The organism is Pseudomonas sp. SID14000, assembly GCF_002165135.1.
Taxonomy (GTDB): domain Bacteria; phylum Pseudomonadota; class Gammaproteobacteria; order Pseudomonadales; family Pseudomonadaceae; genus Aquipseudomonas.
Genome location: NZ_NFZQ01000007.1, coordinates 57404 through 112375 on the forward strand (window position 1 = coordinate 57404; position 54972 = coordinate 112375).

Below are 54972 nucleotides of genomic sequence, written 5' to 3' on the forward strand. Positions count from 1 at the left end.
TTCGGCGGCTGGCACAAGCGTTACCGGCATCACTCCAAGGTGCTGGGCTGCGACATGATATTCGCCGTCTACCTGCCGCCGCAGGCCGAGCAGGGCGAGAAGCTGCCGGTGCTCTACTGGCTTAGCGGCCTCACCTGCACCGATGAGAACTTCATGCAGAAGGCCGGCGCCCAGCGCCTGGCCGCGGAGCTTGGGTTGATCATCGTCGCCCCCGACACCAGCCCGCGTGGCGAGCAGGTACCGGGCGATCCGGACGGCGCCTGGGACTTCGGCCTGGGTGCCGGCTTCTACCTCAATGCCACTCAGCAGCCCTGGGCCCAGCACTACCGCATGCACGACTATGTAGTGGAGGAGTTGCCTGCGTTGATCGAGGCGCACTTCCCGGCCTCGGGCGAGCGCAGCATCAGTGGCCACTCCATGGGTGGGCATGGCGCGCTGGTGTGCGCCTTGCGCAATCCGGGGCGCTACCGGTCGGTGTCGGCGTTCTCGCCGATCAGCAATCCGATGGATTGCCCGTGGGGCGAGAAAGCCTTCAGCCGCTACCTGGGTGAAGACCGTGCGCGCTGGCGCGAATGGGATGCCAGCGTGCTGCTGGCCGAGACCCCGGCCGGCGAGTGTCCGCCATTGCTGGTGGACCAGGGTGACCGCGACGACTTCCTCGAGAAGCAGCTCAAGCCTGAAGCCCTGGAGCAGGCGGCACGCAAAGGGGGGCATGAACTGATCTTGCGCCTGCAGCCTGGCTATGACCACAGCTACTACTTCATTGCCAGCTTCATCGAGGAGCATCTGCGTCATCATGCGGTGGCCTTGGGGCGGGTGTAAGGCGTAGCATTTGGGGTGCCTGCAAGATCGAGCGCCGCCCGCGCGGCGCTTCGCGGGGCAAGCCCGCTCCCACATTTGTTGCAACGTGCCGAACCTGTCAGGCCATGGTCGCCAGCCTGGTTGCCCTGGCCCGATTACTCGACTGGCGCTGCTGCCGTCCCATCTGTCTCAAGTCATGCACCAAGGCGGACAACGCCTCTCCCACAGGCATGGCCACGTTGCAACAAATGTGGGAGCGGGCTTGTCCCGCGAAGCGCCGCGCGGGCGGCGCTCGATCCCACAGGTGCAGACAATGCAGTGCCAATCACCCCAGCCCCAATGCCTCAAAAGCAGGTAGAATCACGCCCTGACTCATTCAGGGCGTTTTTCTATGCGTATTGGCCACGGCTACGATGTGCACCGTTTCTGCGACGGTGATTTCATTACCCTGGGCGGGGTGCGTATCCCCCACAAATACGGCCTCCTGGCCCACTCCGACGGCGACGTGTTGCTGCATGCTCTGAGCGATGCCTTGCTTGGAGCGGCAGCGCTGGGTGATATCGGCAAGCACTTCCCCGACACCGACCCGCAGTTCAAGGGTGCCGACAGCCGCGTGCTGCTGCGCCATGTGGTCGGCATCGTCCGGGCCAAGGGCTGGAAGGTTGGCAACATCGACGCCACCATCGTCGCCCAGGCGCCGAAGATGGCCCCGCACATCGAGACCATGCGCCAGCGGATCGCCGAAGACCTGCAGGTCGAACTCGACCAGGTCAACGTCAAGGCTACCACTACCGAGAAGCTGGGCTTCACTGGCCGCGAGGAGGGCATCGCCGTGCATTCGGTAGCCCTGTTGCTGCCAGCATGACCGAACTGGAACTGTTGGGGCCGCGCGCATCGGGCGAACCACTGGGTACCGCCGTCCTCAAGGCGGTGGCCGAAGATTTCCAGGTCGACGAAGTGCTGGACATCCCGCTGTCGGGCCAGGGCGAGCACCTGTGGCTATGGGTCGAGAAGCGTGACCTGAACACCGAAGAGGCCGCCCGCCGCCTGGCCCGTGCTGCTGGCGTGCCGGTGCGCACGATCAGTTACGCCGGTCTCAAGGACCGCCAGGCGCTGACCCGCCAGTGGTTCAGCCTGCACCTGCCGGGCAAGGCCGACCCGGACCTGTCGCGTGCCGAAGATGCCAGCCTGCGCGTGCTCAAGCAGGTGCGTCACCAGCGCAAGCTGCAGCGCGGTGCGCATTCGGCCAACGGCTTCACGCTGCGCCTGACTGCCCTGACTGCTGATCACCAGGCGGTAGATGCGCGCCTGGAACAGCTCAAGCAGCAAGGTGTGCCCAACTATTTTGGCACCCAGCGCTTCGGCCACGGTGGCGGCAACGTTCACGACGCGCTCGACTGGGCCACACGCAAGGCCTTGCCCGAGCAGCGCAATGTGCGCTCGAGGCTGCTGTCGGCCGGGCGCAGCTACCTGTTCAACCAGCTGTTGGCGGCACGTGTCGCCGATGGCAGCTGGGCGCGGGCCCAGGTGGGCGACCTGTTGGCGTTCACCGACAGTCGCAGCTTCTTCCTGGCGGGTGAGGCGGAATGTGCCGACCCGCGTCTGGCGATTCTCGACCTGCACCCGACCGGCCCGATGTGGGGCGAGGGCGATTCGCCGGCCGCCGGTGCCACCGCACAGCTGGAAAACGCCGTCGGCGCGCGTCAGCCGGCACTTTGCCAGTGGTTGGCCCAGGCGGGCATGGATCACGAACGACGTATTCTGCGGCTCCCTATTGGCGGCCTTACGTGGCATTATCCCGAGCCTGATATCCTGCAACTGGAATTCGTCCTTCCGGCCGGATGCTTCGCCACCGTGGTGGTGCGTGAAGTCGTGGATCTGGTGTCGGCGGGGCAGACGGACAGCTCATGCGTATTCTGATTTCGAACGACGACGGTGTTACCGCACCCGGCATCGCCGCGCTGCACGCTGCGCTGGCGGATTACGCCGAGTGCGTGGTGATTGCCCCGGATCAAGACAAGAGCGGCGCCAGCAGTTCGCTGACGCTGGACCGGCCACTGCATCCGCAGACCTTGGCCAATGGCTTCATCAGCCTCAACGGCACGCCGACCGACTGCGTGCACCTGGGGCTCAATGGGCTGTTGCCGCAGGCGCCGGACATGGTCGTGTCGGGGATCAACCTCGGTGCCAACCTGGGCGACGACGTGCTTTATTCGGGCACGGTCGCGGCCGCGTTGGAAGGCCGTTTCCTCGGCGGTACCTCGCTGGCGTTTTCGCTGTTGTCGCGCCAGCCGGACAACCTGCCGACTGCAGCCCATATCGCCCGCCGCCTGGTCGAGGCGCAGTCGCGTCTGGCCTTGCCGCCACGCACCGTACTCAACGTCAACATCCCCAACCTGCCGCTGGAGCACATTCGTGGCATCCAGCTCACCCGCCTCGGTCACCGGGCGCGGGCGGCGGCGCCGACCAAGGTGGTCAATCCGCGCGGCAAGGAAGGCTACTGGATCGCCGTGGCCGGGGATGCCGAGGACGGCGGCCCGGGCACCGACTTCCACGCGGTGATGCAAGGTTATGTATCGATCACTCCGCTGCAGCTCGACCGCACTTTCAGTGATGCCTTCGAGCAGCTCGACGGTTGGCTGGAGGGCCTGCTCTGATGCGCGAGGACGATATGCTGCGGCGTGGCATCGGCATGACCTCCCAGCGTACCCGGGAGCGGCTGATCCAGCGCCTGTGCGAAGAGGGCGTTTCGAACACCAAGGTGCTCGACGTGATCCGACGCACACCGCGCCACCTGTTCGTCGACGAGGCGCTGGCGCATCGCGCCTACGAAGACACCGCGCTGCCGATTGGCCACAACCAGACCATCTCGCAACCGTTCATGGTTGCCCACATGAGCGAGCTGCTGCTCGAGGCCGGGCCACTGGACAAGGTGCTGGAGATCGGCACCGGCTCGGGCTACCAGACGGCGATCCTGGCCCAGTTGGTTGAGCGGGTGTTCTCGGTGGAGCGCATCAAGGTGCTGCAGGACCGGGCCAAGGAGCGCCTGGTGGAACTGAACCTGCGCAACGTGGTGTTCCGCTGGGGCGACGGTTGCGAGGGCTGGCCGGCGCTGGCGCCTTACAACGGCATCATCGTCACCGCCGTGGCACCGGAAGTGCCGCAGGCACTGCTCGACCAGCTGGCACCCGGTGGCCGTATGGTGATTCCGGTGGGGCCTGCCGGCGAAACCCAGCAATTGATGCTGATCGTGCGCGAGGAGCATGGATTCTCCCGCCGCGTGCTGGGGGCCGTGCGCTTCGTACCGCTGCTCAATGGTCCGCTGGCCTGAACGCTGCTGGTTCGAGCTACGCGATATTTTTGCGCCAGCACCGAATTCTTGCGGCAACACCCTGTCTATCTGGCGGGGTGAAGCGCTAGCGCACAGCTTGTACCAAGGCTTTGCAGCAGTCTTTTACCAACCCTGCCAATGCGGGCGGGCTTGGTTATAATTGCAACAATATTGCATTTCTTGTCTTCATATCGTTTTTCGGCACCATGAGGGGAGCGCGGGTGGGTCACACAGTCATTCGGCAGCGCAAGGACGGGTCGGGTTTCACGCTTCTGGTGATTGCACTGGCCATGGGCACGCTACTGGTGGGTTGCTCGAGTACAAGCAGCAATAGCGCGCGGGTGGTCGACCGCAATAACACCGTGCCCAAGCGCCCGGCAGTAACCACCGGGCAGTACATCGTCAAACCTGGCGATACGCTGTTCTCCATCGCTTTCCGCTATGGCTGGGACTATAAGGAGCTGGCTGCGCGCAATGGCATCGCTGCGCCTTACACCATCCGCCCGGGGCAAGCGATTCGTTTCAGCAGCGGCTCTACCGGCAGTACCACGGTTGTGTCCAGCCCGTCGTCGTCGAGCAAGACCACGGTCATTCGGCGGCCTGTGGGAAGCACCGTCACCCCCCCTGCCAGCACCAGCAAACCGGCTACGCCGGCAACCTCCAGCAGCGCCCCGGTGGTCGCCACCGTGCCCGCCGCGGAGCGCGCGGTAGGCGGCTGGACCTGGCCTGCCAACGGCGTGTTGATTGGAAAATTCGCTTCAAACGGTAGTTTGAATAAAGGCATTGATATCGCCGGTGATTTGGGACAGCCTGTTTTTGCTGCGTCTGATGGTGCAGTTGTTTACGCCGGGAGTGGCTTGAGGGGCTACGGCGAACTGATCATCATCAAGCACAGCGATACCTACGTCAGTGCCTACGGCCATAACCGCAGGCTGTTGGTTCGGGAGGGGCAGCAGGTCAAGGCAGGGCAGTCGATTGCTGAAATGGGGTCCACGGGCACTGATCGGGTGAAGCTGCATTTCGAGATTCGCCGCCAGGGTAAACCCGTCGATCCACTCCAGTTCCTGCCACGTCGTTGACCGTTGTACCCGGCCTGTTCCTGTGATGTAGAGGGGACAGGCTCCAGCGCTGCCAAGGAGATAGGTGCCGCTCGAGTCTGAGTTCGAACTCAGCAAAGGACTATAACAATGGCTCTCAGTAAAGAAGTGCCGGAGTTTGACATCGACGATGACGTCCTCCTGATGGAGACGGGTATCGTTTTGGAAACGGATGTGGTGTCAGACGAACCTGCTGTATCTTCGGTTCGGACGAGGGCCAAGTCGGGCTCTTCGCTCAAGCAACACAAGTATATCGATTACAGCCGGGCGCTCGATGCCACCCAGCTGTATCTCAACGAGATTGGATTCTCGCCTCTGCTTTCGCCGGAAGAGGAAGTGCACTTTGCGCGCCTGTCGCAAAAGGGCGATCCTGCCGGCCGCAAGCGCATGATTGAAAGCAACCTGCGCCTGGTTGTAAAAATTGCCCGTCGTTACGTGAACCGCGGCCTGTCGCTGCTCGACCTGATCGAGGAGGGCAACCTGGGGCTGATTCGTGCGGTCGAGAAGTTCGACCCGGAGCGTGGTTTCCGTTTTTCGACCTATGCGACCTGGTGGATTCGCCAGACCATCGAGCGGGCGATCATGAACCAGACCCGCACCATTCGCCTGCCGATCCACGTGGTCAAGGAACTGAACGTCTACCTGCGCGCGGCGCGCGAGTTGACCCAGAAGCTGGATCACGAACCCTCGCCAGAAGAAATCGCCATGCTGCTGGAGAAACCGGTCGCCGAGGTCAAGCGCATGCTTGGTCTGAACGAGCGGGTGTCTTCGGTGGATGTGTCGCTCGGCCCAGACTCGGACAAGACCCTGCTCGATACCCTGACCGACGACCGCCCCACCGACCCGTGCGAACTGCTGCAGGACGACGACCTGTCACAGAGTATCGACCAGTGGCTGGGCGAGTTGACCGACAAGCAGCGTGAAGTGGTGGTGCGCCGCTTTGGCCTGCGCGGTCATGAAAGTAGCACACTGGAAGATGTCGGCCTGGAGATCGGCCTGACCCGTGAGCGGGTGCGGCAGATCCAGGTTGAGGGGCTCAAGCGTTTGCGCGAGATCCTCGAGAAGAACGGCCTGTCCAGTGAGTCGTTGTTCCAGTAGCGAAGGCCTGTAACACAAAGCGCCCCGATGATCTCGGGGCGTTTTTGTTTGTTTTATCTGTGCCGGCGGTGGGGCTGCAAAGCAGCCCCGGGATCTATCAGGCAGCACACAATTGGGCGCAAAAACATTATGTACCGCGCTACCCCAGTAACATCGCGTGTAAGCCTTTGCTTACTTGTTCTGTAAGCTATCCATGCGCGCTTCAGTAAATCATTGCCGTCTCCAGTGCCGGCGTTTTTCCAACCCATTGAAAAACTTGCCTTATTCAGCTGTGAGGAAATGTGTCCCCTGTAACACTCTGTGAGGTTTCGCGGTTGCCCGCCCGGCCCAAGCCGCTAGTATTCGAACTGTGCACAGGGACATGCACAGGCCTTCAGGAGGAAGGCCAGGGACATCGCAAGAGGCGATTTCATCAGGATGATGTTTAGGACAAGCAGGGACTACGGAAAAAATGTGGGCGGGTCAAACCGCCCCTTTTTTTTGCCCGCAGAAAACAAAAAAGGCCCTGAGGGGCCTTTTTCGTGTCCGGGCGTTATCAGCGCTCCAGCTGCTCGATCTTGCCAGTCTTGCCATCCCACTCTTCCGCGTCCGGCAGGGCGTCCTTACGCTCGGTGATGTTCGGCCAGATTTCCGCCAATTCGGCGTTCAGCTCGATGAAGTTCTCCATGCCCGCAGGCACTTCGTCTTCCGAGAAGATGGCTTGCGCTGGGCATTCCGGCTCGCACAGGGCGCAGTCGATGCACTCGTCCGGGTGGATGACCAGGAAGTTCGGGCCTTCGTAGAAGCAGTCCACCGGACAGACTTCCACGCAGTCGGTGTATTTGCATTTGATGCAGTTGTCGGTGACGACGAAGGTCATTTCTAGTTCTCTCCTCAGGCGACGGCGGCGGCCCTTCCTCTCAGGGCCGCGCGGTTTGCGGTGTGGCTGCAGGCCAGGCTAATAACCTGCAGCACCAGCAAACCGCGGCGGATTCTACCAGCTTGTAGTGGGCGCCGTTATAACAGGTTCTTTAGTTGATATAGCATTTCGATAGCTTGACGCGGTGTCATGTCGTCCAGCTGCAGCTTGCCCAGCTTCTCGATGGCCGGGTGTGGCAGGCTGGCGAACAGGTCGCTCTGGTGTGGGACCTGTGGCATGTCCTTGGCCTTTTGGGCCGGGGGCTGTTCATGCGGCAGGCTGGTGGTTTCCAGCCGGTGCAGGTGTTCGCGGGCACGCTGGATGACGGCCGTCGGCACACCGGCCAACTGTGCCACGGCCAGGCCGTAGCTCTGGCTGGCGGGGCCAGGCAGCACGTGGTGCAGGAATACGATGCGTTCGTTGTGCTCGGTGGCGTTCAGGTGCACGTTGGCTACCAGCGGCTCGCTCTCCGGCAGCACGGTGAGCTCGAAGTAGTGCGTGGCGAACAGCGTGTAGGCACGCAGCTGGGCCAGACGCTCAGCGGCGGCCCAGGCCAGCGACAGGCCGTCGAAGGTGCTGGTGCCGCGGCCCACTTCGTCCATCAACACCAGGCTGCGGTCGGTGGCATTGTGCAGGATGTTGGCGGTTTCGCTCATTTCGACCATGAAGGTCGAGCGGCCGCCGGCCAGGTCGTCGCTGGAGCCGATACGGGTGAAAATACGGTCGACCAGCGACAGTTCGCAACTGGCTGCCGGCACGAAGCTGCCGATGTGCGCCAGCAGCACGATCAGGGCGGTCTGGCGCATGTAGGTGGACTTACCGCCCATGTTCGGGCCGGTGATGACAAGCATGCGCGTGCTGTTGTCCAGGCTCAGGTCATTGGCTACGAACGGCGTGGTCAATACCTGTTCCACCACCGGGTGGCGGCCTTGCTCGATGCGCAGGCATGGCTCGTCGACGAAGCGCGGGCAGTTCAGGTCGAGGTTCAACGCACGTTCGGCCAGGTTGCTGAGCACATCCAGTTCGGCCAGGGCGGCGGCGCTGTCCTGCAGCGGTGCCAGGTGGCTGATCAGGGTTTCCAGCAGGGCGTCGTAGAGCATCTTCTCGCGGGCCAGGGCGCGGCTCTTGGCCGACAGCGCCTTGTCCTCGAACGCCTTCAGTTCCGGGGTGATGAAGCGCTCGGCACCTTTCAGAGTCTGACGGCGAATGTAGTCGCCCGGGGCCTGCTCGGCCTGCTTGGTCGGCAGCTCGATGAAGTAGCCATGCACACGGTTGTAACCGACCTTGAGGTTGGCCAGGCCGGTGCGGGCCTTTTCCCGGGCTTCCAGGTCGATCAGGAACTGGCCGGCGTTCTCGCTGATTGCCAGCAACTCGTCCAGTTCGTTGTCATAGCCGGCCTTGAGCACACCGCCATCGCGGATCACCGCCGGCGGGTTGTCGATGATCGCTCGCTCCAGCAGGCTGGCCAGTTCGGGGTAGGTGCCGGTAATGGCGGCCAGGCGCGCCAGGTGTGGCGCCTCCAGCTCGGCCATGGCGTTCTGCAGCTCGGGCAGCGCGCCCAGGGCATCGCGCAGGCGTGCCAGGTCACGTGGGCGGGCGTTGCGCAGACCGATACGGGCGAGAATCCGCTCGATATCGCCAATTTCCTTGAGCTGCGGCTGCAGCTTCTCGAAGCGGTAGCCGTCGAGCAGGCAGCGGATCGAGTCCTGACGTGCCTGCAACACCTTGAGGTCGCGCAACGGGCGGTTCAGCCAGCGGCTCAGCAAGCGGCTGGCCATGGCGGTCTGGCAGCGGTCGATCACTGACTGCAGGGTGTTATCACGGCCACCGGCCAGGTTGATGTCCAGCTCCAGGTTGCGGCGGCTGGCGCCGTCGAGGATGACCGTGTCGTCCAGGCGTTCGTGGCGCAGGCTGCGCAGGTGCGGCAGGGCCGTGCGCTGGGTTTCCTTGGCGTAGATCAGCAGGCAGCCGGCGGCGCCGATGGCCAAGGTCAGCTTGTCGCAGCCAAAGCCCTTGAGGTCCTTGGTCGCGAACTGCTGGCACAGGGCCTTGCGCGCCGAGTCGCGGTCGAAGTCCCATGGCGCCCGGCGACGTGCGCCCGGGCGTTTCTCGGCCGGCAGGTCGCGCGGCCAGTCGTCGGGAATCAACAGCTCGACCGGGTTCAGGCGCTCGAGTTCGGCCAGCAGGTTTTCCCAGCCCTTGATCTCCTGCACGCTGAAGTTGCCGCTGGTGATGTCCAGTACGGCCAGGCCGAACAGGCGCTCGTCACCGAGCAGCGCGGCAATCAGGTTGTCGCGACGCTCGTCAAGCAGTGCCTCGTCGCTGACCGTACCCGGAGTGATGATGCGCACTACCTGGCGTTCCACCGGGCCCTTGCTGGTAGCGGGGTCGCCAATCTGCTCGCAGATCACCACCGATTCGCCGAGCTTGACCAGCTTGGCCAGGTAGCCTTCCAGCGAATGGAACGGAATCCCGCACATGGGGATGGACTGGCCGGCCGACTGACCGCGCGCGGTCAGGGTGATGTCCAGCAGTTTTGCGGCTTTTTTCGCATCTTCGTAGAAGATCTCGTAGAAGTCGCCCATGCGGTAGAACATCAGCTGGTCCGGATGCTGGTTCTTCAGCTTCCAGTACTGCTGCATCATCGGGGTGTGTGCGGAGAAATCGGAGATTGCTTTATTCATCAAGGGCTTAGAAAGTAGGTCTCAATGTTGTGGGGCAAATTTGGGGCGTTCTGTGTTGCATGCGCGACGCCGAGACCCACCGGATTCTTCAAGCCGCATAGGTTAACACGGCTACCCGGAAGGCAGTACCTGCACATCCTGCGAGTGCGCAGCGATGCGTTGAGGGCATGTTGACATCATGGTCTGCCCATGGAGAATTGCGTGCTTTTGCCCATCAGGGATGCCCTGCCTGACGCATTCGCGGTGGCCTGCGGCCCAGTAAAAAGTTATTGCAACAGGTTGATTAGTGCAGTGAGCGCAATTCGTTTTGATGTAGATGCGGTTTTTTGTATTTCCCTCGACACCCGCGCTGACCGGCGCACGCTGTTCAGCGAAACCATCGGGCGGCAACTCGACAACGAAGTGCACTTTCATGTCGTCGAGAAAAACAGCGACCCCAAGCGCGGTTGCTACGAGTCGCATCAGCAACTGGCCCGTCATGCGCTGGACAACGGCCTCGATCGAATCCTGATCTTCGAAGACGATGCCAAGGCCTATGAGTTCAAGCCTTCGCGGGTGCGCTGGGTAAATCGCTTCATGCAGAAACGACCCTTCGAGGCCTTGCACCTGGGCTATTCCATGGGGCGAATCTGGCTGACCTGGTTCCCGTTCATCGCCCGCGGGCGGGTGGTGGCGCTGCATGCCTATGTGCTGTCGCGCGAGGGCTGCCGGATCCTGGCTGAGACGCCCTACGATGGCACGCCGGTGGATGTGGTGGTCAAGCACAGGATTCGCCAGCATTGCGTGTTCCCCATGATGTACCGTCAGCACGCCGCGGCCGTGGCCGGTAGCGACCTGGAGCAGGTGGTGCGCAATGAGGACGAGTGGTGGGAGCGCAACTGGGCCAAGCATCTTCGTTCAGCGATGAAGAATATCTGGCGTACCGTGCTTCGGCTGAATTTCTGATTGGTGTGGGCTTGAGGTGCATGCGTTGAGAGGTTTGGCGCCTGCGAGATCGAGCGCCGCCCGCGCGGCGCTTCGCAGCACAAGGCTGCTCCTACATCTGTTTCGGGCCAGTAACGCCTGTGCCAGTGCACGCGACCGCCTTGTTTGCCCGGCACGAAATCGAGGTGGACCCCAATGGGCGCGCGCCTTCGCCTCAGGAATAACTGGCCCGAAACAGATGTAGGAGCAGCCTTGTGCTGCGAAGCGCCGCGCGGGCGGCGCTCGATCTTACAGGCGCCAAAAATCCAGAGGCGAACATCCTCATGCCCAGCACGCCGCCAGACGCCCATCCTCCACCCCCATCCCCAAAATGCTAGGGTAGAGGCCAGCCTTCAAGGAGCCCGCCATGGACCCGATCACCACGCTTGCCACTCGCCTGGGTGAACACCTGCGCCGCTTCAACGCGCAGGTGACCACTGCCGAATCCTGCACCGGCGGCGGTATCGCCGAAGCCATCACCCGTGTGCCCGGCAGCTCGGCCTGGTTCGAGGCCGGTTACGTGACTTATTCCAACATCCAGAAAACCCGTCAGCTGGGAGTGCCAGAGGCGTTGTTCGGCCAGGTTGGCGCGGTCAGCCAGGAAGTGGTCGAAGCCATGGTCCGCGGTGCCCAGGCCGCCAGCGGTGCACGCTTTGCCGTGGCGGTGAGCGGCGTGGCCGGGCCGGACGGTGGTTCGCCGGCCAAACCGGTGGGCACCGTGTGGCTGGCCTGGGGCGACGGTAGCCACGTATTCAGCGAGCGGCGCCAGTTCGACGGCGACCGCGAGGCGGTGCGTCGACAGACGGTGATCGCCGCGTTAGACGGCTTGTTACAGCTTGGTGCCGAGTAAATCGACGACAGGGGTTTGCGCGAGCGCTTGCCTGTGGAATAATACTGGCTACTTATACAGGTATTCCGGCCGTCAGGGCCAAGTCGAACACGTGAGGATTTCAATGGACGACAACAAGAAGCGCGCCTTGGCTGCGGCCCTGGGTCAGATCGAACGCCAATTCGGCAAGGGTGCCGTCATGCGCATGGGCGACCACGAGCGCCAGGCTATCCCTGCCATCTCCACCGGCTCGCTGGGCCTGGACATCGCCTTGGGCATCGGCGGTCTGCCAAAAGGCCGTATCGTCGAGATCTACGGCCCGGAATCGTCGGGTAAGACCACGCTGACCCTGTCGGTCATCGCCGAAGCCCAGAAAAACGGCGCCACCTGCGCCTTCGTCGACGCCGAACACGCCCTCGACCCCGAGTACGCCGGCAAGCTGGGCGTCAACGTCGACGACCTGCTGGTTTCGCAGCCGGACACCGGTGAACAAGCCCTGGAAATCACCGACATGCTGGTGCGTTCCAACGCTGTTGACGTGATCATCGTCGACTCCGTGGCTGCTCTGGTACCGAAGGCCGAGATCGAAGGCGAGATGGGTGACATGCACGTGGGCCTGCAGGCGCGCCTGATGTCCCAGGCGCTGCGCAAGATCACCGGTAACATCAAGAACGCCAACTGCCTGGTCATTTTCATCAACCAGATCCGTATGAAGATCGGCGTGATGTTCGGCAGCCCGGAAACCACCACCGGTGGTAACGCCCTGAAGTTCTACGCCTCGGTGCGTCTGGACATCCGCCGTACCGGCGCGGTTAAGGAAGGCGACGAGGTGGTCGGTAGCGAAACCCGCGTCAAGATCGTCAAGAACAAGGTTTCGCCGCCATTCCGTCAGGCCGAGTTCCAGATCCTCTACGGCAAGGGTATCTACCGTAACGGCGAGATCATTGACCTGGGTGTTTCCCAAGGCCTGATCGAGAAGTCTGGTGCCTGGTACGCCTACCAGGGCAACAAGATCGGTCAAGGCAAGGCAAACGCTGCCAAGTACCTGGCTGAGAACCCGGCTATTGGTGCCGAGATCGAGAAGCAGATTCGCGAGAAGCTGCTGACCTCTGGTGCTGTTGCGGCTGCTGGTAAAGCTGCTGCTGCCGAAGCCGATGCCGATGACATGGCCGACGCTGACGCCGGTTATTGATTGCGCGGTAGATAGCTGAACATGTCCGCCGTACTCGACACCCCCGTCGCCATTCGGCGGACAGCCATGGACCTGCTCGCGCGACGTGAGCACGGTCGCGTCGAGCTGACGCGCAAGTTGCGTCAGCGCGGCGCTTCGGACGAGCTGATCGAGCCTGAGCTCGACCGGCTCGCCGAAGAAGGGCTGCTTAGCGAAGCCCGCTACCTCGAAAGCTTCATCAGGTACCGTTCCAGCTCCGGCTATGGCCCTGCGCGTATTCGCGAAGAGCTGGGCCAGCGTGGTTTGGCGCGTGGTGATATCGAGCAGGCGCTACGCGAGAGCGAGGTGGATTGGGGCGAGCGCATGCGTGACGTATGGCAGCGCAAGTTTGCCGGGCAGCGCCCGCAAGATCCGCGCAGCCGTGCCCAGCAGACCCGGTTTCTGGCTTACCGGGGTTTCCCCATGGACATGATCGGCCGCCTGCTCAATGGGCGTGATCTTGACGATTACTGAAAGCTGAGGCTGCTTCGCAGCCCTGTCGCGACACAAGGCCGTTCTCACAAAACTGCATAACTCATTGGTCTGGCACGGACCCTGTGGGAGCGGGTTTACCCGCGAACACCGGCGTAGCCGGTGCCATGCACCGCGTTGGATTCTTCGCGGCGGTTCGACGCCTCGATGAACCCGCTCCCACAGGGTGAATTGCGCCCCTGACGTTGGACACGGAATCAACTGACCTTCAACGCCTCCCTGGCCCGCTGCGTGGTATGCATGGGCTGCGGCTTTGCCCAGTTCTCTGGCAGGTTGATGAAATCCACCAACTCGCGCAGCCTGCCCTGGTCCCGGCCGTTGAAGGCAAATGACAAACGGGTCAGGTGGCTGAAATTGCCCACTTCGTGCTCGGCACTGCTGTCAGGTTGCTGGTGATATTTGCCACTCAGGCGCAAGTCGGCAAAGCCTTCCTGGATGTCGTACAGCGCCGCCTCACTGAGTGGGTGGTGCATGCGGATCACGAACTGGCTCTTCAGCCAGCGGCTGGAGTGGTAGTTGCTGTAGAACTGGTTGATTTCTTCCACTGCCTCGTCAGCGCTGTGCACCAGGCGCAGCAGTTTCAGGTCGCTGGGCAGGATGTAGCGGTTTTCCTCCAGTTGGTGGCTGATGAAGTCCAGGCAGTCGCGCCAGAAGCTGCCGCCCGGCGAATCTAGCAGCACTACAGGCACCAGCGGGCTCTTGCCGGTCTGGATCAGAGTCAGCACTTCCAGCGCTTCATCCAGGGTACCGAAGCCGCCGGGGCACAGCACCAGAGCATCGGCTTCCTTGACGAAGAACAGCTTACGGATAAAGAAGAAGTGGAACGGCAGCAGCTTGTCGGTGCCATCCACTGTGGGATTGGCGTGTTGCTCGAAGGGCAGGGTAATGTTGAAACCCAGGCTATGGTCGCTGCCGGCGCCTTCGTGGGCTGCAGCCATGATGCCGCCGCCTGCACCGGTGATGACCATCAGGTCGGAGCGCGCCAGGGTTGCGCCCAGCTCGCGGGCCAGAGCGTACATCGGGTGTTCCAGCGGGGTGCGCGCCGAGCCGAATACGGTCACTTTGCGTCGGCCCTTGTAGCGTTCCAGGGTGCGGAACGAATGGTCCAGTTCGCGCAGGGCCTGCAGGGTTATCTTGGCGCTCCAGCGGTCGGTATCGTCATGGGCCATGCGCAGAATGGTCAGCATCATGTCGCGGTACAGCGGCAGGTTGGGGCTGTCCGGTGCCACCAGTTGTAGTTGTGCGTCGATGTTGCTCAGGTCGATGTTGTTGTCGCGAAAGTGGCTGAACAGCAGTTCACTCGATTGGTAAGGCATGCAACGTCTCCTTCTGCACCAATACCTCTGACCTCAATCTAGACCCTCGCGCCCGATCGTGCCGGGGGTGTTCGGTACAACCGCCCGTCGGCATGCAGCCACGGGTGATGCGGGTTTGGTTAACTGGCTAAAGCGAAACGTGTCGATGCAGGAGGTGGCGGTATGCATCGCTTGATCATCGAAGTGGACCGGCAGCTTTACCAGCAGCTGGAGAATGCGGCCCAGGTGCATCACCTGAGCCTGGAGGCCGAGTGCCGGCGCAGGCTGTCCGGGCTGGAGTGCCGGTCGCGTTACTTGCAGGCGCTGCTGGCCGAGATGCGTGCCGATGCCGCTGAAGGGCGCTGGCGCGCCCGTGAAGACGAGAAGGTGTAGCGATTGAGCGTTGTAGCTACTTCTTCTTGTTACCGGCCACGCAACTGGCATTGTCGAATGCCTGGTCCATGATCGGCTGGTTGGTCTTGTAGACCGTGAAGCGGTAGACCATCACTGCGCCTTTGGACATCAGGTTGCGGAAACCGCTGTTGCGGCAGACGCTGTCACCCAGCTGGCTGCGTACCTGCTCGGGGTTGGCCTGCATGCGATTGGCGTGATCCTGGCGCACGCTCAGGTGGTTGACCAGTGCCTTGCCTTCCACAGTGTAGCCCTGGTCGAGGATATCCTCGTTGATGGCTCGCGGGGTGCCGACACTGCTTTCCTTGGCGACCTTCTGCAGCATCTGGTTCAGGTCGTACTCCTGCTTGGAGGCCGCCTGGGCTGCCAGGGGCAGGGCGAGCAACAGGCTCAGGGCGGGGACTATACGGCGCAGCATGAATCTCTCCTGGTTCGATGACTGGCGCTTTGACATGCGCGGGTCGAAGGCGTTCCCTGGACATCGCGCAGGCGCGAGGCTGGGGTACGATAAAGGCAACGATTATAAGGACCGCGCCGCCACCTGCACAGCAATTGCCCCCTGTTCTGGTAGACTGGTGCCCTTGTTTTCTCCGAGTCGTCCTTGTGTCCATTCCCAACCTGTCCAGAGGCCTGCCGGCATGAGCCATGCGGTAGCGCGCCTGCGCGCCGAACGGCTGGCCCGCAGCAACAAGCCTTTCATCGCCCGTGGTTCGCGTGCCGAACGCTGCCCCGATTGCCGGGTTATCGTCACTCATTGCCTGTGCGCCTGGAAGCCTCGGGTACAGGCCGAGTCCGGCGTGTGCCTGCTGATGCATGACACCGAGCCGCTGAAGCCTACCAACACCGGCTGGCTTATCGCCGACCTGATCGAGGACACCTCGGCCTTCGGCTGGTTGCGCACTTCGGTAGACGATCGCTTGTTGGCCTTGCTGGACGACCCGCGCTGGCAACCCTATATCGTCTTCCCCGGCGAATTCGTTGCCCAGGAGCGGGTGGTCAGCGAGGTGGTGCGCGAGCCGGGCAAGCGCCCGCTGTTCATCCTGCTGGACGCCACCTGGACCGAAGCCCGCAAGATGTTCCGCAAAAGCCCGTACCTTGACCGCTTCCCGGTGTTGAGCCTGCAGGCCGAGCAGATGTCCCGCTACCGCCTGCGACGCTCCAGGCGCGACGATCACTTCTGCACTGCGGAAGTTGCGGCCATGTGCCTGGACCTGGCCGGCGATACCCAGGCCTCGCAGGCGCTGGACGCCTACCTGGATGTGTTCAGCCTGCATTACCTGAGCGGCAAGCGGCGCCTGCCCCTGGACGAGCTGGACGACACCCACCAGCGTTTGCATACCTTCCTATAGTCCAAGGGGCACAACCCCTGCTTTGGTTCATAATGACCCTTACCCGAGTGCCCGACACAGAACAGGATCCCCAGATCGATGGCCACTTACGAAATCCTGATTGCCGATGACCACCCGCTGTTCCGTGGTGCCCTGCGCCAGGCCGTTACCCTCGGCCTGGGCCCGGATGTACGCCTGGTTGAAGTCGCCAGCATTGCCGAACTGGAAACCCGCCTGAGCGAAAAGGCCGACTGGGACCTGGTGCTGCTGGACTTGAACATGCCGGGTGCCTACGGTTTTTCCGGGTTGGTGCTGCTGCGTGGGCAATACCCGCAGATTCCGGTGGTGATGGTATCGGCGCAGGAAGAGGCCGCAGTAGTGGTCAAGTCTCGCGAGTTCGGCGCCAGTGGCTTCATTCCCAAGTCCAGCACCCTGGAAGTGATCCAGGATGCGGTGCGCAAGGTGCTCGACGGCGAGGTCTGGTGGCCACCGCAGGCGTTCGAAAAGGTCGATGTCTCGGCCGAGGCCAAGGCCGCCAGCGAAGGCCTGGCCAGCCTCACGCCGCAGCAGTTCCGCGTGCTGACCATGGTCTGCGAAGGTTTGCTGAACAAGCAGATTGCCTATGAGCTGAACGTATCTGAAGCGACCATCAAGGCCCACGTGACCGCGATTTTCCGCAAGCTGGGTGTGCGTACCCGCACCCAGGCCGCGCTGCTGCTACAACAACTTGAATCGGTAGCCAGCAGCTGAGTGCGCGTGGCTTCACGCTTTTTTGACCCGTGCCGGTCTAGTCTGCTGGCTTTTCTGTTGTGAAGTGACTCACATGACATCGCCATTCAAGGGCCAGACTGGCCTCAAACGTATCCTCAACGCCGCTGGCTATTCTCTGGACGGCCTGCGTGCTGCCTTCAAGGGCGAGGCCGCGTTCCGCCAGCTGGTGCTGCTCAACGTGCTGCTGATCCCAATCGCCTTCTGGCTGCCGGTCAGCCGTGCGGAGCGGGCGATCATGATCGCCGTGTGCCTGTTGGGCTTGATTGTCGAGCTGTTCAACTCGGCCGTGGAGGCTGCCATCGACCGCATTTCGCTGGAGCGCCATCCGCTGTCGAAAAACGCCAAGGACATGGGCAGCGCCGCGCAACTGGTGGCACTTACCATGGTGGCGTTGGTGTGGGGTGTGATCCTGCTTTAAGCGATCGGTGGCAACACGATCTCGTCACTGCGGGTGAAGCCCGCCGTGAAGTTGCGGCACAGTTCGAGAAATTCGCGCATGGCCGAGGTCTGGTACTTCTGTTTGTGCCAGATGAAGTAGAACTGGCGCATCAGGTCCAGCGCCGGGGTTTCCACCGGCACCAGGCTGCCACGGCGGAAGGCGTCGCGCAGGGCCAGACGCGAGATACAGCCGATGCCCAGGCCCGACTCCACCGCGCGCTTGATTGCTTCGGTGTGTTCCAGTTCCAGGCGGATGTTGAGGTTGGTGCGGTGGTGGCGCATGGCCTGGTCGAAGGTCAGGCGCGTGCCTGAGCCCTGTTCGCGCAGGATCCACGCCTCCTGGGACAAGGTCTGTACATCGGCACGGCCCAGCTTGGCGAGCGGGTGCTGCGGCGCGCAGAACACCACCAGCTCGTCCTCGACCCAGGGCTGCACTTCAAGGTCCGGGTGGTTGCAGTCACCTTCGATCAGACCCAGATCAATTTCGTGATGCGCAACCTGTTGCACGATATGCGCGGTATTCTGCACATGCAGCTTCACCTGGCTTTCCGGGTGCACCTGCATGAAGCTGCCTATCAGCAGGGTGGCCAGGTAGTTGCCGATGGTCAGTGTGGCGCCGACCGCCAGCGAGCCGAAACCGGACTTGCCATTGAGCAGGTCTTCGATTTCCTTGGCCTGGTCGAGCAGGGCCACGGCCTGCGGCAACAGTTGCTGGCCCAGGGCATTGAGGCTCAGGCGCTTGCCGGCACGGTCGAACAGTTGGCAGCTGGACTGGCGCTCAAGCTCGGTGATCGAGGTGCTGGCGGCCGACTGCGACAAAGCCAGCACACTGGCGGCGCGTGAAACGCTCTGGTGCTGGGCCACGGCAACGAAGACCTGCAGTTGACGAAGTGTAAATCGCATATCGATATAACCGATAACACATATCTTGATAATCCAGTTAACAGATATTGTCGCTGCCCCTAAACTATCGCGCAACTGTGCGTCTTGCGCGCGCCGCGTCTTTCTTCAGGAGCCCCATTAGATGAGCAACATGAACCACGAACGTGTCCTCAGTGTGCACCACTGGAACGACACCCTGTTCAGCTTCAAGTGCACCCGTGACCCGGGCCTGCGCTTCGAGAACGGTCAGTTCGTGATGATCGGCCTGCAACAGGACAACGGCCGTCCGCTCATGCGCGCCTATTCCATCGCTTCGCCGAACTGGGAAGAGCACCTGGAATTCTTCAGCATCAAGGTGCCGGACGGTCCGCTGACCTCGCAACTGCAGCACCTGAAGGAAGGCGACGAGATCATCATCAGCAAGAAGCCTACCGGTACCCTGGTACTCGATGACCTGAACCCGGGCAAGCACCTGTACCTGCTGAGCACCGGTACTGGCCTGGCGCCGTTCATGAGTGTTATCCAGGACCCGGAAACCTACGAGCGTTTCGAGAAAGTGATCCTGGTGCACGGCGTGCGCTACGTGAACGAAGTGGCCTACCGCGAGTTCATCACCGAGCACCTGCCGCAGAACGAATTCTTCGGTGAGTCGGTTCGCGACAAGCTGATCTACTACCCGACCGTGACCCGCGAACCGTTCGAGAACCAGGGCCGCCTGACCGACCTGATGCGTAGCGGCAAACTGTTCAGCGACATCGGCCTGCCACCGATCAACCCGCAGGATGACCGCGCGATGATCTGCGGTAGCCCGAGCATGCTCGACGAGACCAGCGAAGTGCTGGACAGCTTCGGCCTGAAGATTTCCCCGCGTATGCGTGAGCCGGGTGACTACCTGATCGAGCGTGCCTTCGTCGAGAAGTAAGGCGCAGGCTGATGCAAAGAAGGCGACCCTTGGGTCGCCTTTCTTGTGCCTGTGAATCATGTATTACCAGCACCGGCCTCTTCGCGGGTAAACCCGCTCCCACAGGGGTACCACTGACCTCAGGCCTTGTGATATCCCTGTGGGAGCGGGTTTACCCGCGAAGAGGCCGGCGCAGGCAAGACACAATCTATTCGACGCGTGTCTCGCCGCTGTATACCAATATCTCCCGACACCGCTTGCACAGGTAGCGCCGCCCCTGGCGCACCAGCTTGTGCCGCTGTGCGGTAAACGGGAAGTCGCTCTGCGGGCACGGGCAGCGGTAGATGTAGCGGGTAGCCATGCGTCGTTGCACCTGATAGTTGTGGCAACGGTTGGGCGGCAGTTCATACACCCCGCGCATGATTAGCTGCCACTCCTCGCCATGGGCCTGGATACGGTCGCCGAACAACTGGTGAGCCACCAGGTGGGCCACTTCATGGGCCACGGTCTGGCGCAGGAAGTCTTCCTGGTTTTCGCGGTAAAGCTGCAGGTTGAAGCGCAGCAGGTTCTCGTGCAGGTGGGCGACACCCGCTTTTTGCCCGCGCAGCTTGAAGCTGACTTCCGGGCGCGGGAAGGGGCGTTTGAAGAAAGTTTCGGCTTGCTGGTAACAGGTTTCGACGCGTTGTCTGAGCAGCTCGGGCATGGCGGGGTGGTTCTCCTGACCGGGCATTATGCCGCAACCCCGGGCAGCCTGCCGAGCCACCGGTCAGCGTACAGCCAGAGGCCGCCTTGCGGCGGCCCCAGGTTGATGCCCCAGTGTTGGTCGAGTCTGTTCTAGTTGGTGTAGACGGGCCCCACGCCCAGTCCCCAGATGATCACCGTGGCGGCCATGATCGCCACCAGTACCACAAGGCCTACCGCCAGCACCGAGCTGGAGAACAGGAAGCCTTCGTCGGACGGTATGTTCATGAACGTCGGCAAGCCGACGTACAGCAGGTACACCGTGTAGCAGATGGCGGCGGTGCCAACCAGCATGCCCAGCCACAGGTGCGGGTACAGCGCCGCCAGGCCGCCGATGAACAATGGAGTGGCGGTGTAGGTGGCAAAGGCGATGCACTGTGCCATGGACGGGTTGGCATCATAGGTGCGGGCCATCCAGTGGATGAACGCACCCATCACCGCCACCCCTGCAAGCATCGCAAGGTACGACATGATGCTCATCCAGATGGCGCTTTCCATGGTCAGCATCACCGCTGGCCGGTCGCCGATCACCCAGCCAACCTGGGTGGTACCGATGAACGCCGAAACGGCGGGGATCGCAGCCAGGATCAGGGTGTGCGTCAGGTACATGTGGCTGATGGTTTCTTCTTCGCCACGAATTTCCCGCCATTCCTGGTCGGGATGGGTAAACAGCCCCACAACGTGATGAATCATGCCGGTCACTCCTCTCAATGTTGCCAGACGCCCCCCAGATGGAGCGCAAGCGGCCCGAGGCCCGAACACCGAAGCAAGCGGTAATGTGGCCTTATGTCGCAGTATAGGAAGCCGTTACCCGCACAAACCATGCTTTTTAGAGCAAATTGCGCTGTCAGGCCCACTGTTGATTACATTGAAGTCTTTATCGGAATGCCTACAGCGCCGCCGAGTTTGTGCGTAAAATAGCCGGCTTTTGTCACACCTCGCGGATCCAAGCGCTATGGGCACCCTCTCGGTCAACCAGAACAAACTGCAAAAACGCCTGCGTCGTCTCGCCGGCGAAGCCATCACCGACTACAACATGATCGAGGATGGCGACAAGGTCATGGTCTGCCTGTCCGGCGGCAAGGACAGCTACACCATGCTCGACGTTCTGTTGCACCTGCAGAAGGTGGCACCGATCAAGTTCGAGATCGTCGCGGTGAACATGGACCAGAAGCAGCCGGGTTTCCCCGAGCATGTGCTGCCGGCCTACCTCAAGGAGCTGGGCGTCGAGTACCACATCGTCGAGAAGGACACCTACTCGGTGGTCAAGGAGCTGGTCCCCGAGGGCAAGACCACCTGTTCGCTGTGTTCGCGTCTGCGCCGTGGCACCCTGTACACCTTCGCCGACGAAATCGGTGCGACCAAGATGGCATTGGGGCACCACCGCGACGACATCGTCGAAACCTTCTTCCTCAACATGTTCTTCAACGGCGCGCTCAAGGGCATGCCGCCGAAGCTGCGCGCCGACGATGGCCGCAACGTGGTGATCCGCCCGCTGGCCTACTGCAGCGAAAAGGATATCCAGGCCTACTCGGACATGAAGGAATTCCCGATCATCCCGTGCAACCTGTGCGGTTCGCAGGAAAACCTGCAGCGCCAGGTGGTCAAGGACATGCTGGTGGAGTGGGAGCGCAAGCACCCGGGCCGTACCGAGAGCATCTTCCGCGCCCTGCAGAATGTGGCACCGTCGCAGCTGGCCGACCGCAACCTGTTCGACTTCACCAGCCTGAAGATCGACGAAAACGCCACCCCGCGTTTTCTTGACGTGCTGAACATCTGAGCCCATGCGCGATTATCAGTGGTTGCATGAGTACTGCCTGAACCGCTTCGGCTCGGCCCAGGCACTGGAGGCCTTCCTGCCGCAACCGCGCACGCCGGCGCAACTGCGTGATATCAGCGACGATCGCTACCTGTCGACCTTGGCCCTGCGCGTGTTCCGCGCCGGGCTAAAACACAGCCTGGTGGATGCCAGGTGGCCGGCGTTCGAGCAGGTGTTCTTCGGCTTCGAGCCGGAGAAGGTGGTACTGATGGGCGCCGAGCACCTGGAGCGGCTGATGCACGACGAGCGCATCATCCGCCACCTGGGCAAGCTCAAGAGCGTGCCGCGCAATGCGCAGATGGTCCTTGACGTGGCGAAGGAGAAGGGCAGTTTCGGTGCCTTCATCGCCGACTGGCCGGTGACCGACATCGTCGGTTTGTGGAAGTACCTGGCCAAGCATGGCAACCAGTTGGGCGGGTTGTCGGCGCCGCGCTTCCTGCGCATGGTCGGCAAAGACACGTTCATCCCTACCGATGACATGGCCGCGGCATTGATTGCGCAGAAGGTGATCGACAAGCCGCCGACCAGCCAGCGGGACCTGGCCTTGGTGCAGCAGGCGTTCAACCAGTGGCATGTCGAGAGTGGGCGGCCGCTGTGCCAGCTGTCGGTGATGCTGGCGCATACCGTCAACCATTGAGATTTGTGTCGGCCTCTTCGCGGGCAAGCCCGCGAAGAATCTAACTGCCTTCGCCCGCCATGCGCCGCTCATGCTGGAACTTCCAGCGCACATACAGCAGCCCGGCAATGAACAGCCCCAGGCTCACCAGCACTTCAACCCAGCCAAATACTGCCCGCGCCGGGTCGAACGCCGCCAGCACGCCTTTGATGAAATAGATATTCACCACGAAGCAGGTCCAGGCATGTGCCCGGGCGCTGCCCGTCAGCATGCCCGGCAACAACAGCAGCAACGGTACCAGCTCGATTGCCAGGATCACCTCGACCCGCGCCCCGTGCAGGTTGGCGAACCACAAGTTGTTCACCACCAGCAGGGCGATCAGGCCGAAGAAGAACGCCAGGCTCAACGCCCGCGTCAGGCGCAGGCGCGGTGCCAGCCATTCCAGCGCCGGCAATACCTTGGGTTTCTTAGCCACGTGCGGCCTCCAGGGCCTTGGCGGTGGTCGCCAGGCGTTGGCCAAGGGCGCGGCACAGGGTGATCTCGTGTTGGTCGAGTTCGCGCTTGCCATCGGCGCCAGCATGATGGCTGGCGCCATATGGTGTGCCACCGCCGCGGGTCTCCAGCAATGCCGACTCGCTGTACGGCAGGCCCATTACCAGCATGCCGTGGTGCATCAGCGGCAGCATCATCGACAGCAGGGTGGTTTCCTGGCCGCCGTGCAGGCTGGCGGTGGAGGTGAACACGCCCGCCGGCTTGCCGACCAGCTCGCCGCCCAGCCACAGGCTGCTGGTGCCATCCAGGAAGTACTTGAGCGGCGCCGCCATGTTGCCGAAGCGGGTCGGGCTGCCCAGTACCAGGCCGGCGCAGTGGCGCAGGTCGTCGAGGGTAGCGTACAGCGCGCCACTGGCCGGGATATCCGGGGCCACCGCTTCGCACTCGGTGGATATCGCCGGCACCGTGCGCAGGCGGGCTTCCATACCGGCCAGCTCGATGCCGCGGGCAATGTGCCGTGCCATCTCGCTGGTCGAACCATGGCGACTGTAATACAGCACCAGGATATAGGGCTGGTTCACGGCAGGATCTCCAGCACTTTCTCGGGCGGGCGACCAACCACGGCCTTGTCACCGGCGACCAGGATCGGCCGCTCGATCAGCTTGGGATGCCGGGCCATGGCCTCGATCAGTTGCGCGTCGGTCAGCGCCGGGTCGGCCAGGTTCAGCTCCTTGTACTCGTCTTCGCCGGTACGCAGCAGCTGGCGCGGGGCGATGCCCAGCTTGCCGAGCAGCACCTTGAGAGCGGCGGCGTCGGGCGGGGTCTCGAGGTAGCGCACGATGGTCGGCGCCAGGCCACGAGCTTCGAGCAGTTCCAGGGCGCCGCGGGATTTCGAGCAGCGCGGGTTATGATAGAGCGTAAGGTCGGTCATGTCGGGTCGCATCCAGCAGGGTGTGGCGGCTATTCTAACCGCAGCGACTGACCAATTTGCTTTAAAACTCGAGAAGGATTGACCCATGGCAAGGCGTCTGGCAGCAGTACTGGCCATCACCGCGAGCTTGTTGCTCGGTGGTTGCGGTGCCGATTATGGCGTGGACCAACACGGTAATACGGTTAAGGCCGAACAGATCGATGGGCACTGGCTGGTGCTCAACTATTGGGCGGAATGGTGCGGGCCGTGCCGTACCGAGATTCCTGAGCTGAACGCGGCAGCCAGGCAGTGGGCGGCCGACGGTATCAAGGTGGTGGGGGTAAACTTCGATGGCTTGCAGGGGCAGGAACTGAAACAGGCTGCCGAAACCCTGGGTATCGATTTCACCGTATTGGCGCAGGACCCGGCCGAGCGCTATGACCTCCCGCGCAGCGAGGCGTTGCCGGTGACTTACATCATCGATGACAAGGGCAAGGTGCGGGAACAGCTGATGGGCGAGCAGACCCGGGAAGGGCTGCAGGCCAGGATCAAGGCCCTGAAGGGCGCCTGAAGCATTTTGGGGCCGCAAAGCGGCCCCGGCAATATTCAGCCTTCCTCAGGCCAGAAGCGCAGTGGCTTGCCTTCGGCCGGCCAGAAGCGCATTTGCTCGATAGGCGATACATCCCAGCGCTGCACCGTTTCCAGCGCCTGCAGGAAGCGCTTCTCCTGCTCCATCAACGCCGGTGCGCACAGCTTGCGGGTCTTGCCGACCTTGCCGAAGCTCAGGTGCTCGCCATCCAGTGTGTACGGTGCGAACCAGTGATTACAGCCGCCGTTGCCATAGGCACGACCATCGCTGGCCAGGGTCAGGGTCAGGTGGCTGTAGTCGATCAGCGGCCGTTCGCCTATCCACTCCAGCACATAGCTGCGCTCCTGCTGCAGCTTGGAAGGTTCCGCGGCGCAGCCGAGCAGGCCGGTGGCAACCAGCACGCCGGTCAGCAGATTCTTCACTCGGCGTTCTCCTGGCAACGCGGGCACAGGTGCTTCTCGCCACGGCTGGCCCAGCCCAGCTCGGCAATGCGCGCGCTGGCGGCAGGCTGGCGGGCTTTCTTGCCCAGCTTGGCGTCCACCGCAAACTCGAAATCCAGTACGGCGTCGCAGCTGTTGCATGCGACCTGCCAGGTGAGGATTTCCAGCTCGTTGAATACCGGGCCGCTGGCCACGGCAACCCACTGGCCGCGCGGATTGATCAGGTGACGCACGCTCTCCACTGTCAGGCGCATGGACAAGTCCTTGCTGCCCTTGAGGGTGACCAGCAGGGTGTCGCCTTTGTGCATCGAGCCGCCGTTGCCGGTGACTTGGTAACGGCCCGGCACCAGTGCGCGGCACTCGATCAGGGTGTGTTGCGGGTTGAAAAGGGTGTAGCGAAAATCGTGCTCGACCATGGGTCCTCCAGAAATGCCGCGTATCCTAGCACTAACCCATTACCAGATTCTGTGGATTACCTGCCGCCCAGCGCTTGATGTTTTCCAGCGTGGTTGCGGCGATGGCATCCAGTGCCTCGCGAGTAAGGAAAGCCTGGTGGGCGGTGATGATCACGTTTGGGAAGGTAAGCAGGCGGGCGAGCACGTCGTCCTGCAGCGGCAGGTCGGAGCGGTCCTCGAAGAACAGCTGGGCTTCTTCTTCGTAGACGTCCAGGCCCAGGTAGCCGAGCTGGCCGCTCTTCAGCGCGTCGATCAGTGCCGGGGTGTCGACCAGCGCGCCGCGCCCGGTGTTGATCAGCATGGCGCCGGATTTTAGCTGGGCCAGGCTTTGCGCATTGATCAGGTGCCGGGTTTGCTCGGTCAGCGGGCAGTGCAAGCTGATGATGCGGGCTTCGCGCAACAACTCGGGCAATGGCAGGTAGCGCGCGCCCAGGGCCAGCAGCTCGGGGTTGGGGTGGGGGTCATAGGCTAGCAACTGGCAGCCGAAACCGGCCATGATGCGTGCGAAGGTGGCGCCGATCTGGCCGGTACCGACCACGCCGACGGTTTTGCCGTGCAGGTCGAAGCCGGTCAGCCCGTGCAGGGTGAAATCACCCTCGCGGGTGCGGTTGTAAGCCCGGTGCAGGCGCCGGTTGAGGGCCAGGATCAGTGCCACGGCGTGCTCGGCCACGGCGTGTGGCGAGTAGGCCGGCACCCGTACCACGGTCAGCCCCAGGTGCTGTGCGGCGGCCAGGTCGACATGGTTGTAGCCGGCCGAGCGCAGGGCAACCAGGCGCGTGCCGCCTGCGGCCAGGCGTTGCAGCACCTGGGCGTCGAGTTCGTCATTTATGAAAGCGCAGACCACCTCGTAGCCATCGGCCAGGGCAGCTGTGTCGAGGGTCAGGCGGGCGGGCTGGAAGTGCAGGTCCAGGGTGGTGCCGCTGGCGGCTCGGGTGAAGCTTTCCTGGTCGTAGTGCTGGCTGCTGAACAACAGGGCGCGCATGGTGGGGCTTCCTTTGCAGTGGTCTGGGGATTGTACTCCGCGATGTTTGCCCAGTATTGATTCATGCCGGCCCGGACTTCAGGCGCTCAATCTGGCTTGAGCAGCCAAGCGGTTGATTGCCGCATCCAGTTCGTCCAGTGCCTGCTGTGCCAGCGGGTTTTCCTGCTTGAGCAAGGTCTCGCTGCGCTGGCACGCGGCCCGCAACTGCGGCACGCCGCAATAACGCGAGGCGCCATTCAGACGGTGCACCTGTTCGATCAGGCCGTTGCGGTCGTCGGCCTCGCGGGCGACGCGTATGGCTTCGCGGTCGGCTTCCAGCGAGGTAAGCAGCATGCTCAGCATATCGGCCGCCAGGTCCGCTTTGCCGGCGGCCAGGCGCAGGCCTTCCTCGGGGTCGAGCACCTTCAGTTCATCACTGCTGGTCAGTTGCTCGGCCAGGCGTTCCTGCTGTGGCGCACCCAGACTCAGGCCGGTCCATTTCATCACCACCTGGGCCAGCTGCCGTTCGCTGATCGGCTTGGTCAGGTAGTCGTCCATGCCACCGTGCAGCAACGCGCGTTTCTCATTGGCCATGGCGTGGGCGGTGAGGGCGACGATCGGCAGCGGGTTGCCGCTTTGGGTATTTTCCCACAGGCGGATCTGCTCGGTGCAGGCGCGGCCGTCCATGCCGGGCATCTGCACGTCCATCAGCACCAGGTCGAAGGGTTCATTCTGCACTGCCTGCACCGCCGCATAGCCATTGTCGACGGCCAGTACCTCGGCGCCCAGGTCTTCGAGCAGGGTCTGCACCAGCAGCAGGTTGGCGGCGTTGTCGTCGACACAGAGGATCTTTGGCTGGCGCTGGCCGTTGACACTGTTCACCTCGCCCTGCGGACGGCGCGGTTGCACCAGTTCCAGCAACAGGCGGCGCAGTTTGCGCGTGCAGGTCGGCTTGGACAACAACTGGCCATGGCCGTTAGGCAGGTACGGGTGGTACAGCGCCTGCTCAGTGGTCGGGCACAGCACCACGCACTGGCAATGGTAGCGTTCGAGCTGCTGGTGGTAGTGGCCCAGTTGCTCGGGCGACAGGTTGCCCAGGTTGGCCCCGAGTACGGCAAAATCGAACGGCAGGCCAGCCTGGCTGGCAGCCTGCACGCCCTGCAGCAACTGGTCGTAGGAGGCGAACAGGCTGACGCTGAGGCCGCAGTCTTGCAGTTGGTGTTCCAGCGCCTGACGTGCCAGTTCGTGGCCATCGACGATGGCCGCGCGGCGGCCCAGCAGCGGTTGCAGCGGCAGCTCCTCGACACCGTCGTGGGCCTTGGGCAGGTTGAGGCTGATCCAGAACTGCGAGCCCTCGCCCGGGGTGCTGTCGACGCCGATTTCGCCGCCCATCTGCTCGATCAGGCGCTTGGAAATCACCAGTCCCAGGCCGGTGCCGCCGGGTTGGCGGGCCAGCGAGTTGTCGGCCTGGCTGAAAGCCTGGAACAGCGTACGCACATCCTGCGGCGACAGGCCGATGCCGGTATCCTGCACGCTGATGCGCAACTGTGCGCTGTCCTCGTGCTCGTCTTCGAGCATGGCGCGCACGACGATGGTGCCTTCGCGGGTGAACTTGATGGCGTTGCTGACCAGGTTGGTAAGGATCTGCTTGAGCCGCAATGGGTCGCCAATCAGCGACGACGGGGTGTCGCGGTAGATCAGGCTGAGCAGCTCCAGCTGCTTGGCATGGGCGGCCGGGGCGAGGATGGTCAGGGTGTCCTGGATCAGGTCGCGCAGGTTGAACGGGATACTGTCGAGCACCAGCTTGCCGGCCTCGATCTTGGAGAAGTCGAGGATCTCGTTGATGATCCCCAGCAGGTTGTCGGCGGACTTCTCGATGGTGCTCAGGTAGTCCAGTTGGCGCGGTGTCAGCTCGCTTTTCTGCAGCAAGTGGGTGAAACCGAGGATGCCGTTGAGCGGGGTGCGGATTTCATGGCTCATGTTGGCCAGGAATTCCGACTTGATGCGGCTGGCCTCCAGGGCCTCCTTGCGCGCCATGTCCAGCTCGATGTTCTGGATCTCGATGGTTTCCAGGTTCTGGCGTACGTCCTCGGTGGCCTGATCGATGCTGTGCTGCAGCTCTTCATGGGCGTTGTGCAGGGTTTCGGCCATACGGTTGATGCCGCGCGCCAGCTCGTCCAGCTCATGGCTGCCCATGGCCGGCAAGCGTTCTTCGAGGTGGCCGTCCTTGAGCTGGTTGACTGCATGCTTGATGCGCTTGATAGGGTCGTTGATGGTGCGGCTCATGCGCAGGGCCAGCAGGCCGCTGAGCACCAGGCACGTGAGGATCAGCAACAGGCTGGTGAACAGGTTGCGATAGCCACGCAGCAGGGTGCCATCGTGGGACAGTTCGATCTCGACCCAGCCCAGCAGGCGTTCGGCTTCGGCAGGTACGGCATCGGTGGCCAGGTCGCGGTGGTGGCCGAAAACCGGCATCAGGTAGCGGGTGGCATCATTGCCACTGCGTTGCAGAATCTGTGTGCCGGCGCCGCCGCTGGGCGGCTGGTTGAGCATGCTCGGGCCAGCGTGGGCCAGGCGCGTACGGTCCGGGGCCAGGAAGGCGACTGCGCGCACATCGGCCTGCTCCAGGGTTTGCGCGGCAATGCGCTCCAGTTGCGCTGGCGCCAGCTTGGCCATGGCAGGGGCGGCCAGCGGCGCCAGTTGCTCGGCGATCATCTTGCCGCGTTGCAGCAGCTGGATGCGCAGGTCGTTCTGCTGCAGCCAGGTGAAGTAACTGCCTAGCACCAGGGCCATGAGGCCGGCCGGCAGCAGGGCCAGCAGCAGGACCCGGCTGCGAATTCCCAAGCGATCGAGCACACTCGCCTCCTGTCATGTGCCTGGACGCCGTCAAGCGATGACGGCCAAGCCGGGAAGTTACTCCGCCTGCCGCGCTATTGCACCTCTTTAGTATGTGTTTTGCGTCCTGGCAGGGGCATTGATCGCAGGGCGGTTGCCTGGCAGGCACAGGATGCTCAATAATTGCGCAATTGAGAATGCATGGCAGTTGCAAATGTATCCTGTAGCTATTCACAACTCCAATATCCTCGCCATCGAGGATGACCCGGTCCTTGGTGCCTATCTGTACGAAGAGCTGCAGCGTGGTGGCTTCCAGGTGACCTGGTGCCGCAATGGCCTGGAGGGTCTGGAAACGGCGGGGCGCCAGGCTTTCGATGTGGTCCTCCTGGACATCCTGCTGCCCGGGCTCAACGGCCTGGATGCCCTGGCGCAGTTGCGCAAGCACAGCGCCACGCCGGTGATCCTGATGTCGGCGCTGGGCGCCGAGGCCGACCGCATCAGCGGTTTTCAGCGGGGTGCCGACGACTACCTGCCCAAGCCGTTCAGCATGGCCGAGCTGCAGGTGCGCATCGAGGCCATCCTGCGCCGCGTGGCCTTGGAACGGCGCCATCAAGCCCCGCAGGGGCGTGCTGGCATTGGCGAGTTGCAATACGACGAGGTGCTGTGCGACGTGCGTCTGGATGGCCACCTGGCCGGCCTGACTCCTAGCGAATACCGCCTGCTCGACATCCTCAATCGCAACCTCGACGAAGTGCTGAGCAAGCCGTTCCTTTACCAGCAAGTGCTGCAACGAGGTTATTCGCGGCATGACCGCAGCCTGGACATGCACGTAAGCCAGATCCGCCGTAAGCTCAAGGGCATCGGCTACCACGAAAGGCAGATCCGCACCGTGTGGGGCAAGGGCTACGTGCTCAGCGCCAGCGAGGCGGAGTGACCCATGCTCGACCGCCACTCGCTGTTCTGGAAGCTGGCGATCCTGCTGGTGGGCTTCTGCCTGCTGATGATCGGCCTCAGTTACACCTGGGGCCGGCACATGGAAACCCAGAACGCCTTCCTCTCGGAACCGGCGCGGCAGGTGTTGCGTGGCTATGCTGCCGAGGCCGAGCAAGCTTGGCGCAGTGGTGGGCGGGTCGGGCTGGACCGCTGGATGGTGGCGATGCGCCAGCGAGAACGCGGCTGGGTTGGCGTACTTGACCTCAATCTGCGGCCGCTCGACAGCGCCATCCTGAACCCGCAGATCACGCAGCGGCTGACCCGCCTGCGCGGTGTCGACTGGCCGATGAGCCGGCGCAGCGTTGAGCAGCCGTGGCTGCGCATACCGTTCCCCGGGGCACCGGAGCAGGGCATGCTGGTGATCGAACTGCCACAGCGTTTCAACCCCGGCCAGTACCGGATGCTATGGCGCATTGTCACCAATGGCATCATCCCCGGCCTGTTCACCCTGCTGCTGTGCGTGGGCCTGTACCGCATGCTGATCGTGCCATTGAACCAGTTGCGCGAGCAGGCCAATGCCTGGCGTGCCGACCAGCTGTCGGCGCGCCTCGATCCACGCACCATCGCCCGGCATGACGAACTGGGCGAACTGGCCCGTGCCTTCGACCAGATGGCCGAGCGGCTGCAGGGTACGGTAGCCATGCAGCAGCAGTTGCTGCGTGATCTGTCCCACGAAATGCGTACGCCACTGAGCCGGCTACGGGTGGCCTGCGATGGCGAAACCGACCTGCAACGCCTGCGTGAACGCCTGACGCGCGAGGTGGACTGCATGCAGCAGCTGGTCGAGGACACCCTGCAACTGGCCTGGCAGGATGCCGAGCGTGCGCCGATGAACCTGGAGCCGATCGAGGTACAGGCGCTGTGGGAACTGCTGGCCGAGAATGCCAGCTATGAAAGCGGCTGGTCGCTGGCGCGGCTGCGCTGCGAAGTGCCGGCCGACTGCTGGGTGCAGGGCAACCTCAACCACCTTGCCCAGGCGCTGGAAAACCTGTTGCGCAATGCCATTCGTCATTCACCGGCCGATGGTGTGGTGCGCCTCGGTGGGCAGCGTGAAGGCGGGTATTGGCGGTTGTGGCTGGAAGACGAAGGCGGTGGCGTGGCTGAAGAAGACCTGGAGCGGATCTTTGCACCGTTCTCGCGGCTGGACGGTTCGCGGCCCGGGGATGGCGGTTTCGGCCTGGGGCTGAGCATTGCCCGCAGTGCCATCCAGCGCCAGGGTGGCACCTTGTGGGCGCAGAATGGCAAACGCGGGCTGCAGTTGTGGATGCGCTTGCCGTTACATGTGCCGACCCCTTCGCGGGTGAACCCGCTCCCACAGGTTCATCACTACTCTTGATGCCAGTGAATCCCTGTGGGAGCGGGTTCACCCGCGAAAGGGCCGGTACAGGCTATCGATATAGCTTGTAGCTATATCCACCACAGATTGCGTGATATGGCGGCGAAGGGTTTGCCGGTATGATAGGCACCCCTGCCGTCCGGATTGTGAAATACGCCATGACCTTGCAGTACCCAACCATCGCCGATTGCGTCGGCAATACGCCTCTGGTTCGCCTGCAGCGCATCGCTGGCGAAACCAGCAACACCCTCCTGCTCAAGCTCGAAGGTAACAATCCCGCCGGCTCGGTGAAGGACCGCCCGGCATTGTCGATGATCACCCGCGCCGAACTGCGCGGCCAGATCAAGCCCGGTGACACCCTGATCGAAGCCACCTCCGGCAACACCGGCATCGCCCTGGCGATGGCGGCGGCGATCAAGGGCTACAAGATGATCCTGATCATGCCCGACAACTCCACCGCCGAGCGCAAGGCAGCCATGACCGCCTATGGCGCCGAGCTGATCCTGGTAACCAAGGAAGAGGGCATGGAAGGCGCCCGTGACCTGGCTGAGAAACTCCAGGCCGAAGGCCGCGGCCTGGTGCTGGACCAGTTCGCCAACGGCGACAACCCGATTGCCCACTACAACAGCACCGGCCCCGAGATCTGGCAGCAGACCCAGGGCACCATCACCCATTTCATCAGCTCCATGGGTACCACCGGTACCATCATGGGTTGCTCGCAGTACCTCAAGGAACAGAACCCGGCGGTGCAGATCATCGGCCTGCAACCAATGGAAGGCTCGGCCATCCCGGGTATCCGCCGCTGGCCCGAGGAATACCTGCCGAAAATCTTTGACGCCAGCCGCGTCGACCGCGTGGTCGACATGTCGCAGCAGGAAGCCGAAGAAACCACCCGCCGCCTTGCCCGTGAAGAGGGCATTTTCTGCGGTGTGTCTTCCGGTGGTGCAGTTGCAGCCATGCTGCGCCTGTCCCGCGAGGTGGAAAATGCCACGATGGTCGCGATCGTCTGCGACCGCGGCGACCGTTACCTGTCCACCGGCCTGTTCGACCCGAGCTAAATGTCCAAGAAGAAAAGCAACAGCGGCCTGCGCTTCCAGCCGGCCGGCGGCAACCGCAGCCCCCAGGTCCCGGTGGGCAAGAAGCAGCGCCTGGAAATCGAGCGCCTGGCCGGTGACGGCCGGGGTATTGCCTTCCACGAGGGGCGCACCTGGTTCATCAGTGGCGCCTTGGCCGGCGAGGCCGTGGAGGCGCGGGTGCTCAATGCCCGTGGCAAAGTGGTCGAGGCCCGTCTGGAGCGCCTGCTGCAGGCCAGCCCCGAGCGCCGTCAGGCGCCGTGCCGGTATTACGAGCGCTGCGGTGGTTGCAACCTGCAGCACCTGCCGCACGAAGCGCAATTGGCGCTCAAGCAGCGCACCCTGGCCGAGCAGTTGCAGCGGGTGGCCGGCGTGCAGCCGGAGGAATGGGCTGCACCGTTGAGCGGGCCGGAATTCGGCTACCGGCGCCGTGCCCGCGTGGCCGTGCGCTGGGACGTCAAGGCGCGTCAGCTGGAGGTCGGCTTCCGCGCCGAAGCCAGCCAGGACATCATTGCCATCGACGATTGCGCGGTGCTGGTACAGCCCTTGCAATCGATACTGCGCCACTTGCCAACCGTGCTGCGCTCACTGGGCAAACCGCAGGCGCTGGGCCATGTGGAACTGTTCAGCGGCACCGCCGAGGCGCTGTTGGTGCGCCATGTTGCACCGCTGCCGGCTGAAGACCTGGCCAGGCTGCAGGCGTTCTGCGAGCAGGCCAATGCCCAGCTGTGGCTGCAGGGCGAGGGTGAGCCGGCGCCAGTGGACCCGTCCGCGCAACTGGGCTTTGCCCTGGCACCATGGCAGTTGGAACTGGCTTGGCGCCCGGGTGACTTCGTACAAGTGAATGCCCAGGTCAACACGGCGATGATCGAGCAGGCCCTGGCCTGGCTCGCACCGCAGGCCGACGAGCGCGTGCTGGACCTGTTCTGCGGCCTGGGCAATTTCGCCCTGCCGCTGGCCCGTCAGGCGCGGGAGGTGGTAGCAGTGGAAGGTGTGCAGGCCATGGTCGAGCGGGCCGCGGCCAATGCCCGGAACAACAATGTGCATAATGCACGGTTTTTTCAGGCCGATTTATCGCAGCCTTTGGCAGGCGCCGGATGGGCCGCCGAAGGCTTTTCTGCGGTACTCTTGGATCCACCGCGCGACGGTGCTTTCGAGGTGGTGCAAGGCATCGCACGCCTCCAGGCCAGACGGCTGGTCTATGTATCGTGCAACCCGGCCACGCTGGCGCGAGACGCCCAAGTGCTGGTCGGCCAGGGGTACCGGTTAAAAAGGGCCGGGATTCTCGACATGTTTCCTCAGACGGCGCATGTCGAGGCCATGGCGTTATTCGAAGCGGGCTAGCTGACTGGCCCCTTGGTGCGGCTTGCACGGAATGCTGGCCGCACGGTGATTGCCAGCGCACCCGTGTGGTGTGCTGTATGGAAAGGTAAAACAAAGATGGTACAGGTGAGAGTGCACCAGCCGGTCAACACCGACGGTAGTATCAATCTCGAAGCATGGTTGGACCATGTGGTAAGCGTCGATTCGGCACTGGATCGCGCAGCGCTTAAAGAGGCCTGCGAGTTTGCCCATGAGGTCGAGAAAAAGGGCAATCCGGCCAAGCATTCCTGGGCGGACGGTACCTCCAGCTTCCAGGCGGGCCTGGAGATCGCCGAAATACTCGCCGACCTCAAGCTCGACCAGGATTCCCTGGTGGCTGCGGTCATCTACCGCTCGGTGCGCGAGGGCAAGGTGACCCTGGCCGAGGTCAGCCAACGCTTTGGCCCGGTGGTGTCCAAGCTGATCGACGGCGTGCTGCGCATGGCCGCCATCAGTGCCAGCCTCAGCCCGCGGCAGTCGCTGGTGCTGGGTTCGCAGGCGCAGGTCGAGAACCTGCGCAAGATGCTCGTGGCCATGGTCGACGACGTGCGCGTGGCGCTGATCAAGCTGGCCGAGCGTACCTGCGCGATCCGTGCGGTCAAGGCGGCCGACGACGAGAAACGCCTGCGTGTCGCGCGCGAGGTGTTCGACATCTATGCGCCGCTGGCGCACCGCCTGGGTATCGGCCATATCAAGTGGGAGCTGGAAGACCTGTCCTTCCGCTACCTCGAGCCTGACCAGTACAAACAGATCGCCAAGCTGCTGCACGAGCGGCGACTGGACCGCGAGCGCTTCATCAGCGAGGTGATGAACCAGCTGCAGAACGAGTTGCTGGCCACTGGTGTCAAGGCCGACATCAGCGGCCGGGCGAAACATATCTACTCGATCTGGCGCAAGATGCAGCGCAAAGGCCTGGAGTTCAGCCAGATCTACGACGTGCGCGCGGTACGCGTGCTGGTGCCGGAAATCCGCGACTGCTACACCGCGCTGGGCATCGTGCACACCCTGTGGCGGCACATCCCCAAGGAGTTCGACGACTACATCGCCAATCCCAAGGAGAACGGCTATCGCTCACTGCACACTGCGGTGATCGGCCCCGAGGGCAAGGTGCTGGAGGTGCAGATTCGTACCCACGGCATGCACGAGGAAGCCGAGCTTGGGGTTTGCGCTCACTGGCGCTACAAGGGCACCGACGTAAAGTCCAGCTCCAATCATTACGAAGAGAAGATCTCCTGGCTGCGCCAGGTGCTGGAGTGGCACGAAGAGCTGGGCGACATTGGTGGCCTGGCCGAGCAACTGCGGGTCGACATCGAGCCGGACCGGGTCTACGTGTTCACCCCGGACGGCCACGCCATCGACTTGCCCAAGGGGGCTACGCCGCTGGACTTCGCCTACCGCGTGCACACCGAAATCGGCCACAACTGCCGCGGCGCCAAGATCAACGGGCGCATCGTGCCGCTCAACTACAGCCTGCAGACCGGCGAGCAGGTCGAGATCATCACCAGCAAGCATGGCAACCCCAGCCGTGACTGGTTGAACTCCAACCTGGGCTACGTCACCACCTCGAGGGCACGGGCCAAGATCGTGCACTGGTTCAAGTTGCAGGCACGCGACCAGAACGTTGCAGCCGGCAAGACCTTGCTCGAACGCGAGCTCAGCCGCCTGGGCCTGCCGCAGGTGGATTTCGAGCGCCTGGCCGAGAAGACCAACGTCAAGACCGCCGAGGACATGTTCGCCTCGCTCGGGGCTGGCGACCTGCGCCTGGCGCATCTGGTCAACGCCGCCCAGCAGCTGCTGGAGCCCGAGCGCATCGAACAGATCGAACTGGTACCGCGCAAACCTACGGGGCCGCGTACCGGCAAACGTGGTGACATCCAGATCCAGGGTGTCGGCAACCTGCTGACGCAGATGGCTGGCTGCTGCCAGCCGCTGCCGGGGGACGCCATCGTCGGCTACATCACCCAGGGCCGCGGCGTGAGCATCCACCGCCAGGACTGCGCCTCGGTGCTGCAGTTGGCGGGCAAGGAACCGGAGCGCATGATCCAGGTCAGCTGGGGGCCGATCCCGGTGCAGACCTACCCGGTCGACATCGTCATCCGTGCCTACGATCGCCCTGGGCTGTTGCGCGACGTGTCGCAGGTGCTGCTGAACGAGAAGATCAACGTGCTGGCGGTGAACACCCGCTCGAACAAGGAAGACAACACTGCGTTGATGTCGCTGACCATCGAGATTCCGGGCCTGGATGCGCTGGGGCGCCTGCTGGGGCGGATCTCGCAGTTGCCGAACATCATCGAGACGCGGCGTAATCGTACCCCTTGAGACCGCGGCGCCTGCTTCGCGGGTAAACCTGCTCCCACAGGGATGGTGCAAATCTTCAGATGTGCACTTTACCTGTGGGAGCGGGTTCACCCGCGAAGAAGCCACCGCCGAAGGACCTGCTTACATGACCTACACCCTCGAAGACCTGCTGCACCTCATGGCCCGCCTGCGCGACCCGCAGTATGGATGCCCGTGGGACCTGAAGCAGAACTACGCCAGCATCGTCCCGCACACCATCGAAGAGGCCTACGAGGTTGCCGACACCATCGAGCGCGGCGATTTCGAGCACTTGCAAGGTGAACTGGGCGACCTGCTGTTCCAGGTGGTCTACTACAGCCAGCTGGCCCGCGAGGAGGGGCGTTTCGAGTTCGATGGCGTGGTCGACAGCATCACCCGCAAGCTCATTCGCCGTCATCCCCATGTGTTCCCGACCGGCGAGCTGTATGCGCCGGTAGACACCCCCAGCCTGAGTGAGGCCCAGGTCAAGTCACGCTGGGAAGAAATCAAGGCCGAAGAGCGCGCGGAAAAGAGCCTGCCCGAACAGCTGTCGCTACTCGACGACGTACCGGCGACATTGCCGGCGTTGTCGCGGGCAGCCAAACTGCAAAAGCGCGCGGCCACGGTCGGTTTCGACTGGCCCGCGGCATTGCCGGTGCTGGACAAGGTCCGCGAAGAGCTGGACGAAGTGCTGCAGGCCATGGCCGACGGCGATGCCGATGCGCTCGAGGATGAAATCGGTGACCTGCTGTTCGCCGCCGTCAACCTGGCCCGCCACCTCAAGCACGATCCGGAACACGCACTGCGTCGTGCAAACCGCAAGTTCGAGCGGCGTTTCCGCTTCATCGAACAGGCATTGCGCGACAGTGGGCGTCCCATCGAAGATTGTAACCTTGACGAACTGGATGCCCTTTGGGGTGAAGCCAAACGTCAGGAAAAGAACCTGCCCAGCTGCGGCTGAGCTGTTGCATAAGTGAGTGAACATTCATGAGCCTTTCCCTTCGCGACCAATTGCTCAAAGCCGGTCTGGTCAACCAGAAACAGGTTTCCCAGGCCAACAAGGCCGAGAAGAAACAGAAACGCCTGGAACACAAAGGCCAGGTCGAGGTGGACGACAGCCAGCAGCGCATGGCCAAGGAAGCCATGGCCGAGAAAGCCAAGCGTGACCAGGAGCTGAACCGCCAGCAGCAGGAAAAAGCCGAGCAGAAGGCGCGGGCCGCGCAGATCAAGCAACTGATCGAAGCGACCCGCCTGCCGAAGCTGAGCACCGAGGACTACTACAACTTCGTCGACGACAAAAAGGTCAAGCGGATTGCCGTCAATGCCCTGATGCGGACCAAGCTGAGCAATGGTGCGTTGGCCGTTGTGTCGTTTGCCGGCGGCTACGAGGTGATCCCTCGCGAGGCGGCGTTGAAGATCCAGGAACGCGACCCTGGCCGTGTCCTGCTGCTGAACACCCATGTCGAGGAAGCGGACGAGGACGACCCGTACGCGGCTTACAAGATCCCTGATGATCTGATGTGGTAAACACGAAAAACCCCGCCTTGGCGGGGTTTTTCATTTGAATATGGGGTCATTGCGTGGCGCGCTGGTTTTCCAGGGTTTCCAGCTCTGCCCGGTACTGGTGTGCTTCTTGTTCGTTGTGGAACATCCCCACCAGTTGGCCTTGTTGGTGCACATCCCAGATCCGCACACCAGCGGCCAGGCCTTCGTGGGACATTTTCGATTCGTCGCGTTCGGTTACTTGGACTGTCATCGCTAAACTCCACTGTTTCAGTTGGATGCGACACTGTGTCGCACAACCTCTTTATAGAATTTGTTAGCAGGCTAAGTAAATAAAACGGGCATGAAACAAGTTTCATGAAGCTGAAAGGTGTGCTGCCTGTACTGGCCATCCCGAAATCCCGGATAGAAAAAAGCCCCGCACCAGGCGGGGCTTCGAAGTACTGCTGGCAGTGCTGGATCAGTTGCCCTTCACCGGCTTGCCATCGACCGTGCCGTCCTGCAGTACGATCACGTATTCCTTGCCATCGGTCTCGACCTGGCGAAGTTGCACCAGCAGGTAATCCCAGTTCTTGGCGAACCACAGCTCGGTGATGCGCTTGCTCTGGCTTGGGTCGCGTACGCGCTCGACCTTCACCGCATCGACCTGGCCGGTCTTGGTGGTGACCTTTTCGGTGCCCAGCACGCGGAAGTCATAGGTGTCGATCTCGTCACCGTCGACCACCTGGTAGGTCATGCTCTTCTTGCCAGCAGCCACGTCATGCTGCAGGGCCAGTTGGTAGGACGACTTGTCCAGCACGCCACGGTTCAGCGGCAGGCTGATGGCATCGCCACGGTCGCTGCCGGTGACCTTCTTGCTGTTCCAGTCGAAGGTCAGGTCGACCTTCTTGGCCTTGCCCAGCCCGCCACGCTCGAAGTGGTACTTCTGCGGCAGCAGGGTGTCGTTGTCCATGCGCAGGGTGCTTTGCTCGGTCAGGCTGGCGATCATCATGGAAGCCTTGAAGTTAAGGTCCCAGGTACCGTTGGCATTCTTGACCAGGTTGCGCTCGGCGGTGCCGCTCATGGGCAGTTGCTTCCAATCGGCGGTATAGCTGGCCGAGAAAGGCTTCAGATCAGCTGCCTGGAGGGGCAGGGCGAGCACGGCGAGAGCCAAGAGCAGGGCGCGACGCATAAATTCTCCTAGGATCGAATCAAGTGACCGCTGGCCGCCAGGGGTTGGCCATCCAGTAATGCACCCTGTTCGCCAAGACGCAAGCGCCCTTCCGCGAACCAGCGCACCGCCAGCGGGTAAATCAGGTGTTCCTGGCGGTGTACCCGCTGGGCCAGGCTTTCGATGGTGTCGTCAGACGCCACCGGTACCACAGCCTGTACGACCAGTGGGCCGCCATCGAGTTCCTCAGTCACGAAGTGTACGCTGCAGCCATGCTCGGCGTCGCCTGCCTCCAGTGCCCGGCGGTGGGTATGCAGGCCCTTGTATTTGGGCAGCAGCGACGGGTGGATGTTGAGCAGGCGGCCCTGGTAGTGGCGCACGAAGTCGCCACTGAGGATGCGCATGAAACCGGCCAGCACCACCAGGTCCGGGGCAAAACCGTCGATGCGCGCCATCAGCGCGGCATCGAAGGCTTCACGGCCGTCGAACTGGGTGTGCTCGAGCACGACGCTGTCGATGCCGGCCGCCGCGGCGCGTTGCAGGCCGTAGGCATCGGCGCGGTTGGAAACCACCGCACGGATGCGCACCGGGCTGTCCTGGCCTTGGCAGCTGTCGATCAGCGCTTGCAGGTTGCTGCCGGAGCCCGACAGCAGTACCACTACATTGCAGGTCTTGCTTGGCATCAGTGTGCCTTGAGGTTCTGCAGCTCGACCTGGGCAGCGCCTTCGGCGGCTTCGGCGATATGGCCGATTACCCATGGTTGCTCGCCAGCGGCGCGCAGTTCGTTCAGGGCGGCTTCTACCTGATCCTGGGCCACGCAGATGACCATGCCGACGCCGCAGTTCAGCACGCGGTGCATTTCATGCTCGTCGACGTTGCCTTTCTCCTGCAGGAAGTCGAATACCGCCGGGCGCTGCCAGCTGGCCACGTCGATGACCGCCTGGGCGTTGGCCGGCAGTACGCGCGGGATGTTGTCCAGCAGGCCGCCACCGGTGATGTGGGCCATGGCCTTGACCGCGCCGGTGTTCTTGATCAGTTGCAGCAGCGGCTTGACGTAGATGCGGGTCGGCGCCATCAGCAGGTCGGTCAGCGGCTTGCCGCCCAACTGGGTGTTTTCGATGTCGGTGGCGGACACTTCGAGGATCTTGCGGATCAGCGAGTAGCCATTGGAGTGCGGGCCCGAGGACGGCAGGGCGATCAGTGCGTCGCCGGTGGCAACCTTGGAGCCGTCGATGATCTCGGCCTTTTCCACCACGCCGACGCAGAAACCGGCCAGGTCGTAGTCTTCGCCTTCGTACATGCCAGGCATTTCGGCGGTTTCACCACCGACCAGCGAGCAGCCGGCCAGTTCGCAACCGGCACCGATGCCGGTGACCACGGTGGCGGCCACATCGACGTTCAGTTTGCCGGTGGCATAGTAGTCGAGGAAGAACAGTGGCTCGGCACCACACACCACCAGGTCGTTGACGCACATGGCGACCAGGTCTTGGCCGATGCTGTCGTGCTTGTTCAGGTTCAGTGCCAGGCGCAGCTTGGTGCCGACGCCGTCGGTGCCGGAGACCAGCACCGGCTGCTTGTAGCCGGCCGGGATCTCGCAGAGGGCGCCGAAGCCGCCCAGGCCACCCATGACTTCAGGGCGTGCGGTGCGTTTTGCCACGCCCTTGATGCGTTCGACCAGTGCTTCGCCGGCGTCGATGTCTACACCGGCGTCCTTGTAGCTCAGGGAGGGTTGCTTGCTCATTGATCCAGGCCTTTAGGAGGGAGGGATTCTTAAAAACGACCATGACGGCCAAGGCCGGCTGGTAAGCAGCGGCTGCCTGAAACGTCACTGGTCTGTGGAGGCGCGCGATTTTATCAGGGTTGCCGGGCAGCGGCCATCCTCAGGCCGACGGGCAGGGCATGAAAATGGGTAAAAAGTGGTAAGTGTCCGCCTTTGATTGTTTCGGTGTCTGTGAGATCGAGCGCCGCCCGCGCGGCGCTTCGCGGCACAAGGCCGCTCCCACATCTGTTTAGGGCCAGTTACTCCTGGGCCAGGTGGGTTGCAGCCTTGGTGTATGGCTGGAGAATCGCCCCCCTCGATATCGAATGGAACAAGCAAGGCGGACAGAGGTGACCTCACAGGATGGACTGGCCCGAAACAGATGTGGGAGCGGCCTTGTGCCGCGAAGCGCCGCGCGGGCGGCGCTCGATCTCCCAGCCGCTGAACCTCTCAAGGAGAACACCCGTCAGACCAAACACATCTCTCCCGCAACCAATCTTTCACCCCTCGCGACTGGTTACCTTTCGCGCCCATGTATAAGGTATAGGCATTGCGGTAAATGGACAGGAATCCTCCATGCGTCTCTTCAATATGCTGGCAATCGGGTGCCTGGCCCTGATCTCGGCCACTGCCCAGGCTGAAAATGTCTCCGGCCTTTACCAGGTGCGCGAGCCGGTCACCGGGCAGGGCGCTGAAGCCCGTGCCGCGGCTACCGCCCACGCCCTCGATACCCTGGTAACGCGCCTGACCGGCGACCCCAGGGCGGCGCAAAGCCCGGCATTGGCTGCTCTGCGCAAGGACCCGCAGCAAATCATCAACCAGGTCGCCAGCGAAGCCGGGCCACCCGAGTCGGTGCTGGTCGAGTTCGACCCTGGCAGTACCGAGCGGGCCTTGCGCAAGGCTGGCCTGGCCTTGTGGGGCAGCAACCGGCCCTCGATCCTCGGCTGGTGGTTGAACGACAGTGCTGACGGCAGCAACCTGGTCGGTGACGGCCAGGCCAGCGCCCAACCCCTGCGCCGTGCCGCCCAGCACCGTGGCCTGCCGTTACGCTTGCCGCTGGCCGACCTGCAGGAGCAGCTGGTGGCCAATGCCGAGCAGCTCGAAGGCAGCGACCCGGCGCCATTGCGCGAAGCCTCCGAGCGCTACGGCGCCGATGCTTTGCTTGCCGTGCATGCCCGGGAAGCGGACGGCAAGTGGCAGGGCAAGTGGCAGTTGTGGCTGGGCGACCAGCGTGAGCAAGGCACTGTCGAGGGCGCCGACCCGGCAGCGCTGGCCGACGCCGTGATGCTGGCGCTCAGCAGCCGCTTGGCGCCGCGCTACGTCACCCGCCCGGGTGCCAGCAGCCAGTTGCAGGTGCAAGTGCAGGGGATGAACCTGCAGCGCTACGCCGAGCTGGCCCGCGTGCTCGAGCCCTTTGGCCCGCGCCTGAAAATGGCCGAAGGCAGCACCCTGACCTACGGCGTGACTGCCAACCGCGAACAGCTGCGAGCCCAGCTTGGCCTGGCCAAACTGCAGGAAATGCCGGTAGAACAGGTGCCTGTGGTGCCAGCCACGTCAGCTCCGGCAACGGCTACCGGGGCCGGGCAACCAGCGCCGGCCCAGCCAGCCCCCAAGCCGTTCGACGGCTTGCGTTTTAGCTGGTAAGGGGAGCATACCGTGACCGACGTACGTCGTTGGATCTGGCTGGGCGTTGCCCTGCTGGTTGCCGTGCTGCTTTATAGCCTGCACAACATTCTTACCCCGTTCCTGGTCGGCATCCTGTTGGCCTACCTGGCTGATCCACTGGTCGACCGCCTGGAACGACTGGGACTGTCGCGCACCTGGGGCGTGGTGGTGGTGTTCGGCCTGTTCACCCTGCTGTTGATGGCCCTGCTACTGGTGCTCGTGCCGCTGTTGGCCAAGCAACTGTTGCGCCTGTACGAGCTGGCGCCACAGATGCTCGACTGGCTCGAGCAGGTGGCGCTGCCCTGGGTGCAGAGCCGCCTGGGCCTGGGTGACGGCTTCTGGAAGTTCGACAAGATCAAGGCTGCCATCGGCACGCACATGGGCCAGACCACCGATATCGTCGGCGCGCTGTTGTCCCATGCCACCGCCTCGAGCCTGGCGCTGATGGCCTGGCTGGCCAACATGGTGCTGATCCCGGTGGTGGGCTTTTATCTGCTGCGCGACTGGGACCTGATGATGGCCAAGCTGCGCGGCTTGCTGCCGCGCCAGCGTGAGCCGCAGGTAATGGGCCTGGCGGGCGAATGCCATGAAGTGCTGGGGGCGTTCGTGCGCGGGCAATTGATGGTGATGGTGGCCCTGGGCATCATCTATTCGGCCGGGCTGATGCTGGTAGGGCTGGAGCTGGGGCTGCTGATCGGCATGCTCGCCGGGCTGGCTGCCATCGTGCCGTACATGGGCTTCATCATCGGCATTGGCGCGGCCCTGGTGGCTGGTCTGTTCCAGTTTGGCGGCGACCTGTACCCGATGCTGGGTATCGTTGCGGTGTTCATGGTCGGGCAGGCGCTGGAAGGCATGGTGCTGACCCCTCTGCTGGTGGGCGACCGCATCGGCCTGCACCCGGTGGCGGTGATTTTCGCCATCCTGGCCGGCGGCGAGCTGTTCGGCTTTACCGGTGTGTTACTGGCGCTGCCGGTGGCGGCAGTGATCATGGTGCTGTTGCGGCATGTGCATGACCTGTACAAGGAATCGGACATGTATGCCGGGGATATCGACCCGGAGTTGTGATCCCGGGGGCACAGGTACTATGCATATCTGGAATCTGGCGCTCCCACAAGATTGCAAAGCCGCTCCAACTAGTGCAACTCGTTGATTTTACTTGCGCTATCCGCTGCCGCGATTGTGCGCCCCGCGCTGCGGGTATAGACTTTGCACATTGTTCACCAAAGGCCCCCTGCGGTTCTGTCGACCGCCCGCGAGCATGAAACCACCGATCCAGTTGCCCCTGGGTGTGCGCCTGCGCGATGACGCCACCTTCATCAACTACTATCCGGGCGCCAATGCTGCGGCATTGGGCTACGTCGAGCGGCTATGCGAAGCCGACGCCGGCTGGACCGAGAGCCTTATCTACCTGTGGGGCAAGCAAGGTGTTGGCCGTACCCACCTGCTGCAGGCCGCCACCCACCGTTTCCAGCAACGCGGCGAGCCAGCTGTCTACCTGCCACTGGCGCAATTGCTCGATCGTGGCGTAGGGCTGCTCGATTACCTGGCCCAGTACGAACTGGTGTGCATCGACGACCTGCACGTGATCGCTGGCAAGGCCGACTGGGAAGAGGCCATGTTCCACCTGTTCAACCGCCTGCGTGACAGCGGCCGGCGCCTGCTGCTGGCAGCCTCGGCATCGCCGCGCGAACTGCCGATCAAGCTGCCGGACCTGAAGTCGCGGCTGACCCTCGCCCTGGTCTTCCAGATGCGTGGCCTGTCCGACGAAGACAAGCTGCGCGCCCTGCAACTGCGTGCTTCACGCCGTGGCCTGCACCTCACCGACGAAGTCGGCCACTTCATCCTTACCCGCGGCGCACGCAGTATGAGTGCGTTGTTCGACCTGCTCGAACGCCTCGACCAGGCTTCCTTGCAGGCACAACGCAAGCTCACCATCCCTTTCCTCAAGGAAACCCTGGGCTGGTAACCCTGAAAACGCTGGGCCAGAGCGGCAAAACAAAAAAGTCACATCTTTTTCGATAAAATTTGCAAATGGCCATGATAGAGGGCATAGTTTCACCCTTCTAAAGGATTACAGACACGGTCGTGCCCATGCTGAAGCGCTTCGCACCCCTCGTGCCACTCGCACTCGTGACCCTGCTTTTTGGCTGCGCGGCCCAAGGCCCAGCTTCTCATTCAGAGCCGCAGCTCCAGGATCACACCCCGATCGCCGCACATTCGGCGTTCAAGGCCAAGGCCTCGTCCTCGTCGGTATTCGGCGAGCCCGAAGAGCTGGCCACCGAAGATGACCTGGAGGCCTTCTCCAGCAGCAAGCCTTACCAACTGCCAGCTCTGGCTGACAGCGTTCTCGAGCGCGGCATGTCGCTGATCGGCACCCGCTACCGCTTCGGTGGTACCTCGGAGAAGTCCGGCTTCGATTGCAGTGGTTTCATCGGCTACCTTTTCCGTGAAGAGGCGGGCGTGACCCTGCCGCGCTCCACGCGTGAAATGATCAACGTCGATGCCCCGAAAGTGGCCCGTAACAAGCTCAAGCCAGGTGACCTGCTGTTCTTCAGCACCAACGGCCGCGGCCGCGTCAGCCATGCCGGCATCTACCTGGGTGATAACCAGTTCATCCACTCCAGCAGCCGCCGCAGCGGTGGTGTGCGCATCGACAGCCTCGGTGACCGCTACTGGAGCAAGACCTTTATCGAAGCCAAGCGTGCCTTGGCCATGGCGCCGACCACCAATATCGCGCGCAACTGATAGCAAAATGATATATCCTGCCGCGGCGGCGATGCTTTGAAAAAAGCTCGCCGCCGTGCGCATTTATAGAAAGCGTCTAATCTAATTTCTCAACTCTTTTCGGCTGCGGCCCAGCGGTCTCAGACAGGATGTTCTGGCCATGGTAAAGATGGCGCGCTTCGCATTTCTCTCCCTGGCGGCCTTGCTGGCTGCCTGCTCCAGCCGTGCGCCTGCGCCGGCCCCTGTGGTACAGCCGCAGGTTACCTATAGCCAGCCCAGCCCTTCGCCGATTGCCGATGACGTGCTGATGCGTGCTATCGGCCTGGTGGGTACGCCTTATCGCTGGGGCGGCAACACGCCGGATTCCGGTTTCGATTGCAGTGGCCTGATCAAGTACGTCTACCGGGATGCTGCCGGCATAAGCCTGCCGCGTTCGACGCGTGAGATGATCGTCATGCGCGCGCCGACCGTGGATGCCAAGTCGCTGCAGTCCGGCGACCTGGTGTTCTTTGCTACCAGTGGCGGCTCGCAGGTCAGCCACGCCGGCATTTATGTCGGGGAAGGGCGCTTCGTGCATGCCCCTTCCAGCGGTGGCACGGTGCGTCTGGACTACCTGTCCAACAGCTACTGGGCCAAAGCTTACCTGCAGGCCAAGCGCGTCATTCCGCAAGGGCATCTGGCGCAGAACCCCTGAGGACAGTCGGGGCTTTGCTTACCCGCCAGACCACATTGCCGACATCATCGGCTACCAGCACGCCGCCACGCCCGTCGGTGATTACGCCGACCGGGCGCCCTTGGGCCTTGCCATGCTCATCCAGAAACCCGGTAAGCAGGTCCACCGGCTTGCCCGAGGGTTTTCCTGACGGGTCGAACGGCACGAAAATCACCTTGTAGCCACTGTGCGGCTTGCGGTTCCACGACCCGTGCTGGCCCACGAATGCCCCGTGTTCGAAGGGCGGGGGTAGCCCATTCGGTTCGGCGAATGCCAGCCCCAGCGATGCTGTATGTGGGCCCACGGCATAGTCGGGCACCAGCGCCTGGGCCACTTTTTCAGGCGCTGGCGGTTGCGCGCGCTCGTCCACGTGCCCGCCATAGTAGCTATAGGGCCAGCCATAGAAACCGCCGTCCTTCACGGAAGTGATGTAGTCCGGTACCAGATCGCTGCCGATCTCGTCACGCTCGTTGACTGCCGTCCATAACGCACCGCTGTTTGGCTCCCAAGCCAGGCCGTTAGGGTTGCGCAGGCCGGTGGCGAACAGGCGGTGCTGGCCGCTGGCTGGGTCCACTTCCCAGATCGCGGCGCGCCCCTGTTCCTTGTCCAGGCCGTTTTCGCCGACGTTGCTGTTGGAGCCGACCGTCACGAAAAGCTTCTTGCCATCGGGGCTGGCGATCACGTTCTTGGTCCAGTGGTGGTTGAGCGGCCCAGCTGGCAGCTCGACCACTGGCTGGCCCTCATTGCGAATTTGCAGGGCGCCGGGCTGGTAGTGAAAACGCAGTAGCCTGTCGGTGTTGGCGACATAGAGGTCCTTGCCTACCAGAGCCATGCCGAACGGTGAGTTGAGCTCTTCGATGAAGGTCGTGCGGATTTCAGCCACGCCGTCATGGTCGGCATCACGCAGCAGGGTGATCCGGTTGGCGCTGGGGACGCCTGCACCTGCCCGCTTCATCACCTTCTTCATCACCCAGCCGCGCAGGCCCTTGCCATCTTCGGGCTTGGGTGGGGCATTGGTTTCGGCTACCAGCACGTCGCCGTTGGGCAGCAGGTATAGCCAGCGGGGGTGGTCCAGCCCGCTGGCAAACGCTCTCACCTGAGTGCCTGGTGCTGCTTCGGGCTTGGCGTCTTTTGGCCAGCCCACTGCCGGGGCGATGTTCACGGTGGGTACGGCAGTCTTGACCGGAGCGGGCAGCTGGGGGTTGGGGCCACTGCCGTCGAGTACATCCAGCAGGGCGGTTTCGCCGCAGGCAGTCAGGCTGGCGGCCAATAACCAAGGCATCAGGTGTTTCATGGGCGGCGTCCTCCTAACAGGGCCTATGGAACTGAGAGGTTGGCGATATTCGCCAGGTTCCCGGCAACCATCCAACTGCCGTTGCCGTTGCCGTTGCCGTTGCCGTTGCCGTTGCTTTTGCTTCTAAGTGCGCGATAGTTCAGGCGCCGCCGATTGCGACTTCAGGAGGCCGGATGATAGGAGCCAGCGTTTTTTGGTTACTTTTTGTCGCGTTTGACAAAAAGTGACCCGCCGTAAGGGCGGAAAGGTGAGTAAGCGCCACCTTCGAAAATGAATGCTGAGCTCGCTGTTGATGCTCACGCTTGAAAGCGAAGAGCGAAGAGCGAAGAGCGAAGAGCGAAGAGCGGAAAAGTGCTGGTTTTGATCTCGCGCATAGTCCATTTACGATGGCGACGCTGACTCACCTTTTCGCCCTTACGGCGAGTCACTTTTTGTCAAACGCGACAAAAAGTAACCAAAAAACGCTGCGCTCCCATCATCCGGCCCCTACGCTGCGCTCCGGGGTTCCCTCGCGCCGGTCTTGCTCCCGGGAGTACGCGCTGCAGGCCCCATCCATGGGGCCTCAGCGCTTGACGGGCATCCATGCCCGTCACCTCCCTCCGCAAGACCTCTGCTCGGCCTCCTGAAGTCGCGAAGATCAAGATCAAGATCAAGATCAAGATCAAGATCAAGATCAAGATCAAGATCAAGAGCAAGAGCAAGAGCAAGAGCAAGATTTAGCAGGCGTTCTGTGGGAGATGGCCCAACCCTTGGGGCTGCGCTGTCGCGTAGATAACTGAAATTGCAAGCAATCCGCGTACCCTGTGGGAGCGGCTTTAGCCGCGAAGAATCCAACGCGGTGCCAGCCACCGCGTTGGATTCTTCGCGGGCACGCCCGCTCCCACAGAGGCCACGTCGCGCTTGCGAAACGAGTTCCAGTCCCGGCCTGCGCCGGAGTTGATTCAAGCCTGCTTGAGCAACAACGCCACCCCCGGGAAATACTGCCCCAGCTCGTTGTGCAACTTGCGATAGGCATAGGGGAAGTACCAGGCGATGGCACAGGCGGTATGCTTCTGCAGGTCGTCGACCAGGTCCTGCAGTTCCTCGGGGCTGGCGTGCTGGCCGGCCTTCCACGGGCTGATGAACAGCGCTCCGGCCTTCAACTGGCTAGGGTAGGCCACCTGGCGGGCGAGGGCGGCGGTCTGCTGCAGAGCGGCCGCCATGTCCAGCCGGGCGATTTTTGGCCAACGCTGGCTGACGCTGAGGTACAGCGCCTCGTCGGCACTGCTGATCGACAGGTCGCAGCGCCCTTCGTATTCGCCTTCATCGCGCTGCTTCTTGCCGGCAAACTGCTGCAGCGCCGCCAGCTCGGCCTGCCAGGCCGCTGCGGCAAGCAGCCCGGCATTGGTACCTGCACCATGCCAGTACGGCGCTTCGGCATCGCCGGCAAACTGGTTGAAGCGGTCGATGCAGTCGCCCCAGCGCTCCAGCGCCGGGGCAAGAAACTCCAGGCGCGGGTTGTTGATGATCTGGCCTCGCATGCTGCGCTCTCCTGTTGTCGTTGTGATCGCGTTCAGCTGAAAGTGATGGCTATGTGATATCACTGTATCCAGTGTGGCACAACCGGGTGAATTGGCCATTACCCGGGCGGTGCCTGTTCGGCTGCAAAGCGCCCCCCTCCGATTGACGCTCCCGGTGCAACCCTCTAACCTTCGCGCGTGTTTCAGGTGTCCTGCCAGCCCCGTCTGGGCAGGGTGAAACTGGGAAGCCGGTGGGTGCCAGCATGGCGCGATTCCGGCGCTGCCCCCGCAACGGTAGGTGAGTCGCGGCCGCGCAGGGCCACTGGGTGCCAGCACCCGGGAAGGCGCGCAGGCCTGGGCCCAGGCCCGCTCACAAGCCCGGAGACCGGCCTGATACTGCCAACGGCATCACGGAGGGTGATGCGCGGTGCACCGTGGCGAACGGCCACGGCCCCTGCGCGTTCTCCGTCTGCCCGCCTATTACCTGTCGCCGCGCGTTGCCGTGGCGCCAGCCAGCGGAGAACCCTGATGAGCGAATCCACCGAACGCGACGAACGCCACCTGGCGCGCATGCAGCGCAAGAAGGCAATCATCGACGAACGCATCGCCAACTCCCCCAACGAATGCGGCCTGCTGCTGGTGCTGACCGGCAATGGCAAGGGCAAGAGCAGTTCGGCCTTCGGTATGCTCGCGCGCGCTCTGGGCCATGGCATGCAGTGCGGTGTGGTGCAGTTCATCAAGGGCCGCAACAGCACCGGCGAAGAGTTGTTCTTCCGCCGTTTCCCCGAGCAGGTGTGCTACCACGTGATGGGCGAGGGCTTCACCTGGGAAACCCAGGACCGCCAGCGCGACATCGCCGCAGCCGAAGCGGCGTGGGCAGTGTCACGCCAGTTGTTGCAAGACCCGAACGTGCAGTTCGTGGTGCTCGACGAACTGAACATCGCCCTCAAGCACGGCTACCTCGACCTTGACCAGGTGCTGGCCGACATCCAGGCCCGCCCGCCGATGCAGCATGTGATCGTCACGGGTCGCGCCGCGAAACCCGAGATGATCGATCTGGCCGACACGGTGACCGAGATGGGCATGCTCAAGCACGCCTTCCAGGCCGGCATCCGGGCACAGAAGGGCGTCGAACTGTGAGCCAGCCGCGCCATTGCCCAGCCGTGCTGATCGCGGCACCGGCCTCTGGCCAGGGCAAGACCACCGTCACCGCCGCCCTGGCCCGCCTGCACCGCAACCTCGGCCGCAAGGTGCGGGTGTTCAAGTGCGGGCCCGACTTTCTCGACCCGATGATCCTCGAGCGGGCCAGCGGCGCGCCGGTGTACCAGCTCGACCTGTGGATGATCGGCGCCGAGGAAAGCCGTCGCCTGCTGTGGGACGCAGCCGGCGAGGCCGACCTGATCCTGATCGAAGGGGTGATGGGGCTGTTCGACGGCACGCCGTCCAGCGCCGACCTGGCGCGTCATTTCGGTGTGCCGGTGCTGGCGGTAATCGACGGCACGGCCATGGCCCAGACTTTCGGCGCCCTGGCCCTGGGCCTGGCACGCTACCAGGCGGACCTGCCGTTCGCCGGAGTCCTGGCCAACCGGGTAGGCAGCCTGCGTCACGCGCAACTGCTGGAAGGCAGCCTGACCGAAGGCCTGCGCTGGTATGGCGGTTTGTCTCGTGAGCGCGGTATCGAGCTGCCCAGCCGACACCTGGGGTTGGTCCAGGCCAGCGAGCTGAACGACCTGGATGCCCGCCTGGATGCCGCTGCCGAGGCGCTGGGCGCCAGTTGTGATGCTGCCTTGCCGCCGCCAGTGACCTTTGCCGAACCCGAGCCGCGAGCCAGTGCTGCGTCGTTGGCTGGTGTGCGCATTGGCGTGGCGCGGGACGAGGCCTTTGCCTTCACCTATGGCGCCAACCTCGACCTGCTGCGCAACCTGGGCGCGCAGCTTGAGTTCTTTTCGCCGCTGCATGACTGTGAACTGCCAGCAGTGGACAGCCTGTACCTGCCGGGCGGTTATCCCGAGTTGCACCACCAAGCCTTGGCCACCAACGCGCCGATGAGCGAGGCTATCCGTGCCCATCACGCCCAGGGCAAACCGTTGCTGGCCGAGTGCGGCGGCATGCTGTACCTGCTCGACGCCCTGACCGACGTGGCCGGCGAGCGTGCCGAGCTGCTCGGCCTGCTGCCGGGCGAAGCGACCATGCAGAAGCGCCTGGCGGCCCTGGCGCTGCAGGCAGTGGAGCTGCCGGAAGGCACCCTGCGCGGCCACACCTATCATCATTCGCTGACCAGTACCGCGCTGGAGCCAATCGCCCGTGGCCTGAGCCCCAACGGCGGGCGGGGCAACGAAGCGGTGTACCGCCTAGGGCGGCTGACGGCTTCCTACGTGCACTTCTACTTCCCCTCCAACCCGGATGCGGCGGCGGCGCTGTTGCGACCATGAACGAACACGCCTACAGCGACGCCGAGCGCGCCGCGATCTACCGGGCCATCGGCGAGCGCCGTGACATGCGCCATTTCGCCGGTGGCGAGGTGGCCCCGGAACTGCTGGGCCGCCTGCTGGCCGCCGCGCACCAGGCGCCAAGTGTCGGGCTGATGCAGCCCTGGCGCTTCATCCGCATCACCCAACGCGACCTGCGCGCCCGTATCCAGGCCCTGGTGGAAGCAGAACGGGTGCGTACCGCCGAAGCCTTGGGCGAACGCTCCGACGCCTTCATGAAACTGAAGGTGGAGGGCATCAACGACTGCGCCGAACTGCTGGTGGCCGCCCTGATGGACAACCGCGAGCCGCATATCTTCGGCCGCCGCACCCTGCCGGAAATGGACCTGGCCTCGCTGGCCTGCGCCATCCAGAACCTGTGGCTGGCAGCCCGTGGCGAAGGCCTGGGCATGGGCTGGGTGTCGCTGTTCGACCCGCAGGCGCTGGCGGCGCTGCTAGGCATGCCGGCCGGGGCCAAGCCGGTCGCGGTGCTATGCCTGGGGCCGGTGACCGAGTTCTACCCGGCCCCGATGCTGGTGCTGGAAAACTGGGCCGAGGAACGGCCCTTGAGTGAAATGCTCTTTGAGAACCAATGGGGAGAGCGCCAATGAGCGTGGCCTTGCTGACCGTGGCCGGCGTGGCCCTGGATGCCTTGCTGGGCGAACCGCAGCGGCGCCACCCGCTGGTGGCCTTCGGCAATATGGCCAGTAACCTCGAGCGCCGCCTGAATGCCGGTGGGCGCGGCTGGCGCAGCCACGGGGTGAGCGCGTGGTTCCTGGCCGTGGTGCCGCTTACCCTGGTAGCGCTGATCCTGTCCTGGCTGCCGTACATCGGCTGGCTGGTTGACGTGCTGGCACTGTACTGCGCCGTCGGGCTGCGCAGCCTGGGCGAACACGTGTTGCCGGTGGCCAGTGCCTTGCGCCAGGGCGACCTGCAGGAAGCGCGGCGCCGCGTGGGCTACCTGGTCAGCCGCGAAACCCGCGAGCTGGACGAGCCCGCCGTTGCCCGGGCTGCCACCGAATCGGTGCTGGAGAACGGCAGCGACGCGGTATTCGCCGCGCTGTTCTGGTTCGTGGTGGCCGGCGCGCCGGGCGTGGCGCTGTACCGCCTGAGCAACACCCTGGATGCCATGTGGGGCTACCGCAACGAACGCTTCGAACGCTTCGGCTGGTGCGCGGCGCGCGTCGACGATGTGCTCAACTATATTCCCGCCAGGCTGGTGGCGTTGACCTACGCGCTGCTGGGCAAGACCCGCCTGGCCCTGGCCTGTTGGCGCAAGCAGGGCCCACTGTGGGACAGCCCCAATGCCGGGCCGGTGATGGCCGCCGGTGCTGGCGCGTTGGGGGTGGAGCTCGGTGGCCCGGCGGTGTACCACGGCGAACTGCATGAGCGGCCACGCCTGGGTGACGGGCCAATGGCCGACGCCGACGCCATCGAGCGTGGCTGGAGCCTGGTGCAGCGCGGCGTGTGGCTGTGGCTGCTGGTGATCTGCCTAGGGGCCTATATCAATGCTTGAACACGGAGGCCGCCTGCTGCGGGCGGTACGGCAATACGGCATCGCCCGTGAGCAGTGGCTCGATCTGTCCAGCGGCATTGCGCCATGGCCTTTCCCGATTCCACCGATTCCCATGGAGGCCTGGGCTCGCCTGCCGGAGACGGAGGATGGCCTGGAGGACGCCGCGCGCGCGTATTACGGCGTCCGCCAATTGCTGCCGGTGGCCGGTTCCCAGGCTGCGATCCAGGCTTTGCCGCTGTTGCGCGCAGCCGGCCGGGTTGGGGTGCTGACGCCGTGCTATGCCGAGCACCCATACGCCTGGCAACGGGCGGGGCACCAGTTGCTGGAACTGGACGAAGAGCAGGTCGAGGCGACGCTCGACAGCCTCGACGTGCTGGTGCTGGTCAACCCCAACAATCCCACCGGCCGCCGGGTGCCGCGTGAACGCCTGCTGGATTGGCACGCACGCCTGGCCGCCCGTGGTGGCTGGCTGCTGGTCGATGAAGCGTTCATGGACAACACCCCGGCGGATGGCGTGGTCGATTGTGCCGAGCGCCCGGGGCTGATCGTGCTGCGCTCGTTCGGCAAGTTCTTCGGCCTGGCCGGTGTGCGTCTGGGGTTCGTTGCCGCCGAACGCAGCCTGCTGCTGCGTCTGGCTGAGTTGCTCGGCCCTTGGACCGTCAATGGCCCGACCCGGGTGCTGGCCCAGGCCAGCCTGGCCGACTACGCCGCCCAGTGTGTGCAGGTCGAGCGCTGTGCTGCCGCCAGCCAGCGGCTGGCTATGCTGTTGCGCAGCGCCGGCCTGGCGCCCAGCGGCGGTTGCGACCTGTTCCAGTACGTGCGCAGCGAGCATGCTGCGCAACTGCATGACTTTCTCGCCCGCCGCGGCATCCTGGTGCGCCTGTTCGAGCAGCCGGCGGCGGTACGCTTTGGGCTGCCTGCCTGTGTGGCGGACGAACAGCGCCTGGCCCAGGCCCTGGCGGCTTATAAAAAGGAAACGGCATGACCACCCTCATGGTGCAAGGCACCACCTCAGACGCCGGCAAGAGCACCCTGGTGACCGCGCTGTGCCGCTGGCTGTTGCGCCAGGGCGTCGGCGTGGTGCCGTTCAAGCCACAGAACATGGCACTGAACAGCGCGGTGACCGCTGATGGCGGTGAAATCGGCCGGGCCCAGGCGGTGCAGGCCCAGGCTTGCCGGCTGGAACCGCACACCGACATGAACCCGGTGCTGCTCAAGCCCAACAGCGATACCGGCGCCCAGGTGATCATCCATGGCCGTGCTGTCACCAGCATGAATGCGGTGGCCTACCACGACTACAAGGCCATCGCCATGCAGGCGGTACTAGCCTCGCACCAGCGCCTGAGCACTGCCTGGCCGGTGGTGATGGTCGAAGGCGCGGGGTCGCCGGCGGAGATCAACCTGCGTGCCGGTGACATCGCCAACATGGGCTTTGCCGAAGCGGTGGACTGCCCGGTGATTCTGGTCGCCGACATCAATCGCGGTGGCGTGTTCGCCCATCTGGTAGGCACGCTGGAGCTGCTGTCGCCCAGTGAGCAGGCGCGGGTCAAAGGCTTTGTCATCAACCGCTTCCGCGGCGACATCGCCTTGCTGCAGCCGGGGCTGGACTGGCTGGAGCAGCGCACCGGCAAACCGGTGCTGGGTGTGCTGCCATATGTCACTGACCTGCATCTGGAGGCCGAAGACGGCATCGATGTGCGCCAGGGGGCGAAGACCGAGCGCGTGCTCAAGGTGATCGTCCCGGTGTTGCCGCGTATCAGCAACCACACCGACTTCGACCCACTGCGCCTGCACCCGCAGGTGGACCTGCAGTTCATCGGCCCGGGCCAGACGATCCCGGCCGCCGACCTGATCATCCTGCCGGGTTCCAAGAGTGTGCGCAGTGACCTGGTACAACTGCGTGAACGCGGCTGGGACAAGGCCATCGACCGGCACCTGCGTTATGGCGGCAAGCTGATCGGTATCTGCGGTGGCCTGCAAATGCTGGGCCGCGAAGTGCATGACCCGCTTGGTCTTGAAGGGGCCGCTGGCTCCAGCCCGGGGCTTGGCCTGCTCGATTACGCCACGGTGCTCGAAGCCGAGAAGCAACTGCGCAACGTTGCCGGCACACTGAGCCTCGAAGCAGTCCCGGTTGCCGGTTATGAAATTCATGCCGGCGTCACCACGGGGCCTGCCTTGGAGAGGCCTGCCGTACAACTTGTCGATGGCCGTTGCGATGGTGCTGTCAGCGCCGATGGCCAGATAGTTGCTACCTATCTGCACGGCCTGTTCGAAGGCAGCCAGTCGTGCGCGGCGCTGCTGCGCTGGGCTGGCCT

At 63.4% G+C, this 54972-nt stretch carries 58 protein-coding genes and 1 riboswitch (2 of these 59 only partly in view); of the genes, 38 read left to right on the top strand and 20 right to left on the bottom strand.

Features of this window, described 5'->3' with window-relative positions:
* From fghA to rpoS, 7 genes are all read left to right on the top strand, one after another.
* Positions 1–822, top strand: the 3' portion of a protein-coding gene (gene fghA, locus CAY82_RS12100) for an S-formylglutathione hydrolase (RefSeq protein ID WP_087501413.1). It extends 33 nt beyond the left edge of the window; the window shows 822 of its 855 coding nt (coding positions 34–855); its start codon lies off the left edge, out of view; it ends in the stop codon at positions 820–822.
* A gap of 370 nt (positions 823–1192) precedes the next feature.
* Complete coding sequence (gene ispF / locus CAY82_RS12105) at positions 1193–1666, top strand: 2-C-methyl-D-erythritol 2,4-cyclodiphosphate synthase (protein WP_087501414.1); 474 nt, start codon at positions 1193–1195, stop codon at positions 1664–1666.
* Positions 1663–2721 (top strand): tRNA pseudouridine(13) synthase TruD, encoded by a 1059-nt coding sequence (truD, locus tag CAY82_RS12110; RefSeq protein WP_087501415.1) that lies wholly within the window; start codon positions 1663–1665, stop codon positions 2719–2721. Before ispF ends, truD begins: the two co-directional genes overlap by 4 nt.
* Positions 2709–3458, top strand: coding sequence for a 5'/3'-nucleotidase SurE (gene surE, locus CAY82_RS12115; protein WP_025337991.1), 750 nt, complete (start codon positions 2709–2711; stop codon positions 3456–3458). The genes truD and surE overlap by 13 nt, the downstream gene beginning before the upstream one ends.
* 35 nt (positions 3459–3493) lie before the next feature.
* Positions 3494–4132: a protein-L-isoaspartate(D-aspartate) O-methyltransferase gene (locus CAY82_RS12120; protein WP_015269209.1), complete on the top strand. Its 639-nt coding sequence runs from the start codon at positions 3494–3496 to the stop codon at positions 4130–4132.
* Positions 4133–4353: 221 nt separating this feature from the next.
* Positions 4354–5211, top strand: coding sequence for a peptidoglycan DD-metalloendopeptidase family protein (locus CAY82_RS12125; RefSeq protein ID WP_087501416.1), 858 nt, complete (start codon positions 4354–4356; stop codon positions 5209–5211).
* A 108-nt stretch (positions 5212–5319) separates the two neighbouring features.
* On the top strand, positions 5320–6327 hold the full coding sequence (rpoS, locus tag CAY82_RS12130; protein ID WP_087501417.1) for an RNA polymerase sigma factor RpoS: 1008 nt from the start codon (positions 5320–5322) through the stop codon (positions 6325–6327).
* Positions 6328–6862: 535 nt separating this feature from the next.
* Here the strand turns inward: rpoS and fdxA are convergent.
* Together fdxA and mutS are read right to left on the bottom strand one after the other, a co-directional pair.
* Positions 6863–7186 carry a ferredoxin FdxA gene (gene fdxA / locus CAY82_RS12135; RefSeq protein ID WP_087501418.1) on the bottom strand — a complete coding sequence of 108 codons (324 nt, stop codon included), beginning with the start codon at positions 7184–7186 and terminating at the stop codon, positions 6863–6865.
* Between the two features lie 137 nt (positions 7187–7323).
* A complete protein-coding gene (gene mutS, locus CAY82_RS12140; RefSeq protein ID WP_170931070.1) occupies positions 7324–9897 on the bottom strand; it encodes a DNA mismatch repair protein MutS in 2574 nt (857 codons plus the stop codon).
* Between the two features lie 303 nt (positions 9898–10200).
* On the opposite strand from mutS, the gene CAY82_RS12145 reads away from it, so the two are divergent.
* The 4 genes from CAY82_RS12145 to recX all read left to right on the top strand — a co-directional run bounded on the left by CAY82_RS12145 (position 10201) and on the right by recX (position 13385).
* Positions 10201–10854, top strand: a complete 654-nt coding sequence (locus CAY82_RS12145; protein ID WP_087501420.1) for a hypothetical protein — start codon at positions 10201–10203, stop codon at positions 10852–10854.
* Between the two features lie 385 nt (positions 10855–11239).
* Entirely contained in the window at positions 11240–11722 is a 483-nt protein-coding gene (locus CAY82_RS12150; protein WP_087501421.1) for a CinA family protein, read from the top strand.
* A gap of 103 nt (positions 11723–11825) precedes the next feature.
* Complete coding sequence (recA, locus tag CAY82_RS12155) at positions 11826–12893, top strand: recombinase RecA (RefSeq protein WP_087501422.1); 1068 nt, start codon at positions 11826–11828, stop codon at positions 12891–12893.
* 21 nt (positions 12894–12914) lie between these two features.
* The gene (recX, locus tag CAY82_RS12160) at positions 12915–13385 is read left to right on the top strand and encodes a recombination regulator RecX (RefSeq protein ID WP_087501423.1); all 471 of its coding nucleotides are present in this window, start codon (positions 12915–12917) and stop codon (positions 13383–13385) included.
* Between the two features lie 215 nt (positions 13386–13600).
* Here the strand turns inward: recX and CAY82_RS12165 are convergent, their stop codons facing one another.
* Positions 13601–14719 (bottom strand): TIGR00730 family Rossman fold protein, encoded by a 1119-nt coding sequence (locus CAY82_RS12165; protein WP_087501424.1) that lies wholly within the window; start codon positions 14717–14719, stop codon positions 13601–13603.
* Positions 14720–14881: 162 nt separating this feature from the next.
* On the opposite strand from CAY82_RS12165, the gene CAY82_RS12170 reads away from it, so the two are divergent.
* Positions 14882–15091 (top strand): hypothetical protein, encoded by a 210-nt coding sequence (locus CAY82_RS12170; protein ID WP_087501425.1) that lies wholly within the window; start codon positions 14882–14884, stop codon positions 15089–15091.
* A gap of 16 nt (positions 15092–15107) precedes the next feature.
* On the opposite strand, the gene CAY82_RS12175 is transcribed toward CAY82_RS12170, so the two are convergent.
* The gene (locus tag CAY82_RS12175) at positions 15108–15527 is read right to left on the bottom strand and encodes a quorum-sensing-regulated virulence factor family protein (protein WP_087501426.1); all 420 of its coding nucleotides are present in this window, start codon (positions 15525–15527) and stop codon (positions 15108–15110) included.
* A 220-nt stretch (positions 15528–15747) separates the two neighbouring features.
* Between CAY82_RS12175 and CAY82_RS12180 the strand changes: the two genes are divergently transcribed.
* The 3 genes from CAY82_RS12180 (at position 15748) to CAY82_RS12190 (ending at position 17626) form a co-directional block, all read left to right on the top strand.
* Positions 15748–16458, top strand: coding sequence for a tRNA-uridine aminocarboxypropyltransferase (locus CAY82_RS12180; protein ID WP_087501427.1), 711 nt, complete (start codon positions 15748–15750; stop codon positions 16456–16458).
* 78 nt (positions 16459–16536) lie between these two features.
* Positions 16537–17187, top strand: a complete 651-nt coding sequence (gene erdR, locus CAY82_RS12185; protein WP_025338000.1) for a response regulator transcription factor ErdR — start codon at positions 16537–16539, stop codon at positions 17185–17187.
* Positions 17188–17260: 73 nt separating this feature from the next.
* On the top strand, positions 17261–17626 hold the full coding sequence (locus CAY82_RS12190) for a diacylglycerol kinase (protein ID WP_087501428.1): 366 nt from the start codon (positions 17261–17263) through the stop codon (positions 17624–17626).
* Here CAY82_RS12190 and finR read toward each other — a convergent pair.
* Positions 17623–18549 carry a LysR family transcriptional regulator FinR gene (gene finR, locus CAY82_RS12195; RefSeq protein WP_087501429.1) on the bottom strand — a complete coding sequence of 309 codons (927 nt, stop codon included), beginning with the start codon at positions 18547–18549 and terminating at the stop codon, positions 17623–17625. The two genes, CAY82_RS12190 and finR, sit on opposite strands and share 4 nt — an antisense overlap.
* A 121-nt stretch (positions 18550–18670) precedes the next feature.
* Here finR and fpr point away from each other — a divergent pair, with 121 nt between their 5' ends.
* Positions 18671–19450, top strand: coding sequence for a ferredoxin-NADP reductase (gene fpr, locus CAY82_RS12200; protein WP_003252381.1), 780 nt, complete (start codon positions 18671–18673; stop codon positions 19448–19450).
* Between the two features lie 187 nt (positions 19451–19637).
* Here fpr and CAY82_RS12205 read toward each other — a convergent pair whose 3' ends face one another.
* Complete coding sequence (locus tag CAY82_RS12205; RefSeq protein ID WP_087501430.1) at positions 19638–20132, bottom strand: SprT family zinc-dependent metalloprotease; 495 nt, start codon at positions 20130–20132, stop codon at positions 19638–19640.
* A 131-nt stretch (positions 20133–20263) separates the two neighbouring features.
* Positions 20264–20863, bottom strand: a complete 600-nt coding sequence (locus CAY82_RS12210; RefSeq protein ID WP_087501431.1) for a Yip1 family protein — start codon at positions 20861–20863, stop codon at positions 20264–20266.
* A 262-nt stretch (positions 20864–21125) separates the two neighbouring features.
* On the opposite strand from CAY82_RS12210, the gene ttcA reads away from it, so the two are divergent.
* Entirely contained in the window at positions 21126–21950 is an 825-nt protein-coding gene (ttcA, locus tag CAY82_RS12215) for a tRNA 2-thiocytidine(32) synthetase TtcA (RefSeq protein WP_012270926.1), read from the top strand.
* Between the two features lie 4 nt (positions 21951–21954).
* Positions 21955–22626, top strand: a complete 672-nt coding sequence (locus CAY82_RS12220; RefSeq protein WP_087501432.1) for a DNA-3-methyladenine glycosylase I — start codon at positions 21955–21957, stop codon at positions 22624–22626.
* 40 nt (positions 22627–22666) lie between these two features.
* Here CAY82_RS12220 and CAY82_RS12225 read toward each other — a convergent pair whose 3' ends face one another.
* From CAY82_RS12225 to arsC, 3 genes are read right to left on the bottom strand one after another with little or no spacing between them, the layout of a single operon-like run.
* Positions 22667–23080 (bottom strand): DUF2069 domain-containing protein, encoded by a 414-nt coding sequence (locus CAY82_RS12225; protein WP_075043999.1) that lies wholly within the window; start codon positions 23078–23080, stop codon positions 22667–22669.
* Complete coding sequence (gene wrbA / locus CAY82_RS12230; RefSeq protein ID WP_087501433.1) at positions 23073–23678, bottom strand: NAD(P)H:quinone oxidoreductase; 606 nt, start codon at positions 23676–23678, stop codon at positions 23073–23075. The genes CAY82_RS12225 and wrbA overlap by 8 nt, the downstream gene beginning before the upstream one ends.
* Positions 23675–24028 (bottom strand): arsenate reductase (glutaredoxin), encoded by a 354-nt coding sequence (gene arsC / locus CAY82_RS12235; RefSeq protein ID WP_087501434.1) that lies wholly within the window; start codon positions 24026–24028, stop codon positions 23675–23677. Before arsC ends, wrbA begins: the two co-directional genes overlap by 4 nt.
* An 85-nt stretch (positions 24029–24113) precedes the next feature.
* On the opposite strand from arsC, the gene CAY82_RS12240 reads away from it, so the two are divergent.
* A complete protein-coding gene (locus CAY82_RS12240; protein ID WP_087501435.1) occupies positions 24114–24578 on the top strand; it encodes a TlpA disulfide reductase family protein in 465 nt (154 codons plus the stop codon).
* Between the two features lie 35 nt (positions 24579–24613).
* Here the strand turns inward: CAY82_RS12240 and CAY82_RS12245 are convergent, their stop codons facing one another.
* The 4 genes from CAY82_RS12245 to CAY82_RS12260 all read right to left on the bottom strand — a co-directional run bounded on the left by CAY82_RS12245 (position 24614) and on the right by CAY82_RS12260 (position 29308).
* A complete protein-coding gene (locus tag CAY82_RS12245; protein WP_087501436.1) occupies positions 24614–25018 on the bottom strand; it encodes an META domain-containing protein in 405 nt (134 codons plus the stop codon).
* Positions 25015–25452, bottom strand: a complete 438-nt coding sequence (locus tag CAY82_RS12250; protein WP_087501437.1) for a hypothetical protein — start codon at positions 25450–25452, stop codon at positions 25015–25017. Before CAY82_RS12250 ends, CAY82_RS12245 begins: the two co-directional genes overlap by 4 nt.
* Before the next feature lie 31 nt (positions 25453–25483).
* On the bottom strand, positions 25484–26473 hold the full coding sequence (locus tag CAY82_RS12255; RefSeq protein ID WP_087501438.1) for a 2-hydroxyacid dehydrogenase: 990 nt from the start codon (positions 26471–26473) through the stop codon (positions 25484–25486).
* 78 nt (positions 26474–26551) lie between these two features.
* Complete coding sequence (locus CAY82_RS12260) at positions 26552–29308, bottom strand: response regulator (protein WP_087501439.1); 2757 nt, start codon at positions 29306–29308, stop codon at positions 26552–26554.
* Positions 29309–29501: 193 nt separating this feature from the next.
* Here CAY82_RS12260 and CAY82_RS12265 point away from each other — a divergent pair, with 193 nt between their 5' ends.
* From CAY82_RS12265 to CAY82_RS12295, 7 genes are all read left to right on the top strand, one after another.
* Entirely contained in the window at positions 29502–30221 is a 720-nt protein-coding gene (locus CAY82_RS12265) for a response regulator transcription factor (protein ID WP_087501440.1), read from the top strand.
* Positions 30222–30224: 3 nt separating this feature from the next.
* Positions 30225–31616, top strand: a complete 1392-nt coding sequence (locus tag CAY82_RS12270; protein ID WP_087501441.1) for a cell wall metabolism sensor histidine kinase WalK — start codon at positions 30225–30227, stop codon at positions 31614–31616.
* Between the two features lie 158 nt (positions 31617–31774).
* The gene (gene cysM, locus CAY82_RS12275; RefSeq protein ID WP_087501442.1) at positions 31775–32674 is read left to right on the top strand and encodes a cysteine synthase CysM; all 900 of its coding nucleotides are present in this window, start codon (positions 31775–31777) and stop codon (positions 32672–32674) included.
* Positions 32675–34033: a 23S rRNA (uracil(1939)-C(5))-methyltransferase RlmD gene (gene rlmD, locus CAY82_RS12280; RefSeq protein ID WP_087501443.1), complete on the top strand. Its 1359-nt coding sequence runs from the start codon at positions 32675–32677 to the stop codon at positions 34031–34033.
* A 96-nt stretch (positions 34034–34129) separates the two neighbouring features.
* Complete coding sequence (relA, locus tag CAY82_RS12285) at positions 34130–36370, top strand: GTP diphosphokinase (protein WP_015269231.1); 2241 nt, start codon at positions 34130–34132, stop codon at positions 36368–36370.
* Positions 36371–36494: 124 nt separating this feature from the next.
* Positions 36495–37328, top strand: coding sequence for a nucleoside triphosphate pyrophosphohydrolase (mazG, locus tag CAY82_RS12290; RefSeq protein WP_087501444.1), 834 nt, complete (start codon positions 36495–36497; stop codon positions 37326–37328).
* Positions 37329–37354: 26 nt separating this feature from the next.
* Positions 37355–37894, top strand: a complete 540-nt coding sequence (locus tag CAY82_RS12295) for a DUF2058 domain-containing protein (RefSeq protein ID WP_013971362.1) — start codon at positions 37355–37357, stop codon at positions 37892–37894.
* 46 nt (positions 37895–37940) lie between these two features.
* Here CAY82_RS12295 and CAY82_RS12300 read toward each other — a convergent pair whose 3' ends face one another.
* From CAY82_RS12300 to purM, 4 genes are all read right to left on the bottom strand, one after another.
* Positions 37941–38123, bottom strand: a complete 183-nt coding sequence (locus CAY82_RS12300; protein WP_087501445.1) for a hypothetical protein — start codon at positions 38121–38123, stop codon at positions 37941–37943.
* Between the two features lie 207 nt (positions 38124–38330).
* On the bottom strand, positions 38331–39041 hold the full coding sequence (locus CAY82_RS12305; RefSeq protein ID WP_087501446.1) for a DUF3108 domain-containing protein: 711 nt from the start codon (positions 39039–39041) through the stop codon (positions 38331–38333).
* 8 nt (positions 39042–39049) lie between these two features.
* Positions 39050–39703: a phosphoribosylglycinamide formyltransferase gene (gene purN / locus CAY82_RS12310; RefSeq protein ID WP_087501447.1), complete on the bottom strand. Its 654-nt coding sequence runs from the start codon at positions 39701–39703 to the stop codon at positions 39050–39052.
* The gene (gene purM, locus CAY82_RS12315) at positions 39703–40761 is read right to left on the bottom strand and encodes a phosphoribosylformylglycinamidine cyclo-ligase (RefSeq protein ID WP_087501448.1); all 1059 of its coding nucleotides are present in this window, start codon (positions 40759–40761) and stop codon (positions 39703–39705) included. Before purM ends, purN begins: the two co-directional genes overlap by 1 nt.
* Positions 40762–41355: 594 nt before the next feature.
* Here purM and CAY82_RS12320 point away from each other — a divergent pair.
* The 5 genes from CAY82_RS12320 (at position 41356) to CAY82_RS12340 (ending at position 45862) form a co-directional block, all read left to right on the top strand.
* Positions 41356–42423: a DUF2066 domain-containing protein gene (locus CAY82_RS12320; protein ID WP_087501449.1), complete on the top strand. Its 1068-nt coding sequence runs from the start codon at positions 41356–41358 to the stop codon at positions 42421–42423.
* Positions 42424–42435: 12 nt separating this feature from the next.
* Positions 42436–43509 carry an AI-2E family transporter gene (locus CAY82_RS12325; RefSeq protein ID WP_087501450.1) on the top strand — a complete coding sequence of 358 codons (1074 nt, stop codon included), beginning with the start codon at positions 42436–42438 and terminating at the stop codon, positions 43507–43509.
* Between the two features lie 193 nt (positions 43510–43702).
* On the top strand, positions 43703–44410 hold the full coding sequence (gene hda, locus CAY82_RS12330; protein ID WP_013971369.1) for a DnaA regulatory inactivator Hda: 708 nt from the start codon (positions 43703–43705) through the stop codon (positions 44408–44410).
* A gap of 125 nt (positions 44411–44535) precedes the next feature.
* Positions 44536–45189: a C40 family peptidase gene (locus tag CAY82_RS12335; protein ID WP_087501451.1), complete on the top strand. Its 654-nt coding sequence runs from the start codon at positions 44536–44538 to the stop codon at positions 45187–45189.
* Positions 45190–45328: 139 nt separating this feature from the next.
* Positions 45329–45862 (top strand): C40 family peptidase, encoded by a 534-nt coding sequence (locus tag CAY82_RS12340; protein ID WP_013971371.1) that lies wholly within the window; start codon positions 45329–45331, stop codon positions 45860–45862.
* Here the strand turns inward: CAY82_RS12340 and CAY82_RS12345 are convergent.
* Positions 45828–47174 carry a sorbosone dehydrogenase family protein gene (locus CAY82_RS12345; protein ID WP_087501452.1) on the bottom strand — a complete coding sequence of 449 codons (1347 nt, stop codon included), beginning with the start codon at positions 47172–47174 and terminating at the stop codon, positions 45828–45830. The two genes, CAY82_RS12340 and CAY82_RS12345, sit on opposite strands and share 35 nt — an antisense overlap.
* A gap of 582 nt (positions 47175–47756) precedes the next feature.
* On the opposite strand from CAY82_RS12345, the gene CAY82_RS26685 reads away from it, so the two are divergent.
* Positions 47757–47894: a hypothetical protein gene (locus tag CAY82_RS26685; RefSeq protein ID WP_170931065.1), complete on the top strand. Its 138-nt coding sequence runs from the start codon at positions 47757–47759 to the stop codon at positions 47892–47894.
* Between the two features lie 221 nt (positions 47895–48115).
* Here the strand turns inward: CAY82_RS26685 and CAY82_RS12350 are convergent, their stop codons facing one another.
* A complete protein-coding gene (locus CAY82_RS12350; RefSeq protein ID WP_087501453.1) occupies positions 48116–48694 on the bottom strand; it encodes a hypothetical protein in 579 nt (192 codons plus the stop codon).
* A 167-nt stretch (positions 48695–48861) separates the two neighbouring features.
* Positions 48862–49082: riboswitch (cobalamin riboswitch) on the top strand.
* Between the two features lie 119 nt (positions 49083–49201).
* Between CAY82_RS12350 and cobO the strand changes: the two genes are divergently transcribed.
* The 6 genes in view from cobO to CAY82_RS12380 are tightly spaced (each overlapping or abutting the next) and all read left to right on the top strand, a layout consistent with a single transcriptional unit that may run on beyond the window.
* Positions 49202–49813 (top strand): cob(I)yrinic acid a,c-diamide adenosyltransferase, encoded by a 612-nt coding sequence (gene cobO / locus CAY82_RS12355; protein WP_087501454.1) that lies wholly within the window; start codon positions 49202–49204, stop codon positions 49811–49813.
* Positions 49810–51105 (top strand): cobyrinate a,c-diamide synthase, encoded by a 1296-nt coding sequence (locus CAY82_RS12360; RefSeq protein ID WP_087501455.1) that lies wholly within the window; start codon positions 49810–49812, stop codon positions 51103–51105. Before cobO ends, CAY82_RS12360 begins: the two co-directional genes overlap by 4 nt.
* Positions 51102–51752: a 5,6-dimethylbenzimidazole synthase gene (gene bluB, locus CAY82_RS12365; protein WP_087501456.1), complete on the top strand. Its 651-nt coding sequence runs from the start codon at positions 51102–51104 to the stop codon at positions 51750–51752. The genes CAY82_RS12360 and bluB overlap by 4 nt, the downstream gene beginning before the upstream one ends.
* Positions 51749–52657, top strand: coding sequence for an adenosylcobinamide-phosphate synthase CbiB (gene cbiB / locus CAY82_RS12370; RefSeq protein ID WP_087501457.1), 909 nt, complete (start codon positions 51749–51751; stop codon positions 52655–52657). The genes bluB and cbiB overlap by 4 nt, the downstream gene beginning before the upstream one ends.
* Complete coding sequence (gene cobD / locus CAY82_RS12375; protein WP_087501458.1) at positions 52650–53642, top strand: threonine-phosphate decarboxylase CobD; 993 nt, start codon at positions 52650–52652, stop codon at positions 53640–53642. The genes cbiB and cobD overlap by 8 nt, the downstream gene beginning before the upstream one ends.
* Positions 53639–54972, top strand: partial view of a cobyric acid synthase gene (locus CAY82_RS12380; protein ID WP_087501459.1) — the 5' portion only. 121 nt of this gene lie beyond the right edge of the window; only the first 1334 of its 1455 coding nucleotides appear in the window; it begins with the start codon at positions 53639–53641; its stop codon lies beyond the right edge, outside the window. The genes cobD and CAY82_RS12380 overlap by 4 nt, the downstream gene beginning before the upstream one ends.

Excerpts from the sequence above, each read along its gene's own strand:
- ispF (WP_087501414.1), top strand. The coding sequence starts at position 1,193 with ATGCGTATTGGCCACGGCTACGATGTGCACCGTTTCTGCGACGGTGAT.
- truD (WP_087501415.1), top strand. The coding sequence starts at position 1,663 with ATGACCGAACTGGAACTGTTGGGGCCGCGCGCATCGGGCGAACCACTG.
- surE (WP_025337991.1), top strand. The coding sequence starts at position 2,709 with ATGCGTATTCTGATTTCGAACGACGACGGTGTTACCGCACCCGGCATC.
- CAY82_RS12120 (WP_015269209.1), top strand. The coding sequence starts at position 3,494 with ATGACCTCCCAGCGTACCCGGGAGCGGCTGATCCAGCGCCTGTGCGAA.
- rpoS (WP_087501417.1), top strand. The coding sequence starts at position 5,320 with ATGGCTCTCAGTAAAGAAGTGCCGGAGTTTGACATCGACGATGACGTC.
- fdxA (WP_087501418.1), bottom strand. The coding sequence starts at position 7,186 with ATGACCTTCGTCGTCACCGACAACTGCATCAAATGCAAATACACCGAC.
- CAY82_RS12150 (WP_087501421.1), top strand. The coding sequence starts at position 11,240 with ATGGACCCGATCACCACGCTTGCCACTCGCCTGGGTGAACACCTGCGC.
- recA (WP_087501422.1), top strand. The coding sequence starts at position 11,826 with ATGGACGACAACAAGAAGCGCGCCTTGGCTGCGGCCCTGGGTCAGATC.
- recX (WP_087501423.1), top strand. The coding sequence starts at position 12,915 with ATGTCCGCCGTACTCGACACCCCCGTCGCCATTCGGCGGACAGCCATG.
- CAY82_RS12165 (WP_087501424.1), bottom strand. The coding sequence starts at position 14,719 with ATGCCTTACCAATCGAGTGAACTGCTGTTCAGCCACTTTCGCGACAAC.
- CAY82_RS12170 (WP_087501425.1), top strand. The coding sequence starts at position 14,882 with ATGCATCGCTTGATCATCGAAGTGGACCGGCAGCTTTACCAGCAGCTG.
- CAY82_RS12175 (WP_087501426.1), bottom strand. The coding sequence starts at position 15,527 with ATGCTGCGCCGTATAGTCCCCGCCCTGAGCCTGTTGCTCGCCCTGCCC.
- CAY82_RS12180 (WP_087501427.1), top strand. The coding sequence starts at position 15,748 with ATGAGCCATGCGGTAGCGCGCCTGCGCGCCGAACGGCTGGCCCGCAGC.
- erdR (WP_025338000.1), top strand. The coding sequence starts at position 16,537 with ATGGCCACTTACGAAATCCTGATTGCCGATGACCACCCGCTGTTCCGT.
- CAY82_RS12190 (WP_087501428.1), top strand. The coding sequence starts at position 17,261 with ATGACATCGCCATTCAAGGGCCAGACTGGCCTCAAACGTATCCTCAAC.
- finR (WP_087501429.1), bottom strand. The coding sequence starts at position 18,549 with ATGCGATTTACACTTCGTCAACTGCAGGTCTTCGTTGCCGTGGCCCAG.
- fpr (WP_003252381.1), top strand. The coding sequence starts at position 18,671 with ATGAGCAACATGAACCACGAACGTGTCCTCAGTGTGCACCACTGGAAC.
- CAY82_RS12205 (WP_087501430.1), bottom strand. The coding sequence starts at position 20,132 with ATGCCCGAGCTGCTCAGACAACGCGTCGAAACCTGTTACCAGCAAGCC.
- CAY82_RS12210 (WP_087501431.1), bottom strand. The coding sequence starts at position 20,863 with ATGATTCATCACGTTGTGGGGCTGTTTACCCATCCCGACCAGGAATGG.
- ttcA (WP_012270926.1), top strand. The coding sequence starts at position 21,126 with ATGGGCACCCTCTCGGTCAACCAGAACAAACTGCAAAAACGCCTGCGT.
- CAY82_RS12220 (WP_087501432.1), top strand. The coding sequence starts at position 21,955 with ATGCGCGATTATCAGTGGTTGCATGAGTACTGCCTGAACCGCTTCGGC.
- arsC (WP_087501434.1), bottom strand. The coding sequence starts at position 24,028 with ATGACCGACCTTACGCTCTATCATAACCCGCGCTGCTCGAAATCCCGC.
- CAY82_RS12240 (WP_087501435.1), top strand. The coding sequence starts at position 24,114 with ATGGCAAGGCGTCTGGCAGCAGTACTGGCCATCACCGCGAGCTTGTTG.
- CAY82_RS12250 (WP_087501437.1), bottom strand. The coding sequence starts at position 25,452 with ATGGTCGAGCACGATTTTCGCTACACCCTTTTCAACCCGCAACACACC.
- CAY82_RS12255 (WP_087501438.1), bottom strand. The coding sequence starts at position 26,473 with ATGCGCGCCCTGTTGTTCAGCAGCCAGCACTACGACCAGGAAAGCTTC.
- CAY82_RS12265 (WP_087501440.1), top strand. The coding sequence starts at position 29,502 with ATGTATCCTGTAGCTATTCACAACTCCAATATCCTCGCCATCGAGGAT.
- CAY82_RS12270 (WP_087501441.1), top strand. The coding sequence starts at position 30,225 with ATGCTCGACCGCCACTCGCTGTTCTGGAAGCTGGCGATCCTGCTGGTG.
- cysM (WP_087501442.1), top strand. The coding sequence starts at position 31,775 with ATGACCTTGCAGTACCCAACCATCGCCGATTGCGTCGGCAATACGCCT.
- rlmD (WP_087501443.1), top strand. The coding sequence starts at position 32,675 with ATGTCCAAGAAGAAAAGCAACAGCGGCCTGCGCTTCCAGCCGGCCGGC.
- relA (WP_015269231.1), top strand. The coding sequence starts at position 34,130 with ATGGTACAGGTGAGAGTGCACCAGCCGGTCAACACCGACGGTAGTATC.
- mazG (WP_087501444.1), top strand. The coding sequence starts at position 36,495 with ATGACCTACACCCTCGAAGACCTGCTGCACCTCATGGCCCGCCTGCGC.
- CAY82_RS12295 (WP_013971362.1), top strand. The coding sequence starts at position 37,355 with ATGAGCCTTTCCCTTCGCGACCAATTGCTCAAAGCCGGTCTGGTCAAC.
- CAY82_RS12300 (WP_087501445.1), bottom strand. The coding sequence starts at position 38,123 with ATGACAGTCCAAGTAACCGAACGCGACGAATCGAAAATGTCCCACGAA.
- CAY82_RS12305 (WP_087501446.1), bottom strand. The coding sequence starts at position 39,041 with ATGCGTCGCGCCCTGCTCTTGGCTCTCGCCGTGCTCGCCCTGCCCCTC.
- purN (WP_087501447.1), bottom strand. The coding sequence starts at position 39,703 with ATGCCAAGCAAGACCTGCAATGTAGTGGTACTGCTGTCGGGCTCCGGC.
- purM (WP_087501448.1), bottom strand. The coding sequence starts at position 40,761 with ATGAGCAAGCAACCCTCCCTGAGCTACAAGGACGCCGGTGTAGACATC.
- CAY82_RS12320 (WP_087501449.1), top strand. The coding sequence starts at position 41,356 with ATGCGTCTCTTCAATATGCTGGCAATCGGGTGCCTGGCCCTGATCTCG.
- hda (WP_013971369.1), top strand. The coding sequence starts at position 43,703 with ATGAAACCACCGATCCAGTTGCCCCTGGGTGTGCGCCTGCGCGATGAC.
- CAY82_RS12335 (WP_087501451.1), top strand. The coding sequence starts at position 44,536 with ATGCTGAAGCGCTTCGCACCCCTCGTGCCACTCGCACTCGTGACCCTG.
- CAY82_RS12340 (WP_013971371.1), top strand. The coding sequence starts at position 45,329 with ATGGTAAAGATGGCGCGCTTCGCATTTCTCTCCCTGGCGGCCTTGCTG.
- CAY82_RS12345 (WP_087501452.1), bottom strand. The coding sequence starts at position 47,174 with ATGAAACACCTGATGCCTTGGTTATTGGCCGCCAGCCTGACTGCCTGC.
- CAY82_RS26685 (WP_170931065.1), top strand. The coding sequence starts at position 47,757 with ATGCCCGTCACCTCCCTCCGCAAGACCTCTGCTCGGCCTCCTGAAGTC.
- CAY82_RS12350 (WP_087501453.1), bottom strand. The coding sequence starts at position 48,694 with ATGCGAGGCCAGATCATCAACAACCCGCGCCTGGAGTTTCTTGCCCCG.
- cobO (WP_087501454.1), top strand. The coding sequence starts at position 49,202 with ATGAGCGAATCCACCGAACGCGACGAACGCCACCTGGCGCGCATGCAG.
- bluB (WP_087501456.1), top strand. The coding sequence starts at position 51,102 with ATGAACGAACACGCCTACAGCGACGCCGAGCGCGCCGCGATCTACCGG.
- cbiB (WP_087501457.1), top strand. The coding sequence starts at position 51,749 with ATGAGCGTGGCCTTGCTGACCGTGGCCGGCGTGGCCCTGGATGCCTTG.
- cobD (WP_087501458.1), top strand. The coding sequence starts at position 52,650 with ATGCTTGAACACGGAGGCCGCCTGCTGCGGGCGGTACGGCAATACGGC.